Origin of the sequence: Marinicella marina (assembly GCF_030065545.1) — a bacterium.
Taxonomy (GTDB): domain Bacteria; phylum Pseudomonadota; class Gammaproteobacteria; order Xanthomonadales; family Marinicellaceae; genus Marinicella; species Marinicella marina.
Genome location: NZ_JASJNC010000008.1, coordinates 115,343 through 173,013 on the forward strand (window position 1 = coordinate 115,343; position 57,671 = coordinate 173,013).

The following is a 57,671-nucleotide window of genomic DNA, read 5'->3' on the forward strand; positions in this document are numbered from 1 at the left end:
CAGGGGTCGATGCTTTAATTTGTTTGGCTAGCACGGTTGTTTTTATGCCATCGACTTTTTGTTGGTATTGTTTCAGTAAATTATGATGTTGTTGACTTTTTATCCATTGATCCAGCAGTTCCGCTTCTGCTTTAATGATGCGTTTGGCTTCACTGATGGTGTTCTCGCGACGTTGCATGTTTTCAGTTATGACCTTTTGTAAATCATCAACGGCGTATAAAAAGACATCATCCATCAGCTTTATTTGTTCATCAATGTCACGCGGCACAGACAAATCAATCATAACCATTGGCTTGTACTTTCTGAGTTTGATGGCTTCTTCAGTGGCTTTTCGAGTGATGAGTTGTTGTGGGCTGGCGGTGGCTGTAAATACCAAATCAAATTCAGATAAGTGCGACTCTATCTCTGCCAATTCAATGACTTCTGCCTGAAAAATATTGGCCATTTTCTTGGCGTTTTTGGTGGTTCTGTTAGCAATCGTAATGTTTTTGGCATTGTGATTGATTAAGTAACGAATCAACAGTTCGGCCGTTTCTCCAGCACCCACTATCAGTACATTTTGTTGTTGTAGGGAACCAAATATTTGTCGGCCTAACTGCACCGCACAGTGCGCTACAGAAACAGGGTTACGACCTATTTCAGTGTCAGAACGTACCAATTTAGCGGTTTTAAATGCCATTTGAAATAACTTATTAATTTCGCCATTGAGGCCCAGTTGGGATGCCTCATCGAAAGCCCTTTTGACTTGCCCTTGTATTTGTGTTTCACCCACAACCAAAGAATCGACACCAGCAGTAACGGCGAACAGGTGAGCAGCACAATCATGGCCTGTTTTGGTGTAAACTGAATCAATATCAGTGGCAAAACCAAGGACGTTTTCGGCTTCTTTTTTTAAACAATCAAGCGTTGAAGTTGAGAGGTAGAATTCAGTGCGATTACAGGTGCTAATGACCACAGCAGAATCTATCAACTCACTGCTGATAAGCTTCTCTAAGTGTGATTTATAGTTTGACTCAGGAATGGAAAAGCGCTCTCTGATTTTGAGTTCGGCTGTTTTGTGGTTTATTCCTAGTACGCAAATGGCCATGTGATTATTATAACAATAAGCTGTGGGAAACAGTTGTTATATTAGGTGGTACAGCTAAAGCTGAACGCCCAGTTTTTTAACCAGACCAACTATCTTATCGTGCAATTCCTGAGGGGTTGCTGCCAATAGCGTAGAATGCCCAATTTTTCTTCCTGGCCGGGGCTCTTTTCCATAAACGTGCCAATAAAGCTTTTCTTCATTGATACTGAGGATATTATCGGGAAAAGCACCAATCCAATTTAACATGGCCGCCATGCCTTGCATTTTTGTAGAGCCCAAAGGCAGGTTCAGTCCGGCCCTGAGGTGATTTTCAAATTGTGAGGTGTCCGCACCTTCAATGCTCCAATGACCTGAATTATGTACTCTTGGAGCCATTTCATTGACAAAAACAGCTTCATCAGTCTGAAAAAATTCAATCACCAAAACCCCAACGTAATTCAGAGCAATGGCCAGTTGTTTGGCATAATCTGTGGTAACCTCATCTAATTCACTGGCTTTAGCCGGTACGATGGTGGTAGTTAAGATACCTTCCTTGTGTTTATTTTCGCACAGTGGCCAAGTTTTCATCTCACCAAGCCCATTTCTGGCAACAATCACTGAAACTTCTCTTTTGAACTTAATCCTTTTTTCTAGGATCAGGTCTTGTTCAAATAAGTTATCAGGAATTTGATTGATGTCAGCTGCTTGGGTAATTCGATATTGCCCTTTGCCATCATAGCCTAACCGTCTGGTTTTTAAAATCGCATCATAGTCGAACTTTTTAGCCGCAAATTTCAGTTCAGAAAGGCTGTTAATCGTTTCAAAATCTGTTGTGGGTATACCGTATTGGTGACAAAACTGTTTTTCTAACAATCGGTCTTGTGCAATTTCCAATACTTCTGGAGTGGGGAAAACTGGTTTTTTCTTTTGTACAAACTTCAATGTTTCAACCGGCACATTTTCAAAGTCCAAAGTAACAATGTCTACTTTTTTACAGAACTCTTCCAAAGCCACTTCATTGTGGTATTCAGCGGTCATCATTTCGCCAACCTGGCCTGCACAGGCATCAGCAGTTGGGTCATAAAACACAAACTCAAAACCCAATGGATATCCAGACAGTGCCAACATCCTGGCTAATTGCCCAGCGCCTAATATGCCAATTCTTGGGTTCATGTCTTTATTGTGGCTTGGGGTTATTGATAACGTCGGAAGTTTGTTTGTTTCGAAATGCCATTAGATTTTCCGCTATCTCAGTATTTTGGATGGATAAAATGGATGCTGCAGAGAGTGCTGCATTTTTAGCTCCCGCCAAACCAATGCTCATGGTTAACACAGGTATACCTGCGGGCATCTGAGCTATCGATAACAAAGAGTCAATGCCGTTAAGCACTTTCGATTGAATTGGCACACCAATAACAGGCAAGTGCGTTTTAGCAGCAACCATACCTGGTAAATGCGCCGCACCACCAGCAGCAGCAATAATCACTTTGATGCCACGTTGTGCCGCAGATTCAGCATAGGAAAACATTTTATCTGGTGTGCGGTGGGCTGAAACCACTTCTGCTTCAAATGGAATGGCCAATTGCTTCAACAAATCGGCACAAGCTTCCATGGTGGCCCAATCTGATTGTGACCCCATGATTAATCCAACTTGTGCTTGATTACTTGACATCATTTATAAGGATCCGGTGACCCTGATACAGTATTGAAATAACACCGGCAGCAAGACCAACAAACCCAGTTGAGCCAAAGCATTGATGCTCAGCACTGTTTTCACATCAAAACTGGCGTCAATGGCTTGATCAGTTTCGGATTCTTCAAAATACATGACTTTGATGATTTTTAAGTAATAGAAAGCACCAATCACAGCAAAAATAACAGCAACTGCGGCCAAAATAATATGCCCTTGATCAATCACGGCTTTAAGCACATAAAGCTTGGAGAAGAAACCAATCAGTGGTGGAAAACCTGCCATGGAGGCCACCAAAAGCAACATCAAAAAGGCATACCAACCACTGCGTTGATTAAGGCCTTTGAAATCAGCAATTTGATCAGCTTCCATGCCTTTGTTTGAAAGCAATACTATCATTCCAAAACCACCCACAGCCATGATGGTATATACAATGATATAGAACATTGACGCTGCAATGCCCTCAGCACCGCCAACCAATCCCAACAACATAAATCCTATGTGAGAAATGGTCGAATAAGCAAACAGGCGTTTTAAATTGGTTTGTTGTAAGGCAAACAAATTACCCACAATAATAGAAACTATTGCCAATGTAGCCAGCATGGATTGCCAATGAATCATCAGTACATCCAATGACTGTCCAAGGATGCGAACAGCCAAAGCGAATGCTGCTATTTTTGGTGCCGATGCAATGAACAATGTGGTGGCTGTAGGTGCACCCTCATAAACATCAGGAACCCACATATGAAATGGAGCAGCACCCAGTTTGAAGCCTATACCAACAATGACAAAAATCAAACCCAAAACCAAGAACATGTCATTATTCTGACCGGCAATGGCTTGTGAAATTTCGTTGATTTGTAAGGTGCCAACAGCACCGTAAATCAATGACATACCATAAAGCAACATACCCGATGCCAAAGCACCCAGAATAAAGTATTTCATAGCCGCTTCATTGCCATTAAGGTCATTGCGGTTATAAGCCACCAAAGCATAAGAACTCAGTGCCAACAACTCAAGGCCTAAATACAAGGCGATGAAGTTGTGACCACTGATCATCACCATGATGCCCAAAGTAGCAAATAACAACAACGCAAAATACTCACCCTGCAAATTATCATGTTGTCGCAGGTATTGTTTGGCATAAAAGAATACCGATATCATCAACAAATACACCACCACTTTCAACATGTCACCAAATTCATCACGAATAAAAGTGCCATTGAAAATCACGGTTTTGGTGAACTCGACACCTGCCACATGATCTTTCAATGTTAATATTGCTGCAAACATCATGGTAATTACCGACAAAAAGACAATGAAACCGCCTTTTTTCTTATCGGTAAATAGACCCACGAGTAAAACGACACACGCCATACTCAGGACTAAGATTTCCGGGAACGCCGGGACTAATTCTGACCAACCAAACATTTATATCACCTTACTGACAGATACGTATTCAATGACTTGTCGTACTGAGGCACTCATTACCTCAATCAACGGCTCAGGCCAAACGCCCACTAACAACACCATAATGGCTAACACCGCCAATATGAAAAACTCTCTAACGGTCACATCTTTCAATGAAGCCACAGCATCATTGGTGATGCCACCAAAAACCACCCTTTTAACCATCCACAGCGAATAAGCTGCACCAACAATCAAAGTGATGGCAGCTAAGAATGCAATCCAGAAATTGGCCTGAAAACTTGCCAAGATAACCATGAATTCACCGACGAAACCAGAAGTACCCGGTAAACCCGAATTAGCCATGGCGAAAAACACAAAAAATGCCCCAAACCAAGGCATGGTGTTGACCACCCCGCCGTAATCTTTAATCATTCTTGAGTGCAGACGATCGTATAAAACGCCAACACAAAGGAACATAGCAGCAGAGATAAAACCATGAGAAATCATTTGTACCATGGCACCCTCTATCGCCATCTGACTGTTGCCACCGTTTTTAATCAGCATAAACACCAGGAATAAACCCAGAGTGACAAAACCCATGTGAGAAATTGATGAGTATGCAATCAGTTTCTTCATGTCTTTTTGTACCATGGCCACCAAGCCGATGTATACCACAGCAATCAAAGACAAGGTGATCAACAACCAAGTAAATTCAGAACTGGCATCTGGCGTGATTGGCAAAGAAAACCTTAAGAAACCATAACCACCAATCTTCAACATGATGGCGGCCAGTACCACTGATCCACCAGTGGGTGCCTCTACGTGCGCATCTGGCAACCAGGTGTGAACGGGGAACATGGGTATTTTTACCGCAAATGCTGCCAAGAAAGCAAAAAACAACCAGCTTTGTTCCTGCAAAGTCAGCGGCTGGATGGCTAAATCTGTGAGGTTCCAACTACCGGCTTTCATGTATAGATAAATTAAACCTATCAACATGAACACCGAACCTAAGAAGGTGTATAGAAAGAACTTTATTGTTGCATAGACACGATTAGGGCCACCCCAAATACCAATGATCACAAACATAGGTATTAACATGGCTTCAAAGAATATGTAAAACAACAACGCATCTTGCGCAGTGAAAACACCAATCATCATGCCTTCGAGTATCAAGAATGCAGCCATGTATTGATGGATATTGACTTTAATTACTTGCCATGCTGATAACACAATCAAAACAGTAATGAATGTGGTCAGTACCACCAACGGCAGCGCTATGCCATCAATACCCAGGTGGTAATAGATGTTAAAAGCATCCACCCACAGCTTTTTCTCAACAAATTGCAACTGTGCCGTGCTGACATCAAAATTTGTCCACAATGGAATACTGATTATGAAAGTCAGCACCGTGATGATCAATGCAACCACTTTCACCAAACCAGCACGCCCATGACCTAAAGGTAACAAGGCCAGACCGCCCAGTATAGGCAGCCAAATAAGTACACTTAAAATTGAACCTTCAAATAACATATTTTCTGCCTATTTAAAAACGTAAATACCGATGAAAACAATAACGCTCACAACCATAACCAAAGCATAGTGGAACACATAACCTGACTGAATCGACCTGATACCAACTGATACCTTATTGATCAGTTTTGCACTGCCATTAACAATCCAACCATCGATCAATTTAGAGTCAGACCACTTCCACAAGGCTTCGCCTAATTTAACGCTACCACCTGCAATGAATTTCTGATTAAAAGCATCAAAACCATATTTGTTTTCAAGTACCCTGTGAATCGGAGCCAGTTGTTTTTTGATGGTACTTGCCAGCGCCCTGTTCTTCATGTAGATGTATGTAGCCACTGCAAATCCAGCCAACATGAGGTAGAACGGCAAGGTAACAAACCCGTGTAGGGCAAATCCTGCTGTGGTGTCAAAATGATACAAGCCAATTTCTTTGACCACATCATTGGTAGGGTTAACAACTATGGCATCATTCATAAAACCGCCAAACAACAATGGTTCTATGGTCATCCAACCAATAAAGATCGACGGAATAGCCAATAACACCAAGGGTAATGTGACCACCCATGGTGATTCATGTAAATGTTCTTTGGTGTGGTGGTCCATGCGTTCTTTGCCATGGAAAGTTAAATACAACAACCTGAAACTGTATAAAGACGTAACAAAAACGCCCAACAAAACTGCAATGTAAGCCACATCAGAACCCCAACGATCAGACAAGCCAGTTGCCACAATGATCGCATCTTTTGAGAAATAGCCTGACAAACCTGGGAATCCAACCAATGCCAAAGTACCTACCCATGCGGTTATGAAAGTAATCGGCATGTATTTTTTCAGTCCGCCCATTTCTTGCATGTCTTGTTTGTGATGCATAGCGATAATGACCGAACCAGCACCCAAGAACAACAGCGCTTTGAAAAATGCGTGGGTCATTAGATGGAATATGGCGGCTGAGTATGCTGACACACCCAATGCCACAGTCATGTAACCGAGTTGAGAAAGGGTTGAATATGCAATCACTCGCTTGATGTCATTTTGCACGATACCAATCAGTCCCATGAAGAAGGCAGTGAATGCACCAATCAACATAACAAAACTCAGAGCCGTGTCAGACATCTCAAACAAGGGAGACATTCTAGATACCATGAAAATACCCGCCGTTACCATGGTAGCAGCGTGAATCAAAGCCGATATAGGCGTTGGACCTTCCATCGAATCTGGTAACCAAACATGTAAGGGCGCTTGCGCCGATTTGCCCATGGCACCAATGAACAAACAAATACATATAACAGTCATCATGGACCATTGATTATCACCGATGATGGTGATGGTTTTATCAGCCATTTGTGGCGCTTGGTTGAAAACTTCAACGTAATCAAGGGTTCCAAAAGTCATCAAGACCGCACCGATACCGAGCAAAAATCCAAAATCACCGACACGGTTAACAAGGAATGCTTTCATGTTGGCAAAGATGGCGGTTTCTTTTTTGTACCAAAATCCAATCAACAAGTAAGACACCAAGCCCACCGCTTCCCAACCAAAAAACAGTTGCATGAAATTGTTGGCCATGACCAACATCAACATGGCGAAAGTAAATAATGAAATGTAACTGAAAAAGCGCTGATAACCTGGATCCTCACTCATGTAACCGATGGTATAGATGTGTACCATGAGCGACACGAAGGTGACCACAGTCATCATGATGGCAGTCAATGAATCGACCATAAAGCCCACATGCATGGATAAATCACCAGTAACCATCCAAGTATAGAGGTTCTCATTGAAAGGTGTGGCTTCTCCATTGATGAATTGCAACAAAACACGCACCGAAAGTACACACGATAAACCCACCGCACCAATGGTGATGGTATGTGCGCCAATGCGACCTACTTGACGACCAAAAAGGCCGGCAATTGCAGCAGCAACTAATGGAGCAAATGCGATGATCATTAAGGTTGTTTTCATGTCCATGATTACCCTTCCAACTCGTTAATTTCTTTGGTTTCAAGGGTTTTCTTATTCCTGAACAGAACCACCAGTATGGCCAGTCCAATGGCGGCTTCAGCAGCTGCCACAGTGAGAATAAAAAACACAAATACTTGGCCTTGAACATCATCTAAATATTTTGAAAAGGCAATCAAGTTGGTATTAACGGCCAGTAACATCAATTCAATTGACATCAACACCACCAATACATTTCTGCGGTTAACGAATATGCCAGCCATACTAATGACAAATAAAATGGCTGAAACAATCAAATAATGCTGTAATGTCATGATTCTTCCTCTTTACTTTGAGCTTGTGTGGTGGCCTTTTCAGCCTTCATTGAAACCACTCTTAAGCGCTCTGCGGGATTGATATTGATTTGTTTTGAGGCATCCATCTGTTTGTTGCCTTCCCGCTTACGCATGGTCAGCATGATGGCCGCAACAATGGCAACCAATAAGATCACTGCCGCTATTTCAAACGGGTAAACATACTGAGTAAATAAAGTCATACCGACTTCGGCTACGTTGCTGTAACCTTGTTCTTGTCTGACCAATTCATTACTAGGGATTTCGCCACTCAGCTTGTAAGCAAACAATATCAACAGTTGCACCAACATGGCTGCTGCAATCAGCAAGGCAGCTTTGGTGTAGGATTGTTTAAGCTGAGATGCCTTGGCTTGTTTGACATCAAGCATCATGACCACAAACAAGAACAGAACCATCACCGCACCGACATAAACCAGTACCAAGGTGATGGCTAAAAACTCTGCTTCTATCAAAAGCCATAAAACAGCTGTATTAAAAAAGCATAACACCAAAAATAAAGCCGAATAAATGGTGTTTTTAACCGTTACCACAGCCATGGCAGAACCAATAGTGAATGTGGCAAACACATAAAATATGATTTGTTGGAATAATTCAGGACTAATAATCATTATCTGTACTTCGCATCCTTTGTTCTGGCATTGGCAATTTGTTCTTCATACATATCTCCAATGGCTAATAACTGTTCTTTGGTCATGACGTTTTTGCCTTTAGACTCAAAGTGATATTCGTGAATGTCTGTTTCGACAATGGAGTCTACTGGACATGATTCTTCACAGAAACCACAGTATATGCACTTGAATAAATCAATTTCATATTTGGTGGTTCTTCTTGACCCATCCTCGCGCACATCAGAATCAATGGTGATGGCTGCAGCCGGACACACTGCTTCGCATAATTTACATGCGATACAACGCTCTTCCCCATTGGGATACCTTCTGAGCGCATGTAAGCCCCTGAATCGTGGTGATTTTGGGGTTTTTTCTTCGGGATACCTGACGGTAAACTTTCTCTTGAAGAAATACTTTTGAGTCAGTAATAAGCCTTTTCTGATTTCATTCAGAGTTAAACTTTTTAAATATTTAAATACTTTAGTCATTTGAATTCTCTAAATAATCAATTCCACCATGGGCCTATGTGATAGACCTTCATGACAGCAACCACCATAATCCATACAATGGTTATGGGAATAAAAACCTTCCAGCCTAAGCGCATGATTTGATCATAGCGGTAGCGTGGTAAGGAGGCTCTGAACCAGAAATAAGCGTACAAGAATATGGAAGTTTTGGCCAAGAACCAGAATATGCTTGGTTGTGCAATCCAACTGTCACCAGTGAAAGGTGAATACCAACCGCCCAAAAACATCAACGCAGTCAGTGCAGAAATAATGATCATGTTGGCGTATTCACCCAAAAAGAACAAGGCAAATGCCGCGCCTGAGTATTCAACGTGGAAACCAGCAACAATTTCAGATTCACCCTCGGCCACATCGAAAGGTGCACGGTTGGTTTCCGCCACACCAGAGATGTAATAAATCACAAACAAAGGCAACAACGGCAACCAAAACCAATTCAAAAACCCACCTTCTTGAGCCCGAACAATATCAGACAAATTCAAGGTGCCCGCAGCAACCAAAACACCGACCAAGGCGAAGCCCATGGCGATTTCATAAGACACAATCTGAGCTGCTGAACGCAACGCACCTAATAACGCATATTTTGAGTTTGAGGCCCAGCCAGCAATGATGACACCATAGACACCTAAAGATGTCATGGCCAAAACATAAACCAATCCGGCATTGATGTCAGCCAAAACCCAGCCATCATCGAATGGCACCACTGCCCAAGCAGCAAAAGCTGTCGCCAATGTAATGATGGGTGCAATTAGAAATAAAAACTTATTGGCGTTTTTTGGAAAAATGATTTCTTTGGTCAACAGTTTGAGAACATCAGCAAATGGCTGTAATAATCCCCTTGGACCAACTCGGTTAGGCCCCATTCTGGCGTGCATGAAAGCGATGACTTTGCGTTCAAAATAAGTCAAATAGGCAACCGTTAAAACCACACCCAGCACAATGGCAAGGATGTAAATCAGATTATCAAATATCAAAAATTCCAAAGTTTCAATCATGATTGTGCTCCAATGATGCTGACATTCAAGTTTGAACTGTCAAGATTGAGCACAGATTGACGACCCAGGTTAACCATTGCTGAACCTTCAGGAACTTCATCTGACACCACCAAAGTGACCTCTGCATAGCGACCATCTTGTTCGACTGAAACTAAGTCACCAGCATTGAAACCAATAGAAGGCAAGTCCTGTTGGTTGACATAAACTGAATCAGAACTGGCCAAAGGGCTGTTTTGTAGCGGGGCTGAACGTCGTGTCAAACAGTCTGTATCATAAATACTGCGATGTGGATAAAGTACCAAACCTTTCACTTCGATTTCAACGGGTTCAACATCCTGATGGATAACAGCATCATGCCATGCCAGTTTTTCAGTAACAGCAATCACATCATTGATGTCATCATATTCAAAATCACCATAACCCATTAGATTACCCAAAACGCGTAATACACGCCAACCTGGCTTGGTACTGCCCGGTGCTTTTTGTGCAACGGTAGTGATTTGATGGTCACCGTAGTTGTTAATTAGTGTCCCTGTTAATTCAGGAATCAAAGCAATGGGTAAAATCAAATCAACCCTGGATTTCAAATCTTCATCACAAAACGCATTAAAAACAACAGAGAAGTCACTGTTTGTTAAAGAGTTTTTAATTGATGCTTGGTCTGCAAAGTCCTGCAGCTCAGCTTGATATACCACATTCATGCGGTGTTCGTTTTGTTTGATGTCCTGATCGCAGTGTAACCCTGATAAGTAAGCACCGGCGTAGTTAGCACCAGCAAGTACTTCGTTGACTTGTCCAGTGGTCACCTGTGCCAACCAAGCCGTGATGGCTTTGATGGTATTGGCTTGTGGGTGAGATTGACTGACCTGTCCTAAAACGAACAAAGCTTTAGTCTCAGGTTTCAATAGCTGTTTGGCCAAATGATTGATGTCTTCATCGGTTTTTTGTGCCTTGACCCATTCACCCAAAGCACCGGCTGGAAATTCTTTGGTGATTTCTGCCACGCTTTTGGCCAATGAAGCCAGCTGATTGACCCAGTTGACTTGATGGCCAACAAAATCATGCAGTAAATCAAATGTTTGTTCAAAGGCCACAGGACCAAACGATGACACCTCAGCTCCGGCCAACCAGGCCTGTCTGATTTTGTGGTTTAAAATGGGTTGTTCATGCCTGATGTGTCCACCCACTATAATGACTTTTTGTTGTTTGCTGACATCAGCGAGCTTCACATCCACACGAGGCAAACGGTCAGCGACTGAAAAGTCTGTGACATCTATGCGGTGCTCATGTTGGTTGCTGCCTAAATGCGAAAACAATTGTTTTAACAGGTGGTATTCTTCAGTACTGGCGTGATTCGATGCATACAATGCAATGTCATTACCATCGTACTTTTTGAATTGATCGACCAGAGTGGCCAAAGCATCTTCCCATGATATGTTACGCCATTGACCATTTTCCTTGATCATTGGCTCCGTCACTCGGTCAGCAGCCTTCAGTCCATGAACGCCGTAACGATCACGGTCAGCCAACCATGCCTCGTTGATGGTATCATTGTCTTGTGGCACTGTTCTGAGAATGTCACCGTTGCGGGTGTGATAGAACAAATTAGAACCAATACCATCATGCATGGAAATGGCTGAAGTGGCCATCAATTCCCATGCCCTGGCTTTGTACCTGAAAGGTTTATTGGTTAAAGCACCCACAGGGCACAAATCAATGACGTTACCAGACATTTCAGATTTTACAGAATTGCCAACAGCCGTGCTGATGTTGGTGCGATCACCGCGACCAATACCACCCAATTCGTCGGTACCGGCTATTTCATTCAAAAACCTGACACAACGTGTACACAAAATACAACGGGTCATGTCGGTGGCAATCAAAGAACCAAGATCTTCGTCTTTAACCACGCGCTTAGAATCTACATATCTAGACACATCACGGCCGTAACCCATTGAAACATCTTGTAATTCACATTCGCCACCTTGGTCACAAATAGGACAGTCCAAGGGGTGATTGATGAGTAAAAACTCCATTACATTGCGTTGTGCATCGGTGGCGCGTTTAGATTTGGTATAAACTTTCATGCCATCCATCACTGGGGTGGCACAAGCTGGCAGTGGTTTGGGCGCTTTTTCAACATCAACCATACACATGCGACAGTTGGCTGCAATAGATAACTTTTTGTGGTAACAAAACCTGGGTATTTTAATACCTTGTTTGTCAGCCGCTTCAATGATCATGCTGCCCTTTTCTACTTGGACGGCTTGACCATCTATTTCTATGGTGATGGTATTGTCGGCCACTTGATTGGTGGTTTCGCTCATGACGTTAACCTCTCATTCATCGATTTTTTGTGTTCCACAAAATATTCAAACTCATCCCAGTAGTACTTCAATATGCCTTGAACTGGCCAAGCAGCAGCCTCACCAAAGGCACAAATGGTATGTCCTTCAATTTGTCCGGCCGCTTGTTTCAACATATCAATGTCCTTAGGTTCACCTTTGCCCTCAAGAATTCGGGTCAAAACACGGTACATCCAACCGGTCCCCTCGCGACAAGGCGTACACTGGCCACATGATTCCATGTAATAAAAGCGTGATAAACGATGACATACCTCAACCATACAAGTGTCTTCAGCCATCACGATAACCGCTCCAGAACCCAAGCCTGAACCCGCTTGGCTGATGGCATCAAAGTCCATGGTAATACCCATCATGACCTCAGCCGGCAACACCTTCATCGAGGAACCGCCAGGAATAACTGCTTTTAATTTCTTACCATCCAGCACACCACCAGCCATTTCCAATAAATCACTGAATGGAGTACCTAAGGGTACTTCATAATTACCAGGCTTATTGACGTGGCCTGAAACTGAAAAGATTTTCACACCACCATTGTTAGGTTTGCCTAACTCCAAAAACCATTCGCTGCCGTTACGCATGATGGCTGGAACCGAAGCAAATGACTCGGTGTTGTTAATGGTTGTAGGCTTACCGTAGATACCAAAGTTGGCTGGAAATGGCGGTTTAAAACGTGGCTGACCTTTCTTGCCCTCTAAGGACTCCATCAAAGCCGTTTCTTCACCACAGATATAAGCACCTGCTCCATGTACACCATACAAGTCAAAATCCACGCCTGAATCACTGATGTTACGGCCCAGTAAACCAGCAGCATATGCTTCTTTCAGTGCGGCTTCAAAATTCTCAAATGGCTCATGGTGAAATTCACCTCGTAAATAATTGTAACCCACAGTTGCGCCCATGGCATAACCACCTATTGCCATGCCTTCAATCACAGCATGCGGGTTATAACGCAAAATATCACGGTCATGACAAGTGCCCGGCTCAGATTCATCAGAATTACACAGTACGTATTTTTGCCCTGGCGCATCTTTGGGCATGAAACTCCATTTTAATCCGGTGGGGAAACCTGCACCACCGCGGCCACGCAATGCCGATGCTTTGACGGTTTCAATAATTTCATTTTTATCGGTTTTTTCAGCCAAGATTTTTTTCCAAGCCTGATAACCACCTTTTTCCAGGTAGTTAGCCAACGAGTGGTCTTTGTCGGGGTTAAGACAGACGTTATGAACAGCCATTATGACAACCCTCCCAACAATTCATCGATTTTTTGTTCGGTCAGGTTTTCATGATAATGCCCGTTGATGATCATCATCGGTGCGCCAATACAAGCAGCCACACATTCTTCTTCCTTGACCAGAGTAATTTGACCGTCTGCCGTGGTTTCACCTAGCTTGATGCCAAGTTTTGCCTCAGCGTACTTAACCACTTTATCAGCACCGCGAAGCATACAAGAAATATTGGTACAAATAGCCACTTTATTCTTGCCTACAGGTTGGGTAAAGAACATTGAATAAAAACTCGCAGCTTCATACACCCAAACTGGTGGGATTTCTAAATATTCAGCAACCGCCTTCATAATTTCTTCACTCAACCAACCTTGGTTCTGGTCTTGAGCAGCATGCAAAGCACCAATCACTGCAGAACGGCGTTGGTCGTACGGGTATTTTGCTAACCACGTATCAATGGTTGCACGGGTCTTATCATCCAGCAGGCTCATCGCCAAGCTTTTATCAGTGTTTTGTGGATTGACTTGGTACATTATCTATCTATCTCCCCAAATACGATATCCATGGTGCCAATGACTGCCACCACATCAGCCAACATGTGGCCTTTAACCATGTCATTCATGGCTGAGAGGTGAGCAAATCCTGGCGCCCTTAGTTTCAATCTAAATGGTTTATTAGAATCATCAGAAATCATGTATACACCGAACTCGCCTTTGGGTGCTTCAACAGCTGTGTAAACTTCTCCAGCTGGAACGGTATAACCTTCTGTGAATAATTTAAAGTGATGAATCATGGATTCCATGTCTTCTTTCATCATTTCTCTATCAGGTGGTGCGACTTTGTATTCGTCAACCATCACTGGGCCAGGGTTGTTCCTTAACCATTCCACACATTGTTTGATGATGCGAGTTGATTGCACCATCTCTTCCATGCGAACCAAATAACGATCATAACAATCGCCATTGACACCGACAGGGACATCAAAGTCCACTTTGTCGTAGGCTGCATAGGTTTGTTTTTTGCGCAAGTCCCAAGCCACTCCACTGCCGCGGAGCATAGGCCCTGTAAAGCCCCAGGCTTTGGCTTGTTCCGGTGAAACCACACCAATACCAACTGTGCGTTGTTTCCAAATTCGATTGTCTTGTAACAACGTGCGGTATTCAGCTATTTTACTCGGAAAATCGTCAGCAAAAGCATCGATGAAATCCAGTAGCGAGCCTTCACGCCATTCATTGGCATACGCCAAGTTTTTACCTTTGGTCCATTTACTTTCTTGGTATTGCGGCATGTGATCAGGTAAATCACGGTACACCCCACCAGGTCGATAATAAGTGGCATGCATTCTGGCACCAGAAACTGCCTCATACATGTCCATACATTGTTCACGTTCTCTGAAAGCATACAAGAACAAAGCCATGGCACCTAAATCCAAACCATGGGTACCAATCCACATCAGGTGATTCCTGACTCGGGTTATTTCATCGAACATGGTTCGGATGTATTGCGCCCTGATGGGTGCTTCAATACCTAACAATTGCTCAATCGCTCGCACGTAAGCATGCTCGTTGCACATCATTGACACATAATCTAAGCGATCCATATAACCAATGGATTGGTTAAAAGGTTTAGACTCGGCCAGTTTTTCGGTGCCACGATGCAACAATCCCACATGAGGATCAGCGTGTTCAACCACTTCACCATCAAGCTCTAAAATCAATCGCAAAACACCATGCGCTGCAGGGTGTTGTGGACCAAAGTTCATGGTGTAATTTTTAATTTCAGGCATTATGAAGCCTCCTGATCATTCATGTTTTCAACGTATCTTGAATCGCGCCTGATGGTTTTAGGCACCAACACCCGCGGTTCAATAGACACCGGCTGGTAGACCACTCGCTGTTGTTCTTCATCATAAATCACCTCAACGTTACCAATTAATGGAAAGTCCTTTCTAAACGGGTGACCAATAAAACCATAATCAGTCAAGATACGACGCAAATCAGGGTGTCCTTTGAATATGATGCCAAACAAATCAAAAGCTTCTCGTTCGAACCAGTTAACTCCTGGCCAAACGTCTATCAGAGATGGCACCATCAACATGCCTTCATCAGGTGCAAAACATTTAATGGTCAAGCGGTGATTCAAGGCAACCGACAACAGTTGGGCGACCACAGCAAAACGATTTGGCATCGATTCTTCACGGCGCTCATGCCATGAAAACCTGCCCGGACCTTTGGCTTTGATCCCTCGACTGAAACCAGTTGAAGAAACACCATCAGTTTGCCATTCGGCTTCGCCAAATGTTAAGTAATCTACCCCACAGACATCAACACACTGTTCAAACTGGAATGCCTTGTCGTCCCGCAGCAACCTGGCCGTTTCAACCCATGCTTCTAATGGCACAGTACATGTCACACCGTTGGTTGTTTCGACGATTTCAACATCTGGCAGCTTGGCTGCAAGGTCTTTACTGATTTGGTATTTGAAATTACTCATGATGTTCTAGAAATTGTGTTGGTGCGTTTGATTTTTTTCTGCAACTGCAAAATACCATAAATCAAAGCTTCAGCTGTTGGTGGGCATCCTGGGACATAAACATCCACGGGAACGACCCTGTCACAACCCCTAACAACTGCATAAGAATAATGATAATAACCACCGCCGTTGGCACATGAACCCATTGAAATCACGTATTTTGGCTCAGGCATTTGATCATATACCTTGCGCAAAGCTGGGGCCATTTTGTTGACCAGCGTACCGGCCACAATCATCACATCTGATTGTCTGGGAGATGGTCTGAAAATCACCCCAAAACGATCTAAATCGTAACGAGATGCGCCTGCTTGCATCATTTCAACTGCACAACAAGCCAAACCGAACGTCATGGGCCATAAAGAACCCGTTCTGGCGCCGTTTAACAAGGCATCAACTGTGGTTGTCACAAATCCTTTGTTTTCAAAGCCTTGATCCTCAACCGGCTGAATGATGTTATCAACTACTCCCATTCTAACGCTCCTTTTTTCCACTCATAGATAAAACCTATGACCAGCAAAAATAAAAATATAAACATCGACACCAAGCCAAAACCACCTAATTCTTCCAGCACCACCGACCAAGGAAATAAAAATGCAATTTCCAGATCAAAAATGATAAACAAGATAGCAACCAAATAAAATCTGACATCAAACTTCATGTGGGCATCATCAAAAGCTTCGAAACCACATTCGTATGCGGAGATTTTTTCGTCGTTGGTTTTGCGGGTACCGAACAGTAAACCCAGAGACATCAAAGCAATACCTAAACCAGTAGCCACTGCTAAGAACAATAAAATTGGAAAGTAAGAAGCTATCATATAGCCAAACCCCTGTTTGCTCTAAAAATTCTATTTAATATTGGTGCCGAAGGCCGGACTTGAACCGGCACGACCGAAGGTCACTACCCCCTCAAGATAGCGTGTCTACCAATTCCACCACTTCGGCACATAAACTTGATTGAAACACCTTGTGTGATTCAAACATTTAACTCAGTAATTTTAATTATTGTTGCCATCTGAATCTTCTGAATCAGTGGCTTTTTCTGTTTCTTCTACAGCTTGTTCTACTTGTTGTTCGACTGCATCAACAGCCTCACCAGCTGCACTTTCAACTGCATTGGCTGCATCTGCTGCTTGCTCTTGCGTGTCTTCAATGATATCACCCAACGCATCGCCGGTATTGATTTCCGCATCATCCACTGGCGTCACCGTTGGCTCAACATCCTCAAGCGCACCAAAAACACCCAGATCTTGCTCACCAGATGAATCAATCGATGAAAATGTCTCACTCGCATCAATCGCAATCAACATGGTGATAATGAAAAACAAGGTGGCTAAAATGGCGGTACTTTTGGTCAAAAATGAGCCTGAGCCCTTGGCGCCAAAAACAGTACCAGAGGCACCGCCTCCAAAAGCAGAACCAGCCGTTGCACCAGGTCCACGTTGTATCAGAATAAAACCAATCAATGCAATGGCAACCAACACTTGAATGATGTTTAAAAAATTTATTTCAGTCATTTAATTATACTCCTTGTGACAATATGTCAGCTTGTTGACAAATTGCCATAAAATCTTGGGCAGTCAATGCAGCACCTCCAATCAGGCCTCCATCAACATCAGGCATCGAAAAAAGCTCATGTGCATTAGAGCCTTTACAACTTCCTCCGTAGAGGATGCGGATGCGGCGCGCTATTGTATCATCATTTAAGGCCAATTGAGAACGGATAAATTGATGAACTTCCTGGGCTTGTTCTGCGGTTGCAGTCTCACCCGTGCCAATAGCCCAAACCGGCTCATAAGCAATCACACCTTGGCCTAATTTTTCGACTCCAACTTCATCAATAACCGCCTTTATTTGCGCCCAAACCACATCGAATGTTTGGTTACTTTGTCGCTCAACAGATGACTCACCAACACACAAAATTGGCTGAATGCCATACTTCAGTGCTTGTGCAAACTTTTTCGCCACTTCAGCATTGCTTTCATTGTTCATTACGCGACGCTCAGAATGACCGACTAAAACCATGTCACAACCCAAATCTGACAACATCGCTGCACTGACCTCGCCGGTCACTGCCCCGTCATCATGCTCACTCAAGTTTTGAGCACCACAAAGCACTTGAGCAGGTTTATTGTTTATTACTTGATGCAGGTGAATATAGACTGGAAATACCGCCACATCATAATTTCTTTGTGCCGGCAACATGTCATTCAATTCCTGCATCATGCCATCAACAAACTTCAACGACCCATGCATCTTCCAATTACCAGCTACCAGTAGCTTGCGCTTCATCACGATGCATCACCATCTTCGGGTGTTGTATTAAGGCCATCTGTCTCTGCATCAATTGCCTCATCATCACCATCTAAATTCACTACTTTAGCGATGCCAACCAAGCTTTCCTTTTCTGACAACCTGATTAATGTCACACCTTGGGTATTTCGTCCCACGACAGAGATACCCTCTACTGCGGTCCGCACCAAAGTACCGCCATCACTGATTAACATGATTTGGTCATCCGGCAACACCTGACATGCGCCAACCACAGCACCATTGCGATCACTGGTCTGTATGGCGATGACACCTTGGCCGGATCGCCTGATCTTAGAGAACTCCTCTAATTTGGTTTGTTTACCAAAACCGTTTTCAGTACAAACCAGCACATTACCTTCATCGGCAACGAACATCGATACCACCTCATGATCATCCTTGAGATTGATGCCACGAACACCACGGGCTGTCCGGCCCATTGAACGCACGTCATTCTCATCAAATCTAATGCATTTGCCTGAACTTGAGAATAAGAACACATCTTGAGAACCATTGGTCAATTCAACATTCACCAAATGATCACCGTCGAGCAAGCCTAATCCAATGATGCCATTGGCTCGAGGTCTTGAGAAATTAGACAAAGGTGTTTTCTTCACCACACCTTTGGCCGTAGCAAAGAACACGAATTTATCTTCATCGTAATCTCGGACCGGCAATATAGCGGTGATTTTTTCATCTTTATCTAACGGCAATAAGTTGACCAACGGCTTTCCTCTGGCCGTGCGTGAAGCCATCGGCAATTCGTACACTTTGAGCCAATAAACTTGACCTTGGTTACTGAAACACAACAGGGTATCGTGGGTGTTGGCAACCCAGAGCTGCTCGATAAAATCTTCGTTTTTCATTGCAGTAGCTGATTTGCCTTTGCCACCACGGGTTTGCGCGCGGTAGACATCAACCTGCTGCATTTTGGCATAACCTTCATGCGACAGTGTAACCACCACGTCTTCTTCGATGATTAAATCTTCCATGGTTAAGTGGCGCTGACGGTTCATGATGACCGTGCGGCGCTCATCGCCAAAGTTTTCCCTGATTTCTTCCAATTCTTCAGTCACCACCGCAATCAATCGATCCGGGTTAGTAAGAATCTCCAAGTACTCTTTGATGTGCCCAATGATTTCTTTGAACTCATCGGTGATTTTATCTTGTTCCAGCCCAGTTAAACGATGTAACTGCAAATCCAGTATGGCTTTGGCCTGTACAGGTGAAAGTTGATAACCATCTGCAAAAAAACCGTATTGATCATCTAAACCTTCAGGCCGGCATAGATGTGCATCATCATCCAACAGTGCCTTGATCAAAGAAGAATTCCACTTTTTAGCCAGCAATTTTTCTTTGGCTTCCGCTGGGTTTTTAGATTTCTTAATCAGTTCAATGACTTCTTCAATATTAGCCAAAGCGACTGCAAGTCCCTCTAAAACGTGCGCCCTGTCACGCGCTTTGCGTAACTCAAAGATGGTTCTTCGCACCACCACTTCACGGCGATGCTTAATGAATTCAGTGAGGATTTCAATCAATCCCAAGGTTCTCGGCTGGCCATTAATGAGCGCGACCATGTTGATACCAAAAACAGTTTGCAGCTGAGTGAGCTTGAACAGCTGATTCAACAAAACTTCTGCTACTTCACCTCGACGCAGCTCAAACACCATGCGCATGCCGTCTTTATCAGATTCGTCCCTGATGGCGGTCATGCCTTCAATTTTTTTCAACTTGACCAGCTCGGCCACTTTTTCAATCAGGCGAGCCTTGTTAACTTGATAAGGCAATTCGGTGACAACGATGGTCTGCTTACCTGAAGCTTCATCGGTTTCGATCTCAGTTCTGGCGCGCATGTAAACTTTACCGCGCCCCGTTTCATAAGCTTCTTTGATACCTTCAGCACCATTGATGAAGGCCGCAGTCGGGAAGTCTGGACCTGGCAGGTGCTCCATCAACTCATCTAAGTCAGCTTGTGGGTTCTTAATCAGAGCTATGGTCGCATTGATGACTTCAGTCAAATTATGTGGCGGTATGTTGGTGGCCATACCAACCGCAATACCAGAGGATCCATTGACCAATAACGCAGGCACTCGAGTAGGCAATACCTCTGGTTCAGTATCTGTTTCATCGTAGTTGGGTACAAAATCGACTGTATCCTTATCGATGTCAGCCATCATCTCATGCGAGATTTTTGCCATTCGGACTTCGGTGTATCGCATCGCAGCTGGAGAATCACCGTCAACAGAACCAAAGTTACCTTGACCATCAACCAACATATAGCGCATGGAGAAAGGCTGAGCCATCCTCACGATGGTGTCATAAACAGCGGTGTCACCATGGGGGTGGTATTTACCAATCACATCACCGACCACACGCGCCGATTTTTTATGGGCTTTGTTCCAACTGACGCCCAATACATTCATGGCGTACAGCACCCGGCGGTGTACCGGTTTTAGACCATCCCTTACGTCTGGCAGTGCCCTGCCAACAATCACACTCATCGAATAATCGAGGTATGATTTTTGCATCTCATCTTCAATATTTATCTTAATGATATCGCTTGAATTTTCAGCCATAAATCAACTTTCTGTGCCTGATTAAATAAGCACGGGATTATAGCACAAAACCATTGCCTAATTTGCAAGTAAATCACTTAAATGCGATTTTAAAGCCCCACATAAGGAAAACTATTAAAAGCCATGTATTTATAGCCTGAAATAACAAAAATTGCTTAAAAGCCTTTAAATTAAGCCGTTCATGCTTTGTTCAATGAATCATTCAACAACGAACGTTCTGTTTTATGCTTTGGCAGCCTCAATTCTGGCGTAGTATTCTTTGGCAAAAACATCCAAACTGTCCTGCTCAATGGCCGTGCGAATACGCTGCATGAATTCTTGATAGAAATACAAGTTATGGATGGTGTTGAGTCGAGAGCCCAGCATTTCTCCACACTTATCAAGGTGGCGCAAGTAGGACCTAGAATAATTTTGACAGGTATAGCAGCCACAGTCTTGATCTAATGGTGATGTATCATGCTCGTGTTTGGCGTTGCGAATTTTCACCACACCATCCCAGGTAAAAAGATAGCCATTGCGGGCATTTCTGGTAGGCATCACACAATCAAACATGTCAATGCCCAATAATACCGCCTCCAGTATATCCTCGGGCTTGCCGACACCCATTAAATAACGAGGTTTATCAGCTGGCAACAAGGGTGTGGTGGTTTTTAATACCTGTTCACGCAAATCTTTAGGCTCACCAACTGACAGACCACCTATGGCATAACCATGAAAATCTAATTCACTCAAACCTTTGGCCGAAATTTGTCTTAAATCATCATACATGCCGCCTTGCACAATCCCAAACAAGGCATTAGGGTTTCCTTCGAAAGCTGTTTTCGAACGCTTGGCCCAACGCAAAGATAATTCCATCGAGACCTTGGCCTCTTCATGGGTGGCAGGAAACGGCGTACACTCATCAAAAATCATCACAATATCAGAACCCAGCTTGCGCTGCACTTCCATAGATTCTTCAGGCCCCATGAACACTTTTGAACCATCAACCGGTGAAGCAAAAGTCACCCCCTCCTCGGTTATTTTGCGGCGCTTGGCCAATGAGAACACTTGAAAGCCACCTGAGTCTGTCAATATCGGCTTATCCCAAGCCATGAAGTCATGTAAATCACCATGTGCTGATATCACTTCAGTACCGGGTCTCAACATCAAGTGGAAGGTGTTGCCTAAAATGATTTCTGCGCCAATGCCTTTGACTTCCTCAGGTGACATGGCTTTTACCGTGCCATAGGTACCAACGGGCATGAATGCCGGCGTTTGTACCGTGCCTCGATCAAAACTTAATTCACCTCTTCTGGCCACACCGTCGGTTTTTTTCAATTCAAACTTCACAACTTAACTCATGTTTTCAATCAAGCGCGACATTATACTCACTCAACCTCAGACTGTCTCAAGAAATTCAAAAGCCCTTTGCTGGCATCTTGTAACAAATCCAAAACCAGCTCAAAACCGTCGCCTGACCCATAATAAGGATCAGGCACTTCATCAAGGTCATTTCTTTCGCTGAAACTCAACATGGCATAAACCTTTTCTTGGCTGTGTTGTGGAAACATAGAGGCTAAGTTTGATCGATTGGCATCATCCATGGTTATCAGGAAGTCAAATCGCTGATAATCCTCACTTTGCACCTGCCTGGCTCGCAGATGCTGCATTTGAATGCCGCGTTTTTTGGCCGCTTGCATTGACCTTGGGTCGGGTTTGGCGCCGACATGGTATGAATGAGTCCCTGCTGAATCAATCACAAAATCAGCAGCAAGCCCTTGTTCATTGACCAGTTGCTGAAACACAGCTTCTGCCGATGGCGAGCGGCAAATATTGCCCATGCATATAAAAAGAATTTTTTTCATGTTTTACCCTTAAACATTTTTGAGTAAGATGATAACACCTTAATAGATATAACATCATGCCAAAAGTAAAAGCATTTAAATTCCAAAACAACCTACCCAGGCCAAGCCAATCACAACTCAATGAATTCATCGTCAACAACAGCATGTCCTTGAAAAAAAGCAGTAAACAACTGGCCAAACTGCATGCTGCACTCAATGCAGAAGGCAAACAAGCTGTTTTGGTTATTTTTCAAGCACTGGATGCAGCCGGCAAAGACAGCACCATTCGCAATGTGTTCAAGTACTGTGACCCAGCTGCTCTTGATGTGGCCTCTTTCAAAGCCCCCAGCAAATTGGAAGCTGCTCATGATTTTATGTGGCGCTGTTATGATAAATTTCCGGCCAAAGGCCAACTGACGGTATTTAACCGCAGTTATTATGAGGAAACATTGGTGGTTAAAGTACACCCAGAGTTCCTCAAAGGCCAAGGCATTGACAAAAAACCCAACAAAGCCTTTTGGCAACAAAGGTATGATTTTATCAATCAAGTAGAGGCTCATTTAGTCGCTTCTGGTACCCAAGTCATTAAATTCTTTTTAGATGTCAGCCAAGAAGTCCAACACAATCGGTTCATTCGTCGTTACAGCACCCCAGATAAACAATGGAAGTTCAATACAGGCGATCTCAAAGAGAGCTTGTTGTGGGACCAATACCAAAAAGCTTTTGATACATTATTAAAAAAAACCTCAACCAAACATGCCCCTTGGTATGTTATCCCAGCCAATGATAAACCCAATATGCGCACCATCGTCGCTGAAACCATCAAACAACATTTAAAACTGATGAACTGCCAATACCCAGCGATGGCTGAATTTTCAGAAGACGAACTTGAACTGATTGATGATTTAGTTAGTAAAAATAATTGACTTCAATAACTTAGCTGTATTTCTTCAACAAATAAAGCAGTTTAATACTCTGCACCAAAACAAACACAATTACTAAAGACAGATAAACAGATCTATGACGAAAACCATGGAAATAAAACACAAATAAAGCGACAGTCAATAACAAAATAGGCAGCACCAAATTTAAAAACAAGCTGAAAAACACGTTAATGTCTAACTCGTAAATTTGCTGATTTTTACATCGACCACACCTGATTTGTAAAAACACAAAAACAAAAGGCAGCAAGGTCGATAACACCAACCATTTCTTAGCAATGGTTGGTTCACGACATTGGGTGCATTGTATGTTAATGTTCAGACCCCGTAATTTATCACGCCCACACTGGTTTGTGGTGGCATCTGCAAATGGTAACCTTGCTCTTTGAGGTTGTTTTTGACTGTGGTGATTTTTTCGCTGGCCAATTGCTTTCTTTGGGCCAAATCCAATTCCATGACTTTGATACAAGCACCTACCATAACTGCAAGTTCTGATGGTATTTCTGAAAAATCAAAACCCTCGGCCAAATACAAATAGGCACCATTTTTCTTCTCAGAGCGGTAAATATGAGCAATCATCTGATTTTCTACAAAATAACAAAACTCAATTATAAAGCAATGCCCTAATCTCTTCATTCATTTTCAGTACCATGGATACAGCATGAGGTACCAAAAACAATTGGCAAGTCTCATCTCCTCTACCGCGGGGTCATTTATGAATCGGCCACCAAACCTGAAATCCGACATGATTGTAGTTCTGGATGGGTATCTAAAATGGTGAATTGCCCGTCACCCATATCAGCTTTGAGTTGACGCACACCACTGCTGAGGAAATAAGTCACTTCAATATCACCTTCAGTCTTTAAATATGAATCCCACCGCTGAGTGGGCTGCTGACACACCACTTCACAGCCATTTTTAGGATGACATGACAACAATTCTTTAAAAACCATTGGATGCGACCCGTTATCGTGAGCGGAGACTAAACCTGAAGAAACCAGCAAAACTGTTATAGCAATTAATTTCATGTGACACCTTTCATATTGAATATGATTCAATTATAGATGGCTGCCATGAACCTGCGATTAATTGTCTGCGCAACAAATATGTGATGTATTTAACACTTTATCATGCTTTCTTAAGCACTTTTTCTGCCATGGTTTTCATGATTGCAAAACTTTCATCAACATGGATTAATTCAGTTTGCCAGTTACAGACACTGATACGCATTGCCAAACGATTCTTCCAGCTGGTTTGTCCAACCCAACAACTGCCCTCTTTTTGCACGGCATCAATAACAGCCAAATTAAGCGCTTCAGAGCCGAAACAAACCACCACTTGATTCAGCACCACATCATTCATCACTTCATAACCCGCTTGGGTAAATAAATCAGCAAAACGACTGGCACAGGCACAACATCGTTCAATCAATTCCGCCACACCCTCTTTACCTAAATAGCGCAACACGGCATAAACATCAAAACCACGCGCTCGGCGTGATAATTCAGGAGTGTAATCAGACGGATTTCTGGTCGCATTCTCGCTGGGTAGATATGATGCAGTGATGGCCATGGCAGCTTTCAATGCGTGTTCATTTTTAACAAATGCCAAGCCCGAGTCATAAGGCACATTCAACCATTTATGTGCATCTGTGGCCCAAGAATCCGCTTGATCCATCCCAGCTGCCAAATGTTTGTACTTGTTTGAAGCCAATGCCCATAAACCAAAGGCGCCATCGACATGAATCCAGGCGTTTTTACCAGCAGCCAAACGACTAATTTCTGCCACTGGATCAAACGCCCCAGAGTTGATGTTACCGGCCTGGGTGATGATGATGGCATTTTCATTGATCTCTGGAAACCGCGACATATCGATGCACCCCTGTGCATCAACGGCTGCTTTTGTCACCCTGTTTCTACCAAAACCAAGCATCGCTAAGGATTTATACACCGTTGGGTGAGAATCAGCACTGATGATGATTTGCACCTCAGGTGCTCCAATCAAACCATCAGCTTCAACGTCCCAACCCGCTTGGTTCATGACTTGGTTGCGGGCTGCGGCCAAGGCCGTAAAGTTAGCCACCGTTGCACCAGTAACAAAAGCACAGGCAGATTCGCGTGGTAACCCCAAAAGTTCAAGCATCCAGTTGGCTGAAATTTTCTCAACCACCGCTGCTGCTGGTGTTGTTTTCTCCAAACCGGTGTTTTGATCCCATGCCGTACTCATCCAATTGGATGCCACACTCACCGGATAGGCGCCACCAATGACAAAACCAAAAAATCTTGGCGAACCCATTTTCATGGTCGCCGGACTGACCCATTGATTCAATTCAGTGATGACCGCCTCGGCGGCCATTCCATGTTGTGGCATTGGCACATCTAGGTGGTTGATATTTTTACGGGCCTCATCACCCACTTGAATCGGTGAATCATTGGCTTTTTTCAGAAAAGCAGTGGCAAAATCGTAGGCCAAATCATACAGCTCAGTCATAATAATGATGTAGGAAAAGCCTACAGTCTATCAAAGCAGCACCCACTGACAAACAAAATTAATCGAACTTCACAAATTATTTAAGTAATGACCGTATAATTTATTTATGGATACCAGTGAAACTATCGACAATAAAGCAGAGCAAATTGATGTGGCTCTTTTCCCAATTCCCAATATGGTCAGCTTCCCAGGCATCTCAATGCCTTTGCATGTGTTTGAACCACGCTACCGAGCAATGATTAAACACAGTCAAGACAATGAGGTAATGATTGCTGTGACGCACACCAAAAAAATGGTTTCTAAAACAAAAAAGAAACGCATCTCAAGCGATAGCCTCAACCAAAATCAATCTACCTATGAACCACACAAAGTGTTCAGTGCAGGATATTGTGAAACCATCAAGACCACAGCTGATGGTCGCATTCATGTGCTGATCAAGCCTGAAATCAGGCTGAAATTGAAGGCCATCACGCAGCAAGTGCCTTTTATGATTGCAACTTGTGAGCAACTGCCTGACCAAATCATCAATGACACCCAACTTTGCACAGATCGAATGGGTGAAATTAACCAGTTACTGCAAGCCTTGTGTAAACAGCAAAACCCAGAATTGTACGAAATTATTACGGCACCAGAGTGGTTGAATCAGACGCCCAAGGATTTCAGCTTCCAATTATTCAAATACTTTCGCTTTGAAGCAGACTTCATGCAACATGTGCTGGAACAAACCACGGTTATAGAACGATTGGACTTGATCTGGCATGGATTGCGACAAAGCCTAGAGATATAGCATGCCCCTGCGGTTAAACCGAATCAAGTTGGGTAAACTCTCAAGCGTAATCTCTACCCGCAATTGAATTGATGGTTTTAATTTTCAGGTATATACCTTCAGATTTTGATGGCGGCGCAAATCCTCGAATAACTTAAGCTCCCAGGGACGCATGCCGATTAACAAAGTGGTGCCGTGCCTTTCACCCATGGGTAAGTGGCGGTCTTGTTCTGATAGTAGGGTGAATTGTTGCTTCAGCCGATTGATCTGTTTCTGCATGTTTTCATTGGCAGTTTTGCTGAGCATGCCATTGACCAACAGCCTCACCTCTCCTGGTCCATTGAACTGGCTTTGCCAAAAATCTTGTTGGATGTGCTGTTCAAAAAATTGCTGGATTGGGCCGTTTTTAATCCAATGAAAATGTGGCGATATTTTGAGTTTGATTTTGTTCTCAGGTAATAACGATAACAAATCATTGCGCTCCAATCGCAACAGCATTTGCACCAACTCAGCCTCTTCAATGTTATAGGTTTCAATGATTTCAGAGAATGACCAGTGATTACAAGCACAGACAGTAACCAATAAGAACTTAATATCTGAGACTATGATTTGTTCCTGTTCATGGGTTAATTGTACGATATCATCGTTTTGGCTTTGCATCACTTGTAACAGGTCGACTAAATCCAAATCCATCAATTCACAGACTTTAATCAACCGCTTTAAGCTGATTTGGCCCTGTGAAAAAGACCGCTTGACACTGGATTCAGAGAGCGATAAATGAGCCGCCACCTGGGCGTAATTGATTTTGTGTTGTTTCAGTAAGCCTTTGACAGTTTGTAGTACATTTTTAGCTTGATTCATAGAAAGTTTCGTATTGTGCTACCAAAGCAGTCATTATAGCGCCAAATTTATCTGTCATCGTAATCAACTTTAATCCAGTTGAATAACCACCCGCTTTATTCAATCAATGAAGCAACTGATGCAGCGAATCCTTTTCCATATATGCTTTTTTTCTCTCAGTGGCTGTGGCTTATTTGGCCAGCACCAATCAAGACACCACAAAACAACCAGTTTGGTTAACTTCCTTGACCCCGATGGTGTGGTTCCACAGGATGTTTTGCTTATTGGGTTATCTGTTATGGCAAAGCTGAGAAATAAACATGGAGTCATGGCATGTTGACGGTATCATAAGGCTGCCATTCGTTACCGCCCATATAATGGGCTTTGTAGCTGGCATAATCAATGGCTGCTACACAGCATTAAAATTCAGCTCAAACCCTCGTAATTCAAATCAGCCAGTGCCTGATAAAGAATGATGGCTGCCGTATTAGACAAATTCAAGCTCCGACTGCCTGGTTTCATTGGAATGCGGATGTTTTGAATACTTGGCATATTCAATACATCATCTGGCAGCCCACGGGTTTCTGGTCCAAACAACAAACAATCACCATCAGAGAAACTCACTTCATGGGTGTACTTTTTGGCTTTGGTGGTCAAGGCAAAAATACGTGAAAATTCAGTTTCGGCGATAAATGCAGCAAAATCAGTATATTGTTTGACCTCAGCCCACTCATGATAATCCAATCCCGCACGACGCAATGCCTTGACCTCCATATCAAAGCCCAAAGGGTGAATCAGATGTAATTGACTGCCAGTATTAGCGCACAAGCGGATGATGTTACCGGTATTCGGAGGTATTTCGGGTTGATAGAGTGCGATGTGTAACATGTTCAGAAAGCCGCTGATAAGGGAGCTTGTATTTTAGCTGATAAATCAAGCAAAACAGAACCACTGAAGCTGATAAAAAAATGGTTTTCAACTGTTTCATATTGGCCTCATTTGATAGAATTAAAACCCAGATGGAGGAACCAATGATAAAAACCAACTTATTCAAATTTTTGTTCACAATATTTATGTTGTCATTGTCGGCCACTGCCTCAGCTGCCATCGCTCGAGAATGGAATGAACTGTTACTGGAAGCCATACGTTCTGATGAAGCCCGACCCACCGTACACGCGAGAAACCTATACCACAGTTCTGCTGCCATGTACGATGCCTGGTGCGCCTATGAACCTGTCTGTGACGGCGTATTTTACCAACGCAAACACACCGCGGATGACAAAAACGCTGCACAAATTGAGGCCATCAGCTATGCTGCCTATCGCTTATTAACTTGGCGTTTCACCCCATCAGTCGGCGCTGATGTTACTTTGCCCACATTGGATGCTGAAATGCAAATGCTGGGATTCGACATCAATAACACCACAACCTCTGGCAACTCAGCGGCTGCCGTTGGCAACCGCATCGCACAAAGCATCATTCAATATGGCCTGAGTGATGGTGCCAACGAACTCAATAATTACATCAACCAATTCTATCAACCGATTAACGAAGCACTGTTACCAGACTTACCAGGCAACCCTAACATCACTGACCCCAATCGCTGGCAGCCGTTGGCTTTGGAATTTTTTGAAGGCCAATCAGGCGTAGTGGTTGAGGAGTACCCCGAGTTTCTGAGCCCTGAATGGGGCTATGTCAGACCCTTTTCCATGACCGCTGCTGACATCAACACTTACCAACGTGATGGCCACACTTTTCATGTATATAAAGACCCTGGTCCACCTCCGTATATTGGTGGAGAAGGCGATGCAGATTACAAAGCTGGATTTGTACAAGTGGTGGAATTCAGCAGTTATCTGGATCCATCTGATGGTGTCATGATTGATATCAGCCCAGCATCCAGGGGTAACAATGACTTGGGCACCAACAATGGTTCAGGCCGAGACATCAACCCCGTAACAAACCAACCTTACGCACCTCAAATAGTACCCGCAGGCGACTACTACCGGGTGTTGGCAGAATTTTGGGCAGATGGACCTGATTCCGAGACACCGCCAGGACACTGGTTCACTATATTAAACACCGTCAGCGACCATCCTTTGCTAGAAAAACGCTTACAAGGTGAAGGTGAAATATTGGATGACCTGGAATGGGAAGTCAAATCTTACCTGGCTTTGGGCGGCACCATGCATGATGCAGCCATCAGTGCGTGGAGCGTTAAAGGATATTATGATTACCTCAGACCTGTATCAGCCATTCGTTACATGTGCGATCAGGGTCAAAGTTCTGACCCCAGTGCAGCCAGTTACAACGAGGATGGCATCACGCTGTTACCAGGCATCATTCAATTGATCACCCCTGAAACCATTCAACCCGGCGGCATACATCAGTTTCTAGCAGGCTTAGGCAACAGCAACTTGGGTAAAATTGCCATCAATGCATGGCAAGGACCTGATTACATCATCGACCCTGAAACCACTGTTGCTGGTGTCGGCTGGATCCTCTGCGAAAATTGGTGGCCTTATCAACGCCCCTCTTTTGTCTCACCACCTTTTGCTGGTTATGTTTCAGGCCACAGTGTTTACTCAAGAGCAGCTGCTGAGGTTTTGACAGCATTGACAGGTACAGCCTTTTTCCCTGGTGGTATGAGTGGGTTTTTAGCACCTCAAAACGAATTTCTGGTGTTCGAAGATGGTCCCAGTGTAGACATCACCTTGCAGTGGGCGACTTATCAAGATGCTGCTGATGAAACCAGTTTATCTCGCATTTACGGCGGTATACACCCCACGGCAGACGACATACCAGGCCGATTCATGGGCTACGAAATTGGGCAACAAGCCTTTAACAGGGCTTTGAGTTACTTCCAAGGCACTGGTTTTGTGCAGCCCGTTTCAGTTAATAGTAAATGGTTGTTGTTGCTGATGTTGGTCATGCTACTCATGGTGGCACATCGCCAATTCAATCAATGACCACAATATCTATAGGTCAACGCATCAAACCCTATTTATTATTGATGCGAATGGATCGACCGATAGGTACCTTGTTATTGATGTGGCCAACTTGGTGGGCTTTGTGGGTGGCCAGTGGTGGCCACCCTGAATTAAGACATTGGGCCATTTTCACTGCCGGTGTGTTTCTCATGCGTGCAGCTGGCTGTGTTATCAATGACATTGCAGATCGCAAGATTGATGGCCATGTTAATCGCACGAAAAATCGCCCACTGGCCACCGGTTCAGTCAGCTTAGAAAATGCCTGGCGTTTGTTCATTGCATTACTTTTTGCTGCGGCATTGTTGTTATTAGTGCTGCAAACTTTGACCATTTATTTGGCTTTGGCAGCTGCTTTTTTTGCTGTGACTTACCCGTTCATGAAGCGTCACACCTATTTGCCCCAAGTTTACTTAGGCATCGCCTTTTCTTTTTCTATTCCCATGGCCTATGCAGAAATTACCGGCACGGTGCCCAAAGAAGCTTGGTTGTTGTTTGTTGCGAATATACTTTGGACCACTGCTTATGACACCATCTACGCCATGGTAGATCGCAAAGACGATTTGAACATTGGAGTTAAATCAACCGCCATATTATTCGGAGACTTAGATCGTGTCATGATTGGTATCCTACAGTTGCTAATGATTTTTGCTTTGTATTTGTTTGGTCAACAAGCTGAATTAACGGCGCCCTATTACATCGCTTTGGTCATCACCATCTGGTTGTTTGTTTACCAACAGTTGAAGATCATGATGCGTGAAGAAAGCAGGTGCTTCGCCGCTTTTTTACATAATAACTGGGTGGGAATGGTCATTTTTTTGGGAATATTCGCTCACACACTCTTGAAAAACTAAAAAATCATAATATATATATTTTGAACTCAATCGCCGCATAAGGGATTGAGTCATTTGATACGATTCGGCCTGGTGTTCAGGCGAATCACTACAAACTTATATTGCTTAATTAGGAGAATATATTATGAATTTCGATTTAACACCTTTATTCCGTACTTCAATTGGATTTGATCGCATGGCTCAACTTTTAGATCAAGCCAACCGCATTGATCAAACACCAAGCTACCCACCATATAACATTGAAAGTATTGATGAAAATAACTACCGCATCACTTTGGCTCTGGCTGGTTTTGGTGATAATGATTTAGAAATCACCTCTGAACAAAACACCTTAACGGTCAAAGGCAAGAAAGAAAACGATGTGGAAGGTAAGTACATCCACCGTGGCATTGCCAACCGTTCTTTCGAACGCCGTTTTCAACTGGCAGATCATGTTAAAGTAAAGGCTGCCAATATGAACAATGGCTTACTGCATATCGAACTGGAACGTGAAATTCCTGAAGCGATGAAGCCAAGAACCATTGCCATTGGCACCGATGAAAAAACCATCAACCAGGGACCTAAAGCCGTCGAAAATAAACAAGATGTTGCTTGAGAATTAACTTTGGTTCAGTAACTAAAAAGGCCTGCATTTGCAGGCCTTTTTATTTTGAGAATAAAATCATCAAAGCAAACATCACCAGTTAACCGCATCCCTATGTACCGGCATGGTCATACAACGACAACCACCGCCGCCTCGGGATAGCTCAGAACCATCCATAGCCACTGCTGCTTTGCCTTCCGGCATGGTCACACGTCCAGCAATCAAATCATCGGCATCAATGACTTCGAAACCAGCCAAATCCAGCGCATCCATGGTGGCTTTGTTGTGCTTATAACCTATGATGTGACCTGGCGCGAAGGTGAAAAAGTTAGCCCCACTGGTCCATTGTTCACGTTCTTGTGCAAACGGATTGTCGCCACCACAATTAACAAAATCAAGCTCCAAACCGAATAAGCGCAAAGCTTTGGGTAAGCCTGAATATTCATTGATGTAGTTGATCTTGCCGTTAGTACAACTTAAATGAAAAGCCTTACACTTACCTGCCCCAGTGATTAATGGAGCAAAATTCATCACAGTATCAACATCCAACATGGTAAATATCATGTCCAAGTGAATGGTTGCTCTGATTTTTGGTAACTCAACAACAACGATGTCGAGGTTTTCTTTCCCCGCTGAGAGTTTTTCAGCCATGCGGTCAATGGCACGGGCAGATGTCCTTTCAGAATAACCAATAACCAATAAATCATCTTTAATCACCAATAAATCACCACCTTCAATGGTCAGTGCTTCGGTTTTTCTTTTGGTGCCATCAAAATGAAAACCCTGACCTTTCAGCATGGGATGGTTATTAAAAATAGATTTCAATAACAAAGCTTCGGTCAATCGCACTCGATGTGCCATAGAGCCAATAATGGTTTTGTCATATACACACATGACGGCATCGCGGGTAAAAAACGCATTGGGTAATGGCGGTATGGCATGCCTGGAAGGACTGATGTACCGTTCTAGGGTGTTCTTCTTCAGTAAAGTGCCTTGGAACAGCTGTTCAGCCAGGTCTTTGGCATCAAAAGCCATCAAGTCATCGACCAACTCGTTGTGTCCATGCAATGCACAAACATCTTGGAGCAAATCAAGTTTTACTTTAGAGTCCACAAGAACATCAGCAAGTAATACCTTGAATTCTAAAACATTGTCAGACACTACATTCAGCACGCCGGCCAATTGAGCATGTTCTTTTAAGGCCAAGTCAAGACTCAATATGTCATCGTATAAGACCTCATGCGCTGTCTCTGGCGTCATGTTTTCCATCTCTGAACCCGGTTCATGGATGATGACTGTGTTGAGCTTTCCTATTTCAGAAAAGTTGGAAATTTTTGCACTGCTCATAAAAGCCTACTCGTCAAAAGAGATGTGGATTTTACTTGAGCGGGCCACAGCTTGGCAACTCAATATGTACCCTGCTTTGGTCTCCCATTCTTCCAATGAGTAATTATTAATCATTTCAACATCGCCAACCAACAACTTACAACGACAAGTGGCGCATACACCCGCTTTACAAGAATAAGGCAAGTCGACACCTGCAGATTCAGCTGATTCTAGAATGGTGGCTTGCGTTCCTGCCACTAAATTGAACTCATGGTTGGCACCGTCGATGGTGACAGTGACACCAGCATCCTCTTTGATGGTTTTCTCAGCCAATGATATTTCTTGGCCATCGCTGAGGAAGCGTTCATTGTGTACTTTTGCTGGGTCTATTCCCAAATCAATCAATGTTTCACATACCTGGTCTATCATTGCACCTGGTCCACAAACAAAATAGCCATCTGCGCCAATGTGTTGTAGCAAATATTTATTGATGGTTTTGACTTTGTCAGCATCGAAACGACCTTGATACAAAGGCACATCCACTTGTTGGCGCGTTAAAAAGAAATGTAAACTCAGGCGACTACCAAATTGGTCTTTAAGCGCCGCAATTTCATCATGCAACAACACATCAGAAGTTTTACTGTTGCCGTAAAATAAAATAAATTCAGCTGTTTCGGTGTTTTCCATCACGGCATATATCATGCCCATGACAGGGGTGATTCCTGAACCTGCAGCAAATGCCACATAGGTTTCATGCTCCTGGGGACTGAGGGTAAAATGACCGCTGGGTGGCATCACGTCAATCAAACTGCCAGCCCGATAATCAGACTGGGCGGCTTGGGAAAATCGCCCATCATCTACCGCCTTGATCAACACATCAATTTCACCTGAGCGACTCGGTGCTGAGCAAATCGAGTAACTGCGGCGCAGCTCCTCACCATTGATGACAGCTTTAAAAGTTAAATGTTGACCCGCCTGGTAGGCAAACTCGGTTGCTAGATTATGCGGAATTGAGAGGGTCCAAATGATGCCGTTGGGCTGTTCTCTGGTCGATTTTATGGTTAGTTGATGGAATTTATGCATGGCATTTAAAATAATCAAAGGGCTCGAGGCAATCCTCACAGCGGTACAAAGCTTTACAAGCCGTAGATCCAAATTCACTGATACACTGGGTATTTTCAGATTGGCATTGGGGGCACTTGATGGTTTTTTGACCGACATCTAAAGGTGGCGCAATGCCATAAGCCTGCATTGCTGCTCGGCCTTTTTTGCTGATCATATCGGTGGTCCAGATTGGGTCATCGACCAGCATCACTTTAACCGCTGTGATGTGGTGTGCGGCCAAGGCGTTTTTTATGTCTGATTGGATGGCATACATTGCCGGACAGCCGGAATAAGTAGGAATGATTTTAACCACCACAGCATCACCAGTTATTTCAACACCTTGTAAAATACCTAAATCTCTGATGCTGATAACTGGTATTTCAGGGTCTTTGACTGCAGCTAATATCTTCTCAATGGTGGCCAGGTTCAGTTGCTTGTCACTGGCGGTCATTACCATTCACAACCAGGGTAAGCCCGCGGCAGAAACTGCATTTCAGCCAATAAGTAGCCCAAATGTTCTGAATGTTCACCTGCCAGGCCGCCAGTTGCTACCCAACCACTCTCTGGCAGTTTCAATTCACATGCGTTCAGGTGTTTTTCAACCAATTGGCGCCAGTTTTGTTTTATTTCATCATAATCTGGAATAACAGCTGCATTAATCAAACCCTGCATGTCCTCATCAACCTCAAACAATTCAGGAGTATAAAACCACAAATCGTCCAAAGCCTTTTGGATTTTTAATTGAGCCGTTTCAGTACTTAATGCCAAACGCTCCACCCAAGCCTCACTGCGCTTAAGGTGGTATTTGACTTCCATCAATGCTTTTCTAGCTGACAGTGCCAAAGTTTCGTTGTTGGAGTTTTGTAAGCCTGTAAAAAGATATAAATTGAATGCATCAATGAAATACTGTTTCAAAGTGGTATAAGCAAAATCACCCCGAGGCAACTCAGTGATGATGGGATTGCGGTATTCATGCGCATCACGTAAAAAAGCCAAATCATCAGCGGACTTCTCATTACTTGTCAATGCCGCAGCCTGTTGATAAAACATTTGAGCATGGCCAATGGCATCCAAAGAAACATTGGTCAACGCCACATCTTCTTCTAGATAAGGCCCATGACCACACCACTCGGCAAGACGTTGGCCCATGGTTAATGAGGAGTCGGCCAGTCGCAGCAAATACTGGTATAAAGCTTGTTCACTCACTGTAACTGTCTGATTCATTACATGTTCTCCACTTCTTTATCCAATGGGTAAAAAGTCGGATGTCGATATACTTTGTCTTCTGCTGGGTCAAACCATTCATGTTCTTGTTTGGGATTGGAGGCAGTGATTTTATCGGCCTCAACTACCCAAATACTGACGCCTTCTTTGCGTCTGGTATATACATCACGGGCATTGAGCAATGCCATTTCAGCATCACTGGCATGTAATGAACCCACGTGGCGGTGGTTCAAACCTGATTTGGCCCTGATAAAGACTTCATACAACTTTAATTCAGACATCAAGCTGCCTCGCTTTCATTGTTGTCTTTTTGACGCTGATGATAGACCTCAGCAGCTTCTCTGACCCAAGCACCTTGCTTGTGGGCATCAATTCTGGCTTGCAAACGTTCTTTGTTACACGGCCCATTGCCCTTAATGACTTCAAACAATTCGTTGAAATCGATTTCACTGTGATCGTAATGACCAGTTGCTTCGTTCCATTTCAGTTTTGGATCGGGAATGGTCAAACCCAAGTGTTCCGCTTGTGGCACGGTGGCATCGATGAATTTCTGGCGTAAGTCGTCGTTAGAAAATCGTTTGATTTTCCATTTCATTGACTGTTCAGAATGTTTTGAATCTTTATCACTGGGACCAAACATCATCAATGCCGGCCACCAAGTTCTGTTCAAGGCCCGCTGAGCCATGTCTTTTTGTGCCGCCGTTCCTCGCGCCAAAACAGTCATGATTTCATAACCTTGCCGCTGATGAAAACTCTCTTCTTTGCAGATACGCACCATTGAACGTGCGTAGGGACCATATGAAGCGCGACACAGCGGAACCTGGTTCATGATGGCAGCACCATCAACCAGCCAACCAATGGCTCCCATATCAGCCCATGAGGGTGTTGGATAGTTAAAGATTGAAGAGTATTTTGCTTTTCCTGTGAGCAGTTCTTCGGTCAACTGATCTCTTGAGACACCCAATGTCTCAGTGGCTGAGTAAATGTACAAGCCATGACCAGCTTCATCTTGAACCTTAGCCAATAAAATCATCTTGCGCTTCAACGAAGGGGCGCGAGTGATCCAGTTGCCCTCTGGCAGCTGACCCACGATTTCAGAGTGGGCATGTTGGGACATTTGACGGATCAGCGTTTTACGATAAGCCGCTGGCATCCAGTCTCTGGGTTCGATTTTTTCTTCTCTGTCAATTTTAGCTTGAAACTCAGCCAATAAATCAGCTGGTTCTTGTTGCCCTTTGGCGTCAGTTAAACCTTGTGAATACATAAATTTCTCTTTCTAAGTCGCTTTATATTTTAACGTTTTCATCGTCAATTTGATGTTAATTATAATGCTTAATCTGGTCGAGTCATACACGTTTCAACAGCAGTGCCATACCCTGGCCCACACCGATACACATGGTGCACAATGCGTATTCACCCTTGATTCTGTGTAACTGGCGAATGGCACTCAGTGCCAATCTGGCTCCACTCATACCCAGTGGATGACCCAATGCAATAGCGCCACCATTGGGATTAACCCGAGGATCATCATCGTCAACACCCAACATTCGCAAGACCGCCAATCCTTGTGAGGCAAATGCCTCATTCAATTCAATCACAGCCAAATCATCGGTGGTAAGGCCATATCGTTTTAAAAGTTGTTTTGTGGCAGGCACAGGACCAATACCCATCACCTCAGGATCAACACCGGCGACATTGGCACCTACAAATTCTGCCAGCGGCTGCAAAGCATATTTTTTAACCGCTTCTTCTGATGCCACCAACAAGGCACAAGCTCCGTCATTGACCCCAGAGGCATTGCCTGCTGTGACCGTGCCATTTTGTCGGAATGGCGTTTTTAATTGGGCTAATTTTTCCAATGTGGTACTGGCCCTGGGATGTTCGTCAGTTGATACTGTGATGTCATCCCCTTTGCGTTGAGGAATTGTAACCGGCGCGATTTCCTCAGCAAATACGCCTTGTTTTTGTGCCACTGCTGATTTTTGTTGGCTGCGGTAAGCAAAGAAGTCCTGATCTTCACGACTGACTTTGAATTTCAGCGCCACGTTCTCACCGGTCTCAGGCATAGAATCTGTGCCATACTGCTGATGTAATTTAGGGTTGATAAAACGCCAACCTAATGTGGTGTCAAAAATTTCTGCTTTTCTGGAATAAGCGTGGGTTGCTTTGGGCATCACAAAAGGCGCTCGAGACATGGACTCAACGCCACCAGCAATCATCACTTCAGCATCACCAAATGCGATGGTTCTGGCTGCAGTGGCAATGGCATCTAAACCAGAGGCACACAATCTATTGACAGTCATGCCTGCCACACTGGATGGCAAACCAGCCAATAATGCCGACATTTTTGCCACGTTGCGGTTGTCTTCGCCGGCTTGATTGGCGCAGCCAGCAATCACATCATCCACATCATCACCAGTTAACTGAGTATTGCGCTGCATCAGTGCATCAATGACATGTGCCAGCAAGTCATCGGGCCTGACACTGGCCAAAGCACCGCCAAAGCGCCCTATGGGTGTTCTGATGCCATCACAAATGTATACTTTTCTCATAATTGGTTCCTGATGTAAGGTGATAAGCGGTAACGATCATCACCGAACCAACCAAACAGGCGCTGTAAAGTTTGAGCCACCAGCGACCACCCCAGTTCTTCACCGAAAGCCAACAAGCCTTTCGGGTAATTCACACCATAACGCATCGATAAATCGACATCCTTGGCAGAACAAACACCATTGAATACAGCATCCGCCGCTTCATTGATGAGCATCACCACTGTTCTCAGCGCAATCAAAGCTGGTTGGTCAGGGGTTTCAATCACATTTTTACCCATGTGGTTGAAACAAGCCACGATACGATTTTTCATGAATTGATTAACCCCAGGACTGAAACACAAGTTAACCGCTTGCGATTTTTTATAATCAAAAGACACATCAACCAAACACACAGCTTGGTTGGTTTCTTTTTCTATCTCTCTGGCCAAACGGCCATCTGACAGCCGCAACTCACAACCACTGACAATCACTTGGTCACCGTGCCATTTGCGTTGGTCGTATTCAAAGTCACAAAACATTTTACTGAAAAATGTTTCCTCCTCTGGCACCACCAGTGAATCGAATGTTGCATCACTATAAAGGTATTCAGGTTTGGGATTGGCTGCTCCAGGTCTATGGTTATAAAACCCTTGCTGGGTTTTTTTACCCAGTTGATTGGCGTTGACCATCTCGCCTTGAATCAGTGAAGGCCTGAATCTGGGATCGTTGAACATCGCCTCATAAACCGTTTGACTGACCGCATAATTGATATCGATACCAATTAAGTCCATCAAAGCAAAAGGCCCCATTCTGAAACCGGCTGCCGTCATAACCGCATCGATTTGATGGAATTCAGACAGTCCTTCTTGTAACATTTTCAGCGGTTCACCATAGTAAGAACGGGCCACTCTGTTGACAATAAAGCCAGGAGTTGATTGGGCCATAACCGCTACTTTCTGCCATGACTTACATATTGCCTTGGCTTGTTTAAGATATGCTGAATTGGTCTGTTTACCGCTGATGATTTCAACCAGTTTCATTACTGGCGCTGGGTTAAAGAAATGCATCCCAAAAAGTCGCGATGGATCTTTCATCGCAGCAGCAATCGCCGTGATCGATATGGAAGAAGTGTTGGTGGCTAATAATGCTTCACTGGAAGTGATGATTTCTAAGGTCTTAAACAGTTCTTGCTTTATTTTTAAATCTTCAATAACAGCCTCTACCACCAAGTCACAACCACTGAAATGGGCCAAATCATCAACAACTTCTATGCGACTGGCGATTTCAGATGCTTGCTGTTGAGTGATTTTGCCTTTGATGACCCTTTTTTTAAGTCGGGCCTGCATACTCGTCAGAGCTGTCTTGGCTTGCTCATTATTGACATCAAATAATACCACTTTTTGACCATGAGCTGCAGCCACTTCACAAATGCCTATACCCATGGTTCCGGCACCAACCACGCCTACACTATTCAGTTCTTTGTTGTTTGTTTTTTCATTCATCAGTGACCTTTAAAAACAGGTTTTCTTTTTTCGTTAAATGCGGCAACACCCTCAGCAAAATCATCACTGAGACCACACACTCGTTGAACATCACGCTCCCGATCTAAGTGCTCGCCAAAGCGGTTGCTGTAAGATTCATCAAATATATTCTTAATGAAGGATAAAGCACGGGTGGGCCTGTTGGCCAGTGTTTCTATTAAATTACCGACTTCTTGTGTAAAAGTTTCATCATCTATGGCGCGGTAAATCATACCCCAACTGACTGCTTCTTCAGCCATCACTGGGGTGCCTAACATGGCAATGGCTTTGGCCTTCGCCAAACCAATCAATTTAGGTAAAACCCAGGTCCCATTACAATCAGGAATCAAACCAATATTTGAAAATGATTGAATGAATTTTGCTGATTTTTTAGCCACAACAATGTCACAATTTAATGCAATATTGGCACCGGCTCCTGCTGCCACTCCGTTGACCGCACAAACCACAGGGGCTTGAATTGATTTCAATAAGCGTAGGTTTTTGTTGTAACCATTTTCAAGTTTGTCACCTAAATCCATTTTTTCACCGCTTTTTCTCTCGCCTAAATCCTGTCCAGCGCAAAACCCTCGGCCTGCTCCAGTTAAAAGCACACACCTGATGTCGCTGTCGTTGACCAAATCAGTAAGCACAGCAAAAAACTCATCATGCATGGTGGCTGAAAAAGCATTGAGCTTGTCAGGGCGATTAAGCGTCACCGTAGCAATGTGATTTGACTTATCGTATTGGATGGTCTTCAGGTCGTTAAATTTGTCAGGCATTTGATTCATAAGAGGTATTTATAAGAGCACAATATTATACTGCAATAATGTGGTTGCTGTTTTTATTGATTCACCAATATTTTAAACTTTCAATGGCAACAACCATATCGACATAATACCAAAAAAAAACGAGCCATTAGGCCCGTTTTCAAATGTTTAATGAGGTGGTTATTTACCCCAGAAGGCCATCCAAGTAGCCCATTTGCCAGGCCACAGCTACGGCACCTCCTAACACCAATACTGTCACCAACCATTTGACACCACCACTGCTTTTTTCTACCACTGCGGGAGTTTCTTTGCGAGGCGCCTGTTTACTTTTGCTGGCGCTGCTTTGTTGTTCTAGTGCAGGATCAGTCATACCAGGGGTTTGAATCAAAAATCGAATGTTATCGATGCGCAATTCATCGCCCACTTTCAATTCGGCTTTATCGATTTTATCTCCATTGACATAAGTGCCATTAGAAGACCCCAGATCAGTGGCCACGAGACCATCTGCCTCGGCATCAATCTGTACATGTTTTCTTGAAATACCGTCGGCGTTGACACAGATATGACATTCAGAGTGACGACCCATAATGGTGGTCCCTCGCAACGGATAAGTTTTTCCAAAATATGCCCCGGACACACCACGTAATACGAACTTCGGTAAAGCCATTCGAACTCGTGTACGGTTGTCATCTTCCTCTTCTTCTGTTTCCTCTGAAGATGCTAATTTCATGTGAACTTGCGCCGCAATTATTAAGTCCCCTTCACGCAATTCTTTTGATTTGGTTACCAGTTTACCATTGACCGAAGTGAGCCTTGCTTCACTATCAATTGTTAACACGCATTCGCCATCTGTCAAAGTCAAGGTGGCGTGAATTGCCCCCAAACCTTTGTCTTGAATACTGACATCATTGTTTTCTGCACTACCAATGGTATAACTACCCTCAGTTAGCTCGATGTCTTTATGATCCCCTTGTGGAAAATGTAATTTCATAAGTGTGTCCTTTAAGCTTATTTCGCTGATTATGTTTTTTAATTATAGCAAACAATAGTTACAACTCAAACAAGCAATTTATTTGGCTTTATTGACCTTGCTTTTGTTATTCATATATGGCTTCAGAACTGCTGGTACAGTGATGCTACCATCGTCATTTTGATAGTTTTCCATCACAGCTATCAAAGTTCTGCCAACAGCCAAACCAGACCCATTTAAGGTATGCACCAATTGTGGTTTTTTAACATCGGCATTGCGAAATCTGGCTTGCATGCGACGGGCTTGAAAATCTGTACAGTTAGAACATGAAGAAATCTCTCTGTAAGTGTGTTGAGCCGGCACCCAAACCTCTAAATCGTAAGTTTTAGTGGCCGAAAAACCCATGTCTCCGGTACACAAAACCAATTTACGGTATGGTAATTCGAGGTCTTGTAAAATAGCCTCAGCATGCCCAGTCATCTCTTCCAATGCTGCAAATGAATGCTCAGGATGGACTATTTGAACCATTTCTACCTTATCAAACTGATGCTGTCTGATCATGCCTTTGGTGTCTTTACCATAACTGCCAGCTTCACGCCTGAAACAAGGGGTGTGCGCGGTCATCTTGATGGGCAGTTCAGCCTCGTCAAGGATGGTATCTGCCACCAAGTTGGTCAATGGAACTTCTGCTGTTGGAATCAAATAACGTTCATCTTCAGTGATAAAAGCATCGTCCGCAAATTTCGGTAACTGTCCGCTGCCTTGCATGGTTTCGGCATTAACCATATAAGGCACATAATATTCTTTGTAACCATGCTGTTGCGTGTGTTTGTCTAACATGAATTGTGACAAAGCGCGGTGCATTTGTGCCATTTCACCAGTCAATAAAGTAAAACGAGAACCTGACAAACCAGCTGCTGACTCAGCATCTAAGCCTTGATTATTTTGGCCCAATTGCACATGGTCTTTGACTTCAAAATCAAATGTTTTTGGTGTGCCCCAGGTGCTTACTTCAACATTGTCATTCTCATCATCGCCCAAGGGCACTGAATCATCAGCCAAATTAGGCGTGTATAAGGTGACCGCTTCCATCTCAGTAAGGATGGTCTTTAATTGGTTTTTTGACTGTTCCAACTTGTCTCCAATACTGGCCACTTGACTCAACAAAGGCTGAATGTCCTCTCCTTTGGCTTTGGCTTGACCGATTGATTTGGAAATGGTGGTTCTTTGATTCTGTAACTGCTCAGTTTCAACCTGAATGGCTTTTCTTGAGGCCTCAAGTTGTTGCCAATTTTGCACATCTAATTGATAACCCCGCTGGGCCAATTTTTCAGCGGTCTGTGTTAATTCGTTGCGTAATAACTGAGGATCTAACATGATCTACCTGTCCTGATTGAAATTAAGGCTGGCATTTTAGCTCAGTTCAAAGGCTTTGAGAAGCCGGTGCTGAACTATCTTAATTAACCCTGATATGAAACCTCAGTCAATTCAGCTGTTTCGCACCTGAGGTGCTTTGATATATGAACTGATTGTCATCACTGCTGTGTTTTTCTAGCCACTGTTCATGACTTTGCATTTCTTCCTCACTAGGTTTAACCACCTTCAGTGCAGGCAAATCTGACAAATCAAAATTGAAACTGGCGTGATTACTGTTTTGACTGGTATCTAGGTTTAATTTGGTTTGGCCACCAGTCATGGCCAAATAAACTTGGGCCAGGATTTCCGAGTCAAGTAATGCACCATGCAATGTTCGGTGATCGTTACCAATACCATACCTTTTACACAAAGCATCCAGGTTATTTTTGGCACCCGGGTGTTTCTTTTTCGCATAATCCAGGCTGTCAGTGATGGTACAGATGTCTTCAATGCGTATCTGCTTCCCACACAGGCTTAATTCATGGTTGATGAACCCCACATCAAATGGCGCATTGTGAATCACCAGTTCAGCACCTGTCACAAAAGCCAGAAACTCATCAACGATGGTTTCAAACAATGGTTTATCTGCCAGAAATTCGTTACTCAAACCGTGAACTGCCAATGCTTCTTCATCCACCGCGTACATTGGATTGATGTATTGGTGGTAATGCAATTCGGTTACTTCGCGGTTGATCACTGCCAAAGCACCAATTTCGATGATTCTGTGACCATCTTGGGGTTTTAATCCAGTGGTCTCTGTATCTAACATAATGAGTTTATTGTTACTCATGTTCTCAATAGCTCCGCTTGTTCTCTGGCAGCTGTATCAACCGCTTCGTTTTCTGGGTGGCCAGAATGGCCTTTTACCCAATGCCATTTGACTTGATGTTGTTGCAGTCTCTTATCTAAAGCTTGCCATAAGTCGACATTTTTGACCGGCTCTTTTTTGTTGCGCATCCAGTTTTTTTTCTTCCAATTAATCATCCAAACCTTAGCACCGTCCATGACATATTTAGAATCTGTATACAATTCAATGTCACAAGGCTCTTTCAATGCTTTCAACGCTTCAATCACAGCCGTCAGTTCCATTCTGTTGTTGGTTGTTTCAGCGGTATTTCCTTTAATCATTTTGCGTTTTCCCTGAAAACTCAGCAAGGCCGCCCAACCCCCTGGCCCTGGATTACCCAGGCATGAGCCATCGGTAAATATTTCTATTTTTTTTGTCATTGTAATTGGCATCAACGGCAACCTTTAGCCGCCTTCAGTATTTAAAAAATGATTGGTGCATGATAAATGATTATGGCATCATTGAGCCACTGCTGATTTAAAAAAACATCACATTTATATGTCAATCCAAATCAATCCGATTCCAATTTTCAACGACAACTATGTTTGGGTCATAGATAACGGCACTCATGCGGTGATTGTTGATCCAGGCAAAGCCGAACCAGTCAATGATTACCTTCAACAACATCAGCTTAAGTTATCTGCCATTCTGATTACCCACCACCATTGGGATCACATCAATGGTTTGGAAACATTAATAGCACAACATCAATGTAGCTCTTTTGGACCAGTCGAAGACCGCATAGAACACATAAGCAATCGAGTTAAGGAAGGTGATGTGGTTAATTTACCAGAGCTGGATTTATCATTCAGGGTAATCGAGACACCTGGGCACACAACCAGCCACATTTGTTTTTTTGGTAATGATTTATTATTCTGTGGTGACACATTATTTTCAATGGGCTGTGGCAAGATGTTTGAAGGCACCCCAGAACAATATATTCACTCACTTAATAAACTTAAAGAGCTGTCACCTGAAACCATGGTTTATTGCACCCATGAATACACCTTGAGCAACATTGCATTTGCGCAGCGCATAGACCCTGATAATGAGGCCATTGCCAAGAAAAAGTCCAAGTCTGAACAATTAAGAAGCCATGATTTGCCGACATTACCATTTAAACTATCCGATGAAATCAAACTCAATCCGTTTTTAAGAACTGATGACCAAGCATTTCGAGACGCCCTGTCCACCAAGAAAAATGTGAAGCTTGATGATGAAGCATCATTTTTTGCTTTTCTGAGAACAGCCAAAGACAATTTTTAGTGGTTTTGCCATTTTTATTACAATTATTGAAATTATTTACTTGGTTGACTAAGGCATAAGTTGTATCATAAATTGATGGAAAATCACAAAATATGAAACTATTGATATACATATCTGTTTCATTGGCTGTTTTACTGCAGTCAAATTTTGTTTCTGCTCAAGACAATCAGTCTGAACGCCAAACATATAAAATTGGCTATTTTGATTCAGCCCCCCTTTCCTTTCGCAACAATGATTTACAACAAGCCGATGGTTTTGCCATTGAGTTAATGAATCAAATTGCTGATTTGAATGACTTCAGTATTGAATGGTATTACGATGAGTTTCCCAACTTACTTAATTTAATTAAATCCAAACGCATTGATGGTATTGTCAGTGTTGGATACTCATCTGAAAGGGCTCAGTTTATGAGTTATTCATCAAACAGCTTTGCCAATGTTTGGGGGCAAGTATTTTTGCCTGCCAATTCCAGCATAGAGAATTTGTTTGATTTAGATGGTAAAACCATTGCTTTGATGGCCACCGGTGTGAATGGCATTAATTTCATCAACCAATGTGAGATTTTTGAAGTCAACTGTAATTATGTCTATGAAAACAGTTACCCAGAAGTGTTTAAAAAACTGAACCAAGGGCTTGTCGACGCTGCTGTTTCTAACAATATGGTCGGGCTGAGTTTCCAGGACCAGTTCAGCATTTTTCCAAGCAGTATCGTTTTTGACCCTTTTAAAGTGTTTATTGCTGTACCCAAAAACACCAACAAACAGCTGTTATCTAGTTACAACCAGACCATGGCTGATTGGAAAAAAAATCCAGACTCATTCTATTACCAAACCAGGTACAAATGGACCACCAACATCAAAGAGGACATCATTCCAAACTGGATTTGGTATTGGATTTTCGGTTTGGTGACCTTTGGTTTAATGACCGGATTGGCGGCATTTTTATTTAAACGACAAGTCAACAGCCGGGTCAAAGAATTATCTGACAGAGAACATCAGTTGGATCAAATCATCAACATCGTGCCACATATGATATTTGCCAACAGTGAAGATGGCCGCCTGATCCTGGCCAATGACACTGCACGTGATTTATTCGGCATCAAGCAAAATAGCGATGAGCACCTAAACGTTTTTGATACCCTTAAAGCGCATGAAGGCTTCCAAGACTTGGTTACCTATACCCAATTAACTAATCCATTTGATACCGAAATAGAAATCAAAGACCATGCCGGTCATGAAAAAACATTGATGATGACAAAAGTGCCCTATTCTGCCAGCAACAAAACTAAGGCGGCTGTGGTAACGGTGGGTGTCGATATTTCTCAGTTGAAGGCTTACGAAAATGAAATCATGTACTTGGCCAAGTACGATGCCTTAACGGGTCTACCAAATCGTGACTTGTTGAAAGATCGACTGAAATCATCCTTGACCCGGGCCATTCAATACAATCATGTTGGCGGCATTCTTCATATTGATTTAGATAACTTTAAAAACATCAATGACTCCAAGGGGCATAAAGTTGGAGATATATTAATCAAAAAAGTGGCTTTGCGCATCAAGTCTTGTGCCAACCCCGGCGATACCATCGCCAGGCTCGGTGGTGACGAATTCATCATTGAACTTCCAGAGTTAAAAAATGATGCCAAAATAGCAGAAACGCAAGCCATTGAAATGGCCCAAAGCATTTTAGAAAAAATCAAACAACCCATTGAAATCAATAACCAACATTACCACATCACCGCCAGCATGGGATTGGTTATATATCCCAGAGACGGAGAATCTCACGCCACATTACTGCAACGAGCTGACACTGCCATGTTTGAGGCCAAATTCAAAGGCAGAAACAGAATCCAAGTATTTAATAAAGACATAGAAACCAAAGTGATGAAAAATCACTTGTTAGAAAATGACCTCAGACTGGCTTTGCAAAACAAAGAAATCAACATCGTTTATCAACCCATAGTGAATGCCAGCAACGGACAAATGGCTGGTTCAGAAATACTACTGCGCTGGTTACACCACAGTGAGGGCGAGATCATGCCTGGTGATTTCATTCCCATAGCCGAACGGGCTCAACTGATTCTGGAAATTGGTTATTGGACCATTGAAGAGGCATGTAAACAAATAGTTAGTTGGCGTAATTTAACCAAAAACCCGTTCTTTTTAGCAGTCAATTTATCGGTGATACAAATCAGGGACAAGACCTTTTTACAACGTGTGACCGACTTAATTGAAACCTATCAAATTCCTCATAATCATTTGGAATTTGAAATGACAGAAAGCATTTTGTTGACTGAGAGTAAACGATCACTTGAAATGATCAAACAACTTAAACTGTTGGGCATCAAATTATCAATTGATGATTTTGGTACTGGTTATTCCTCATTTGACTACATCAGAAAATTACCTCTGGATAAAATCAAAATCGATAAATCATTCATCAAAGACATACCCGACGATAACAGCAGTACCACCATCGTAAAAACCATTTTAGCCATGGCTGAAGAGATGCAACTGGAAGTGGTTGCTGAAGGCGTTGAAACCGCTGAACAGGTGGAGTTCTTGAAAAAACATCACTGTCAATACTTTCAGGGCTACTATTTCTCAAGGCCCAAACCCATCAAACAGCTGAACCAAACGGTTAATTTTTAATTGTTTTATTTTTTTGGCGCTGGCTGCGGGCGCTCATACACCCACTTCAACTCACTGGATAAATCTTCTCGATAACGGTAACCATCGAAGCTCAAGTCTTTTATGTCCGCCATCTTTTCAATACCATTTTTTATGATGGCCTTGGCCATCATGCCCCTGGCTTTCTTGGCATAAAAAGAAATGATGCGAGTTTTGCCATTTTTGCTGTCTTTAAAATCAATGTTGAGTACTGGTGCCTTGAGCTTTTTGGCTTTGACTGCCTTGAAATATTCATTGGATGCCAGATTCACCACATAATCATCTTCAGACAGTTCGTTGTTGATTAAAACAGTCAAATCATCTCCCCAAAACTGATACAAGTTTTCACCCTTGGGATTATTCAACTTGGTCTTCATTTCTAAGCGGTATGGCATGATTAAATCAAGTGGCCTCAAATAACCATACAATCCAGATAATATGCGCAAGTGTTGTTGTGCGTATTGCCATTGATCCGCATTGAACTCAGAGGCTTCCAAACCAGAATATACGTCACCCTTAAAGGCCAGAGCCGCCTGTTTGGCCACACCTAATTTAAATGGTGTCTTGAAAGACTGAAACCGTTCATAATTGAGTTCAGCGATGTTCTCACTGACCGACATCAATTCGGCAATCTTGTTCGGCTTGTATTTTTTGAGCTGTTTGGCAAGGACTTCGCTTTCATCCAGCAATACTGGCTGGGTGTATTCTTGAAGTGGGTGTTGGTCAAAATCTTGGCCCTTTGAAGGCGACAATAAAATCAGCATGGTAATCGTTTAATTATTTTGGTCAATGTCTTGGTTATATGGGTTAATTCGGATGGTTCAATGATAAATGGCGGCATTATGTAGATCATATTCATAAATGGTCTGACCCAAACCCCTTCCGCGGCGGTTTGCGATTGAAATGCCTGCCAATCACAATTATTATCTGAAAAAAGTTCAACTACGGCGATCGCACCCAATACCCTGACATCTTTCACATGTGGCAAACCAATCAATTCACCCAGTTCCGATGTCATTTGTTTAGCCATGGATTCGATTCGTGCCTGCCAGTTTGATTCAAGCAATAAATTAATGCTGGCCAAAGCTACTGCACAAGCAAGAGGATTGGCCATGAAGGTCGGACCATGCATGAAATTAGTTGATATGCCTTTCGCCACTTTTTGGTTGCACAAAACGGCAGATAAAGTCATGTAGCCACCGGTCAATGCCTTCCCTAAACAAAGAATGTCTGGAACAACTGCTGCATGTTCATAAGCAAACAATTTACCGGTTCTGCCAAAACCTGTTGCTATCTCATCGAATATTAATAACACATCGTATTGATCACACAGGTGTCTGACTTCTTTCAGATACTCGGGCGAATAAAAATTCATGCCGCCAGCACCTTGAACAATTGGCTCAAATATCACCGCAATGGTTTTATCATGGTGTTGTTTCAGCACACACTTAAATTCGTCCAAGCATTGATCCTGCCATGCATCGTTGAAACCACATTGGGGTGAGTCAATAAAGATATGTTTGTTCAACAGTTTATTGAATTTATGGTGCATGCCTGTCACAGGATCGCAGACTGACATCGCACCAAAGGTGTCACCATGATAGCCCTTGGCGAAGGTAATGAATTGTTTTTTTTCTGTCTCACCTTGTTCAAAACAATATTGAGCTGCCATTTTCATAGCCACCTCAACAGCCACCGAACCAGAATCAGCAAAAAACACCGCATCTAAAGATTCATCGGTTATCTCCAGCAGTTTCTTTCCCAGTTCGATGGCAGGGCGATGAGTTAAACCGCCGAACATGACGTGAGACATTTTACCTAACTGTTCAGTCACAGCTTGGTTAAGGACTGGGTGGTTGTAACCATGAATACAACACCACCAAGATGACATGGCATCAATCACTCGGGTGCCATCCTGTAAATACAGATAAACCCCTTCAGCACGATCAACTGCTTGTACTGGAGTTGGTTGGTTCAAATTAGTATACGGGTGCCAGAGGTGTTTTTGATCAAATTCGACGTCCATATCAATCAATCACGTGTCGAATCAGTTCATTATCAAATCCTCTGCGGTATAAAAATGCCTGACGCTTGGCTTTCTCTTTGTAATCATGCCAAGGCTCGCCACGGTATTTTTTTTCATATACCTGCTCAACCAAAAGATAGAAGTCCAGTTCGACAGTTTGTAATGCCGTTTCAATTTTTTCAGAACTGACGCCCTTCATGGCCAACTCCCTGTTGATCCTTGATGGGCCATAACCTCGGTTTGAACGAGCCCGCCAATATGACTCAGCAAACCTCAGGTCAGAAACCAGGTTGTCCTCCAGCAAGTCAATCATCAAAGCATCAACCACACGTTCATCATGTTTTTTGTTGATTAGTTTGTCTTTGAGCTCTTGGCATGAATGCTCACGCATTGCAAGACTGCCCAAAGCTGAGGCACGGGCTCGTGCCTCAGGCGTATACTTTTTTTCAGCAGCCATTAACCCTCGAACGGATCAACTTCAGCAGCTTCTTGACTTTCAACCACATCCTCAGGCTTGGGTAATAAAATATCACGTATTTTTTGTTCAAGCTCAGCGGCATCTTCAGGGTTTTCTTTGAAATAGGTTTTGGCGTTTTCTTTACCTTGACCTATGCGGGTTTCGCCATAACTGTACCAAGCACCCGCTTTGGACACCAAGTTGTGTGCCACGCCTAAATCTATCAACTCGCCCAATAAGGAAATGCCTTTACCATAGAGAATTTCAAATTGAACCTGCTTAAATGGCGGTGCCATCTTATTTTTAACGACTTTAACGCGGGTGTCATTGCCGATGATTTCATCGCCTTTCTTAATGGCACCGATGCGACGAATATCCAAACGCACAGAAGCATAGAATTTCAAAGCATTGCCACCCGTGGTGGTCTCCGGGCTACCAAACATCACTCCAATTTTCATGCGTATTTGGTTAATAAAAATAACCATACAGTTGGTGCGTTTGATGTTTCCAGTTAACTTTCTTAAAGCTTGTGACATCAAGCGGGCCTGTAACCCCATGTGCGAATCACCCATGTCACCTTCAATTTCAGCTTTGGGTGTCAACGCTGCAACTGAATCCACCACAATCAAATCAACTGCATTTGAACGAACCAACATGTCACAAATTTCCAAAGCTTCCTCACCTGTATCAGGTTGTGACACCAATAAATCATCAATATTAACCCCAACTTTTGCTGCATAAGACGGGTCCAAGGCATGCTCAGCATCTATGAATGCAGCAGTACCACCTTTCTTTTGACACTCAGCCACTGCATGTAATGTCAAAGTGGTTTTACCACTTGACTCAGGCCCATAAATTTCTACCACACGTCCACGTGGTAATCCACCTATTCCCAATGCCACATCCAAGCCCAGAGAGCCAGTTGAGTACACGTCAGTGGTTAATGCTTGGTTATCGCCCATGCGCATCACCGAACCTTTACCGAATTGTTTGTCTATTTGGCCTAAGGCTGCTGCCAAGGCTTTTTTCTTGTTGTCGTCCACTTTGTTTTGCTCCACAAGTTGTAAGTTACTTTTAGTCATTTATATCACCTATTATCGCATGTTCTTGAGACCGAAAAAATCAGTAATTTCTGAGACAACCATCAACTTTTTCGTACTTATTGAGTATTATCAATGGCTTATTCTCATAACTTGAGAATGAATATTTTTAATATTTATTTTTTCATTTCTGAATGACTGCATCAGCATTAAAATGCAGCAGCCTGCCACCTATCACCCAACATATTTTTACCCTTTCAAAGGCATCGATTTTGATATTCTTAAATTCCGAACATGCTCATCTATTTTTTGTGATATCAATCCCCTCTCATTCGGTTTTATAATATGTATTCAATAACAACAAAGCAGAGAGGAATCATTATGATTATCAAGCACAAGTCCAAATGGTTGATCACAGCCATGCTATTTACGGGATTCAGTTCAGCCCCCCAAGCCAACACCGCAGCCAAAAGCAATCAATTTTGGTGGCCGGAACAATTGAATTTACAGCCACTCAGACAACATGCTGTTGAGTCCACACCTTATGGTGTTGATTTTGATTACGCAGCCGCCTTCGCAACACTGGACTTAGACGAAGTCAAACAAGACATCACTGATGTTTTGACTGAATCACAAGATTGGTGGCCAGCTGATTATGGCAATTACGGTCCATTTTTTATTCGCATGGCTTGGCACAGTGCAGGTACTTATCGCACCTTAGATGGGCGCGGCGGTGCTGGTGGTGGACAACAACGTTTTGAACCACTGAACAGCTGGCCAGACAATGCCAACTTGGACAAGGCCAGACGTTTGTTGTGGCCAGTTAAACAGAAGTACGGTAAGAACCTGTCATGGGCAGACTTAATGATATTAACAGGTAATGTGGCCATGGAATCAATGGGCTTTAAAACCCTTGGTTTTGCCGGTGGTCGAGCAGATGACTGGGAAGCTGATTTGGTCTATTGGGGACCTGAAACTGAATTTTTGGCAGATGAACGCTATGAGGGCGAGAGAAAACTCAAAAAACCTTTGGCGGCGGTTCAAATGGGTTTGATTTATGTCAACCCTGAAGGGCCTAATGCCAACCACGACCCGGTGGCCGCAGCTCATGACATCAGAGAAACTTTTGGCAGAATGGCCATGAATGACGAGGAAGTGGTGGCACTTATTGCTGGTGGTCACACTTTTGGCAAAGCCCACGGTGCAGTGAAACCTAGTGACTGTATCGGTCGAGAACCTGCTGCAGCTGAGCTTGAGGAACAAGGATTCGGTTGGACCAGCAAATGCGGTAAAGGCCATTCAGAGGATACCATCACCAGTGGTCTGGAAGGCGCATGGACATCAAGCCCTGCACAGTGGACTCATCAGTACTTAACCAATTTATTCGGTTTCACTTGGGTACAAACCAAGAGTCCTGCCGGCGCCACTCAGTGGATTCCGGATGACCCAGCAGCTGGTAATTTGGTACCTGATGCTCACTTACCAGACAAACGCCATGCGCCAATCATGTTCACCACTGATTTGTCGCTGAAAAAAGACCCTGCTTATCGAGCCATTGCGGAACGCTTTTTGAAAAACCCTCAAGAATTTGAACAGGCTTTTGCACAAGCCTGGTTTAAGTTGACGCACAGAGACATGGGCCCCAAAGCCAGGTATGTTGGCAAAAACGTTCCTGAGCAGACTTTCATGTGGCAAGATCCAGTGCCAAAGGCTGATTATGAAACCATCAATGACCGTGATATCAAAAAGCTCAAGCAACAAATCATGGATAGTGGTTTATCACAAACAGCGTTAATCAAAACAGCTTGGGCGGCAGCAGCTTCATACCGTGTCACTGATATGCGCGGGGGTGTTAATGGTGCCAGGATTCAATTAGAACCACAAAAAAGCTGGGCCGTTAATGACCCGGCAGATTTGGCTGAGAGTTTAAAAGCTTTGAGGATGATCAAAGCAGACTTTAATGAGAAAAAATCCAAAAGAAAGGTTTCATTGGCTGATTTAATCGTATTAGGTGGTGCTGTGGGTATAGAGCAAGCAGCGAAGAAAGCTGGTATTGATACAGTTGTACCATTCGTTCCTGGTCGTACCGACGCAACACAAGAGCAGACCGATGTGGATTCATTTGAAAACTTACGTCCCACGGCAGATGCATTCCGGAATTACTACGAGGCGGACAACTACCATTCGCCAACAGAATTAATGGTCGACAAAGCCAATTTGCTGGACTTAACGGTACCAGAGATGACTGTTTTGGTTGGTGGAATGAGGGCGCTTGATGCCAATGCGGGTAACAGCAAACATGGTGTTTTGACCAACACGCCTGGTACTTTGAATAATGCAGTATTTGTTAATCTGTTAGACATGCAAACCAAATGGAGTAAATCCGCTGACCAAGCCGGCATTTATGAAGGTCGAGACAGAACCAGCAATGAATTAAAATGGACGGCTACTCCAGTAGATTTAATCTTTGGTTCACACACTGAACTCAGAGCCATTGCTGAAGTTTACGCTGCCAATGACGGCAATGAAATGTTTGTCAATGACTTTGTTAATGCTTGGATTAAAGTGATGCAAGCCGATCGATTCGACATCAAGTAATAATTTTTTAAGGTATTTAAAAGCCAGTCATCAACTTCCGCTTAAAGAAGTTCGTTGACTGGCTTTTTTTATGCCATTAACAAACAGTTAATATTCAATTTTATTCACGCCTAAACTGACTTTTGAGTTGCGCAATGGTGGCGCTATTTTGTTAAACTAGCGGATTTGTTGGCCACTTTAACCGCATGAAAGACATTTCAAAACATACCCCCATGATGCAACAGTTTTTGAAGATAAAAGCTGATTATCAAGAGATGTTGTTGTTCTATCGCATGGGTGATTTTTATGAGTTATTTTTTGATGATGCCATCAAGGCCGCCAAGCTACTTGACATCACCCTAACCCATCGTGGAAAAACCGGTGATAACCCCATTCCCATGTGTGGCGTGCCTTACCATGCTGTTGATAATTACCTGGCCAAATTGGTCAAAAAAGGTTTATCTGTTGCCATCTGTGAACAAACCGGAGATCCTGCAACCAGTAAAGGACCAGTTAAGCGTGAAGTACAAAAAATTATCACGCCAGGTACAGTAACTGAAGAAGCATTGATGGACGCCAACCGTGAAAATCTGTTATTGGCTATTCATCAAAATTCGCGAGGTTATGGCTTGGCTTATCTGGATTTGTCTAACGGCGCTTTTAAAGTCCAACAAATGGACAGCTTCAACACACTAGAAGCCCAACTCACCCGCTTATCGCCCAGCGAAGTTCTGCTCTGTGAAAACAGTGCTTTGGCAGAAAAACTGAAACACTTGAATTGTATCAACAGACCAGAATGGGATTTTGATCAAGAGTCAGCTGTACACACCATTACCAGACTGTACCAATTGAATGACTTGGGAGGATTTGGCATCAATGAATCCGATATATTTATTGCAGCAGCTGGTGCCCTATTACAATATGTTCAGCACACTCAAAAAACCGAGTTAAAACACCTTCAAGCCATACAAATTGAGCTGCTTGATGCCTACCTACATATCGATGCACAATCACGCAAAAACTTAGAGATTGATCACCACCCAGATGGTAAGGATGAACTCACATTGTGCGGCTTCATTGATCAATGCGCTACCGCTATGGGCTCACGAAAAATCAGGCGTTGGGTTAAACAACCTTTGCGAGATCGCAGCGTTTTAAATCAACGACTGGCAACCATTCAAGCTTTGATTGAAAGTGCCCAAGTTGATGCCTTACAAAGCCAATTAAAAGGCATTGCTGACATTGAAAGGATTGTCACTCGCATCAGCTTATTAACAGCCAGACCCAGAGATTTGGTGGCACTGCGAGAATCATTGACTGTGGTTGCTGAATTGAAAGAATCAGTAGACTCAATCAACGGTTCTAGTCTGAACTCCATCAAACAAGCATTAAACCCGCACACTGAAATTGCTGAGTTATTGACAACCGCTGTGAAAGAAAACCCACCTGTGGTGATTCGCGATGGTGGTGTCATCGCTGACGGTTATGATCAACATCTAGATGAATTACGCAACATCAGCAATGATGCTGGTCAGTACATGCTGGATTTTGAAACTGAACAACAAGAAATATCGGGAATCAGTGGCCTTAAAGTTGGTTATAACCGCGTTCATGGTTATTTTATAGAAGTATCTAAACTGCATGCGGATAAAGTACCTGAGCATTATATCCGCCGCCAAACCCTCAAAGCGGTGGAGCGATACACCACACCAGAATTAAAACAGTTTGAACAAAAAGTTTTGTCCAGCAAGGAAAAATCACTGGCACATGAAAAAGAGCTGTATATCCAGCTATTGAGTTCTTTCGTTGACCAAATAAGTTCGCTGCAACTACTTGCAGACACCGTCAGTGAACTGGATGCTTTGTGCAACTTGGCTGAAAGGGCTGTTACCAATCAGTTTTGTAAGCCTGTACTGTCTCAAGAATTAAATATCGAAATCAGACAAGGCAGGCACCCTGTGGTTGAAACCATACAAGACACGCCATTTGAACCCAATGATTTGGTGCTCAATGACCACGATAAAATGTTAATCATTACTGGACCAAACATGGGTGGTAAATCAACCTATATGCGCCAATCTGCGATCATAGTTTTGATGGCTGCCATCGGTAGTTATGTTCCAGCTCAATCTGCTGTTATTGGTGATATAGATCGTATTTTTACCCGCATCGGCGCTGGTGATGATTTGACCAGAGGGCGTTCAACCTTTATGGTTGAGATGTCTGAGACAGCCACCATCTTGCACAATGCAACTAAAAATTCATTGGTCTTAATGGATGAAATTGGGCGAGGTACCAGTACTTTTGATGGCCTCTCTTTGGCCCATGCTTGTGCTGTTCATTTAGCCAATACCAATCAGTCTTTTTGTTTATTTGCCACCCACTATTTTGAAATTACCGAATTAGAGCAGCAAATCCCAAGCATCAAAAATGTTCACCTCAATGCGGTTGAACACCAAGATCGCATTGTATTTTTGCACAGTGTAAAAGCCGGCGCTGCCAGTAAAAGCTATGGCCTACAAGTGGCTGCATTGGCCGGCCTACCAAGTGCCACACTTAAAAATGCGAAAACTTACTTGAACCAACTCGAAAATCAAGAAAATACCCATCAACCCGTCCAATTCTCACTGTTTCAAGAAGAATTAAACCAAGATTCTAAAGTTGAGAAAAAATTGAAGGGCATAGATCCGGATGAATTAACTGCCAAACAAGCATTAGATTTGATTTATCAACTGTACCAACTGGTGAAATAAAAAAAGCCCAATAAGGGCTTTTTTTTATTCGTTCTTCTGTATTCTAAAGATCAAATTCTATCCTGTAAATACGTGTGATGTTGTCACTGATTCCGTATGAACTGGGCGGGTCAAACAACCAGTCATTAACAGATTGCACCGCATTTTTACCAAAAATTCTGCCCTTACGTGAGTATTTAACCGGTGATGCGGAAACCACTTCACCAGCAGGATTGATGGTGATTTCAACATCCACCCAACCTTCTAGATTCTGAATCGCGGCTCGAGGCGGATAAACCACTGCCTTTCTATCAACAATCTTCCACTCATAGTTTGTGCCGTTTTCTTCATCAACAGCTTCTTCAGCAGTTTCAATAACTGCAGCGTCTGCAGCGGTGGTAGTCGTTGTATTATCAGATTCAGCCTCATTAATTGATGACACGGCTTCAGACTCAACCGGCTCAGCAGAAACAGGCTCTACCACCTCATTTGTGGCCTCCGCAACAACCTCATTGCCACTTTCCTCGTCAGCGTTAACAGATAAAACCGCGGCTTCATCTGTTGATAAGTTTAACTCATCTTCTTCTGCCAAGTTGGTTTCAACAACAGGCTCTTCTGTCTCAAGAACCAGGTTTGAATCTTCTTCAGCTGGCGCTTCACCTGGCAGCTCCTCAATAACCACTGCTTCAGTTTCAACCGGTTCATCCTCTACAGCTTCATTGACAACAGATTCAACTGCTATTGGTTCGGGTTCGGGTTCGGGTTCGG

54 protein-coding genes and 1 tRNA gene (2 of these 55 running past the window's edge) are annotated in these 57,671 nt (G+C 43.3%); 9 read left to right on the plus strand and 46 right to left on the minus strand.

What is annotated here, in order from left to right:
- The 23 genes from hemA to QNI24_RS13185 form a co-directional block, all read right to left on the minus strand.
- Positions 1–1,087: the 5' portion of a glutamyl-tRNA reductase gene (hemA, locus tag QNI24_RS13075; RefSeq protein ID WP_267176601.1), read on the minus strand. It extends 161 nt beyond the left edge of the window; the window shows 1,087 of its 1,248 coding nt (coding positions 1–1,087); it begins with the start codon at positions 1,085–1,087; the stop codon falls past the left edge of the window.
- A gap of 54 nt (positions 1,088–1,141) precedes the next feature.
- Positions 1,142–2,239 carry a 5-(carboxyamino)imidazole ribonucleotide synthase gene (locus QNI24_RS13080; RefSeq protein ID WP_267176600.1) on the minus strand — a complete coding sequence of 366 codons (1,098 nt, stop codon included), beginning with the start codon at positions 2,237–2,239 and terminating at the stop codon, positions 1,142–1,144.
- A gap of 4 nt (positions 2,240–2,243) precedes the next feature.
- Positions 2,244–2,738, minus strand: coding sequence for a 5-(carboxyamino)imidazole ribonucleotide mutase (gene purE, locus QNI24_RS13085; protein WP_283708741.1), 495 nt, complete (start codon positions 2,736–2,738; stop codon positions 2,244–2,246).
- 3 nt (positions 2,739–2,741) lie between these two features.
- Complete coding sequence (gene nuoN, locus QNI24_RS13090; RefSeq protein ID WP_267176598.1) at positions 2,742–4,187, minus strand: NADH-quinone oxidoreductase subunit NuoN; 1,446 nt, start codon at positions 4,185–4,187, stop codon at positions 2,742–2,744.
- Positions 4,188–5,696: an NADH-quinone oxidoreductase subunit M gene (locus QNI24_RS13095; RefSeq protein ID WP_267176597.1), complete on the minus strand. Its 1,509-nt coding sequence runs from the start codon at positions 5,694–5,696 to the stop codon at positions 4,188–4,190. It lies immediately after the preceding gene.
- 9 nt (positions 5,697–5,705) lie between these two features.
- Entirely contained in the window at positions 5,706–7,667 is a 1,962-nt protein-coding gene (nuoL, locus tag QNI24_RS13100; protein ID WP_458368003.1) for an NADH-quinone oxidoreductase subunit L, read from the minus strand.
- A 2-nt stretch (positions 7,668–7,669) separates the two neighbouring features.
- A complete protein-coding gene (gene nuoK / locus QNI24_RS13105; protein ID WP_458368004.1) occupies positions 7,670–7,975 on the minus strand; it encodes an NADH-quinone oxidoreductase subunit NuoK in 306 nt (101 codons plus the stop codon).
- The gene (locus QNI24_RS13110) at positions 7,969–8,619 is read right to left on the minus strand and encodes an NADH-quinone oxidoreductase subunit J (RefSeq protein ID WP_267176594.1); all 651 of its coding nucleotides are present in this window, start codon (positions 8,617–8,619) and stop codon (positions 7,969–7,971) included. The genes nuoK and QNI24_RS13110 overlap by 7 nt, the downstream gene beginning before the upstream one ends.
- The gene (gene nuoI / locus QNI24_RS13115) at positions 8,619–9,107 is read right to left on the minus strand and encodes an NADH-quinone oxidoreductase subunit NuoI (protein ID WP_267176593.1); all 489 of its coding nucleotides are present in this window, start codon (positions 9,105–9,107) and stop codon (positions 8,619–8,621) included. Before nuoI ends, QNI24_RS13110 begins: the two co-directional genes overlap by 1 nt.
- A gap of 17 nt (positions 9,108–9,124) precedes the next feature.
- Positions 9,125–10,138 (minus strand): NADH-quinone oxidoreductase subunit NuoH, encoded by a 1,014-nt coding sequence (gene nuoH, locus QNI24_RS13120; protein WP_267176592.1) that lies wholly within the window; start codon positions 10,136–10,138, stop codon positions 9,125–9,127.
- Positions 10,135–12,465, minus strand: coding sequence for an NADH-quinone oxidoreductase subunit NuoG (gene nuoG / locus QNI24_RS13125; RefSeq protein WP_267176591.1), 2,331 nt, complete (start codon positions 12,463–12,465; stop codon positions 10,135–10,137). The genes nuoH and nuoG overlap by 4 nt, the downstream gene beginning before the upstream one ends.
- Positions 12,462–13,739, minus strand: a complete 1,278-nt coding sequence (gene nuoF / locus QNI24_RS13130; protein ID WP_267176590.1) for an NADH-quinone oxidoreductase subunit NuoF — start codon at positions 13,737–13,739, stop codon at positions 12,462–12,464. Before nuoF ends, nuoG begins: the two co-directional genes overlap by 4 nt.
- Positions 13,739–14,263, minus strand: coding sequence for an NADH-quinone oxidoreductase subunit NuoE (nuoE, locus tag QNI24_RS13135; RefSeq protein WP_267176589.1), 525 nt, complete (start codon positions 14,261–14,263; stop codon positions 13,739–13,741). Before nuoE ends, nuoF begins: the two co-directional genes overlap by 1 nt.
- The gene (locus tag QNI24_RS13140; RefSeq protein ID WP_267176588.1) at positions 14,263–15,516 is read right to left on the minus strand and encodes an NADH-quinone oxidoreductase subunit D; all 1,254 of its coding nucleotides are present in this window, start codon (positions 15,514–15,516) and stop codon (positions 14,263–14,265) included. Before QNI24_RS13140 ends, nuoE begins: the two co-directional genes overlap by 1 nt.
- Complete coding sequence (locus QNI24_RS13145) at positions 15,516–16,223, minus strand: NADH-quinone oxidoreductase subunit C (protein WP_267176587.1); 708 nt, start codon at positions 16,221–16,223, stop codon at positions 15,516–15,518. The genes QNI24_RS13140 and QNI24_RS13145 overlap by 1 nt, the downstream gene beginning before the upstream one ends.
- Entirely contained in the window at positions 16,220–16,732 is a 513-nt protein-coding gene (locus QNI24_RS13150) for a NuoB/complex I 20 kDa subunit family protein (protein ID WP_267176586.1), read from the minus strand. The genes QNI24_RS13145 and QNI24_RS13150 overlap by 4 nt, the downstream gene beginning before the upstream one ends.
- Entirely contained in the window at positions 16,723–17,079 is a 357-nt protein-coding gene (locus QNI24_RS13155; RefSeq protein ID WP_267176585.1) for an NADH-quinone oxidoreductase subunit A, read from the minus strand. Before QNI24_RS13155 ends, QNI24_RS13150 begins: the two co-directional genes overlap by 10 nt.
- A 41-nt stretch (positions 17,080–17,120) precedes the next feature.
- Positions 17,121–17,206 (minus strand) — tRNA-Leu (locus QNI24_RS13160).
- 53 nt (positions 17,207–17,259) lie between these two features.
- A complete protein-coding gene (gene secG, locus QNI24_RS13165) occupies positions 17,260–17,778 on the minus strand; it encodes a preprotein translocase subunit SecG (protein WP_267176584.1) in 519 nt (172 codons plus the stop codon).
- 4 nt (positions 17,779–17,782) lie between these two features.
- The gene (gene tpiA, locus QNI24_RS13170) at positions 17,783–18,553 is read right to left on the minus strand and encodes a triose-phosphate isomerase (RefSeq protein WP_267176583.1); all 771 of its coding nucleotides are present in this window, start codon (positions 18,551–18,553) and stop codon (positions 17,783–17,785) included.
- Positions 18,553–21,147 carry a DNA gyrase subunit A gene (gene gyrA, locus QNI24_RS13175; protein WP_267176582.1) on the minus strand — a complete coding sequence of 865 codons (2,595 nt, stop codon included), beginning with the start codon at positions 21,145–21,147 and terminating at the stop codon, positions 18,553–18,555. The genes tpiA and gyrA overlap by 1 nt, the downstream gene beginning before the upstream one ends.
- Before the next feature lie 222 nt (positions 21,148–21,369).
- Positions 21,370–22,476: a tRNA guanosine(34) transglycosylase Tgt gene (tgt, locus tag QNI24_RS13180; protein ID WP_267176581.1), complete on the minus strand. Its 1,107-nt coding sequence runs from the start codon at positions 22,474–22,476 to the stop codon at positions 21,370–21,372.
- A gap of 38 nt (positions 22,477–22,514) precedes the next feature.
- Positions 22,515–22,991 carry a low molecular weight protein-tyrosine-phosphatase gene (locus QNI24_RS13185; protein ID WP_267176580.1) on the minus strand — a complete coding sequence of 159 codons (477 nt, stop codon included), beginning with the start codon at positions 22,989–22,991 and terminating at the stop codon, positions 22,515–22,517.
- A 56-nt stretch (positions 22,992–23,047) separates the two neighbouring features.
- On the opposite strand from QNI24_RS13185, the gene QNI24_RS13190 reads away from it, so the two are divergent.
- Positions 23,048–23,896, plus strand: a complete 849-nt coding sequence (locus tag QNI24_RS13190; RefSeq protein WP_267176579.1) for a PPK2 family polyphosphate kinase — start codon at positions 23,048–23,050, stop codon at positions 23,894–23,896.
- A gap of 333 nt (positions 23,897–24,229) precedes the next feature.
- Here the strand turns inward: QNI24_RS13190 and QNI24_RS13195 are convergent, their stop codons facing one another.
- The 3 genes from QNI24_RS13195 to QNI24_RS13205 form a co-directional block, all read right to left on the minus strand.
- Positions 24,230–24,490: a YcgL domain-containing protein gene (locus QNI24_RS13195; RefSeq protein WP_267176578.1), complete on the minus strand. Its 261-nt coding sequence runs from the start codon at positions 24,488–24,490 to the stop codon at positions 24,230–24,232.
- A gap of 134 nt (positions 24,491–24,624) precedes the next feature.
- A complete protein-coding gene (locus QNI24_RS13200; RefSeq protein WP_283708740.1) occupies positions 24,625–24,864 on the minus strand; it encodes a hypothetical protein in 240 nt (79 codons plus the stop codon).
- Positions 24,865–25,039: 175 nt separating this feature from the next.
- Positions 25,040–26,401 (minus strand): pyridoxal phosphate-dependent decarboxylase family protein, encoded by a 1,362-nt coding sequence (locus QNI24_RS13205; RefSeq protein WP_267176576.1) that lies wholly within the window; start codon positions 26,399–26,401, stop codon positions 25,040–25,042.
- Between the two features lie 106 nt (positions 26,402–26,507).
- Here QNI24_RS13205 and QNI24_RS13210 point away from each other — a divergent pair, with 106 nt between their 5' ends.
- On the plus strand, positions 26,508–27,188 hold the full coding sequence (locus QNI24_RS13210; RefSeq protein ID WP_267176575.1) for an LON peptidase substrate-binding domain-containing protein: 681 nt from the start codon (positions 26,508–26,510) through the stop codon (positions 27,186–27,188).
- A gap of 84 nt (positions 27,189–27,272) precedes the next feature.
- On the opposite strand, the gene QNI24_RS13215 is transcribed toward QNI24_RS13210, so the two are convergent.
- Both QNI24_RS13215 and QNI24_RS13220 read right to left on the minus strand, forming a co-directional pair.
- Complete coding sequence (locus QNI24_RS13215) at positions 27,273–28,028, minus strand: helix-turn-helix domain-containing protein (RefSeq protein ID WP_267176574.1); 756 nt, start codon at positions 28,026–28,028, stop codon at positions 27,273–27,275.
- A 405-nt stretch (positions 28,029–28,433) separates the two neighbouring features.
- Positions 28,434–28,895, minus strand: a complete 462-nt coding sequence (locus tag QNI24_RS13220) for a tRNA (cytidine(34)-2'-O)-methyltransferase (protein WP_267176573.1) — start codon at positions 28,893–28,895, stop codon at positions 28,434–28,436.
- Positions 28,896–29,038: 143 nt separating this feature from the next.
- Here QNI24_RS13220 and QNI24_RS13225 point away from each other — a divergent pair, with 143 nt between their 5' ends.
- The 3 genes from QNI24_RS13225 to QNI24_RS13235 all read left to right on the plus strand — a co-directional run bounded on the left by QNI24_RS13225 (position 29,039) and on the right by QNI24_RS13235 (position 32,443).
- A complete protein-coding gene (locus QNI24_RS13225; protein WP_267176572.1) occupies positions 29,039–30,976 on the plus strand; it encodes a vanadium-dependent haloperoxidase in 1,938 nt (645 codons plus the stop codon).
- The gene (gene ubiA / locus QNI24_RS13230) at positions 30,973–31,848 is read left to right on the plus strand and encodes a 4-hydroxybenzoate octaprenyltransferase (RefSeq protein ID WP_267176571.1); all 876 of its coding nucleotides are present in this window, start codon (positions 30,973–30,975) and stop codon (positions 31,846–31,848) included. Before QNI24_RS13225 ends, ubiA begins: the two co-directional genes overlap by 4 nt.
- 124 nt (positions 31,849–31,972) lie before the next feature.
- On the plus strand, positions 31,973–32,443 hold the full coding sequence (locus QNI24_RS13235) for an Hsp20 family protein (protein WP_347177854.1): 471 nt from the start codon (positions 31,973–31,975) through the stop codon (positions 32,441–32,443).
- 81 nt (positions 32,444–32,524) lie between these two features.
- Here the strand turns inward: QNI24_RS13235 and QNI24_RS13240 are convergent, their stop codons facing one another.
- The 13 genes from QNI24_RS13240 to rnhA form a co-directional block, all read right to left on the minus strand.
- Positions 32,525–33,778, minus strand: a complete 1,254-nt coding sequence (locus QNI24_RS13240; RefSeq protein ID WP_267176570.1) for an arginine deiminase — start codon at positions 33,776–33,778, stop codon at positions 32,525–32,527.
- Between the two features lie 6 nt (positions 33,779–33,784).
- Positions 33,785–34,840, minus strand: coding sequence for a 2Fe-2S iron-sulfur cluster-binding protein (locus tag QNI24_RS13245; protein WP_267176569.1), 1,056 nt, complete (start codon positions 34,838–34,840; stop codon positions 33,785–33,787).
- Positions 34,833–35,312 carry a 1,2-phenylacetyl-CoA epoxidase subunit PaaD gene (gene paaD, locus QNI24_RS13250; protein ID WP_267176568.1) on the minus strand — a complete coding sequence of 160 codons (480 nt, stop codon included), beginning with the start codon at positions 35,310–35,312 and terminating at the stop codon, positions 34,833–34,835. Before paaD ends, QNI24_RS13245 begins: the two co-directional genes overlap by 8 nt.
- Positions 35,312–36,085, minus strand: coding sequence for a 1,2-phenylacetyl-CoA epoxidase subunit PaaC (gene paaC / locus QNI24_RS13255; protein ID WP_267176567.1), 774 nt, complete (start codon positions 36,083–36,085; stop codon positions 35,312–35,314). The genes paaD and paaC overlap by 1 nt, the downstream gene beginning before the upstream one ends.
- Positions 36,085–36,366 carry a 1,2-phenylacetyl-CoA epoxidase subunit PaaB gene (gene paaB, locus QNI24_RS13260; RefSeq protein WP_267176566.1) on the minus strand — a complete coding sequence of 94 codons (282 nt, stop codon included), beginning with the start codon at positions 36,364–36,366 and terminating at the stop codon, positions 36,085–36,087. Before paaB ends, paaC begins: the two co-directional genes overlap by 1 nt.
- Positions 36,366–37,349, minus strand: coding sequence for a 1,2-phenylacetyl-CoA epoxidase subunit PaaA (gene paaA, locus QNI24_RS13265; RefSeq protein WP_267176565.1), 984 nt, complete (start codon positions 37,347–37,349; stop codon positions 36,366–36,368). The genes paaB and paaA overlap by 1 nt, the downstream gene beginning before the upstream one ends.
- An 82-nt stretch (positions 37,350–37,431) precedes the next feature.
- Positions 37,432–38,637 carry a 3-oxoadipyl-CoA thiolase gene (gene pcaF / locus QNI24_RS13270; protein WP_267176564.1) on the minus strand — a complete coding sequence of 402 codons (1,206 nt, stop codon included), beginning with the start codon at positions 38,635–38,637 and terminating at the stop codon, positions 37,432–37,434.
- Complete coding sequence (locus tag QNI24_RS13275; protein ID WP_267176563.1) at positions 38,634–40,118, minus strand: 3-hydroxyacyl-CoA dehydrogenase; 1,485 nt, start codon at positions 40,116–40,118, stop codon at positions 38,634–38,636. The genes pcaF and QNI24_RS13275 overlap by 4 nt, the downstream gene beginning before the upstream one ends.
- A complete protein-coding gene (locus tag QNI24_RS13280; protein WP_267176562.1) occupies positions 40,118–40,915 on the minus strand; it encodes an enoyl-CoA hydratase-related protein in 798 nt (265 codons plus the stop codon). The genes QNI24_RS13275 and QNI24_RS13280 overlap by 1 nt, the downstream gene beginning before the upstream one ends.
- Positions 40,916–41,087: 172 nt before the next feature.
- The gene (locus QNI24_RS13285; RefSeq protein ID WP_267176561.1) at positions 41,088–41,894 is read right to left on the minus strand and encodes an FHA domain-containing protein; all 807 of its coding nucleotides are present in this window, start codon (positions 41,892–41,894) and stop codon (positions 41,088–41,090) included.
- 78 nt (positions 41,895–41,972) lie between these two features.
- Positions 41,973–43,250 carry a serine--tRNA ligase gene (gene serS / locus QNI24_RS13290; RefSeq protein ID WP_267176560.1) on the minus strand — a complete coding sequence of 426 codons (1,278 nt, stop codon included), beginning with the start codon at positions 43,248–43,250 and terminating at the stop codon, positions 41,973–41,975.
- Positions 43,251–43,356: 106 nt separating this feature from the next.
- Positions 43,357–44,079: a DNA polymerase III subunit epsilon gene (gene dnaQ, locus QNI24_RS13295; RefSeq protein ID WP_267176559.1), complete on the minus strand. Its 723-nt coding sequence runs from the start codon at positions 44,077–44,079 to the stop codon at positions 43,357–43,359.
- Positions 44,076–44,516: a ribonuclease HI gene (gene rnhA, locus QNI24_RS13300; RefSeq protein WP_267176558.1), complete on the minus strand. Its 441-nt coding sequence runs from the start codon at positions 44,514–44,516 to the stop codon at positions 44,076–44,078. The genes dnaQ and rnhA overlap by 4 nt, the downstream gene beginning before the upstream one ends.
- A gap of 118 nt (positions 44,517–44,634) precedes the next feature.
- On the opposite strand from rnhA, the gene gloB reads away from it, so the two are divergent.
- Positions 44,635–45,402, plus strand: a complete 768-nt coding sequence (gene gloB, locus QNI24_RS13305; RefSeq protein WP_267176557.1) for a hydroxyacylglutathione hydrolase — start codon at positions 44,635–44,637, stop codon at positions 45,400–45,402.
- A gap of 92 nt (positions 45,403–45,494) precedes the next feature.
- The gene (locus tag QNI24_RS13310) at positions 45,495–48,053 is read left to right on the plus strand and encodes an EAL domain-containing protein (protein WP_267176556.1); all 2,559 of its coding nucleotides are present in this window, start codon (positions 45,495–45,497) and stop codon (positions 48,051–48,053) included.
- Positions 48,054–48,058: 5 nt separating this feature from the next.
- On the opposite strand, the gene yaaA is transcribed toward QNI24_RS13310, so the two are convergent.
- The 4 genes from yaaA to recA are packed head-to-tail and all read right to left on the minus strand — an operon-like array spanning position 48,059 to position 51,597.
- On the minus strand, positions 48,059–48,835 hold the full coding sequence (yaaA, locus tag QNI24_RS13315; protein WP_267176555.1) for a peroxide stress protein YaaA: 777 nt from the start codon (positions 48,833–48,835) through the stop codon (positions 48,059–48,061).
- On the minus strand, positions 48,829–50,097 hold the full coding sequence (bioA, locus tag QNI24_RS13320) for an adenosylmethionine--8-amino-7-oxononanoate transaminase (protein ID WP_267176554.1): 1,269 nt from the start codon (positions 50,095–50,097) through the stop codon (positions 48,829–48,831). Before bioA ends, yaaA begins: the two co-directional genes overlap by 7 nt.
- 1 nt (position 50,098) lies before the next feature.
- Positions 50,099–50,554 carry a regulatory protein RecX gene (locus tag QNI24_RS13325; protein ID WP_267176553.1) on the minus strand — a complete coding sequence of 152 codons (456 nt, stop codon included), beginning with the start codon at positions 50,552–50,554 and terminating at the stop codon, positions 50,099–50,101.
- Positions 50,554–51,597, minus strand: coding sequence for a recombinase RecA (recA, locus tag QNI24_RS13330; RefSeq protein ID WP_323373322.1), 1,044 nt, complete (start codon positions 51,595–51,597; stop codon positions 50,554–50,556). The genes QNI24_RS13325 and recA overlap by 1 nt, the downstream gene beginning before the upstream one ends.
- A gap of 417 nt (positions 51,598–52,014) precedes the next feature.
- Between recA and katG the strand changes: the two genes are divergently transcribed.
- A complete protein-coding gene (gene katG, locus QNI24_RS13335) occupies positions 52,015–54,192 on the plus strand; it encodes a catalase/peroxidase HPI (RefSeq protein ID WP_267176687.1) in 2,178 nt (725 codons plus the stop codon).
- 185 nt (positions 54,193–54,377) lie between these two features.
- Positions 54,378–56,924, plus strand: coding sequence for a DNA mismatch repair protein MutS (gene mutS / locus QNI24_RS13340; protein WP_267176551.1), 2,547 nt, complete (start codon positions 54,378–54,380; stop codon positions 56,922–56,924).
- Between the two features lie 43 nt (positions 56,925–56,967).
- On the opposite strand, the gene QNI24_RS13345 is transcribed toward mutS, so the two are convergent.
- A protein-coding gene (locus tag QNI24_RS13345; protein ID WP_267176550.1) for a TonB family protein crosses the window boundary here: on the minus strand, positions 56,968–57,671 show its 3' portion. It continues 331 nt past the right edge of the window; only the last 704 of its 1,035 coding nucleotides appear in the window; its start codon lies beyond the right edge, outside the window; it ends in the stop codon at positions 56,968–56,970.

What these genes read in the sequence shown, in the direction of transcription:
- QNI24_RS13325 (WP_267176553.1), bottom strand. Translation starts at nt 50,554, where the DNA reads ATGGCTGCTGAAAAAAAGTATACGCCTGAGGCACGAGCCCGTGCCTCA.
- rnhA (WP_267176558.1), bottom strand. Translation starts at nt 44,516, where the DNA reads ATGACAAAAAAAATAGAAATATTTACCGATGGCTCATGCCTGGGTAAT.
- QNI24_RS13220 (WP_267176573.1), bottom strand. Translation starts at nt 28,895, where the DNA reads ATGTTACACATCGCACTCTATCAACCCGAAATACCTCCGAATACCGGT.
- dnaQ (WP_267176559.1), bottom strand. Translation starts at nt 44,079, where the DNA reads ATGAGTAACAATAAACTCATTATGTTAGATACAGAGACCACTGGATTA.
- secG (WP_267176584.1), bottom strand. Translation starts at nt 17,778, where the DNA reads ATGACTGAAATAAATTTTTTAAACATCATTCAAGTGTTGGTTGCCATT.
- QNI24_RS13280 (WP_267176562.1), bottom strand. Translation starts at nt 40,915, where the DNA reads ATGCCTGACAAATTTAACGACCTGAAGACCATCCAATACGATAAGTCA.
- paaA (WP_267176565.1), bottom strand. Translation starts at nt 37,349, where the DNA reads ATGTATTCACAAGGTTTAACTGACGCCAAAGGGCAACAAGAACCAGCT.
- QNI24_RS13150 (WP_267176586.1), bottom strand. Translation starts at nt 16,732, where the DNA reads ATGGGAGTAGTTGATAACATCATTCAGCCGGTTGAGGATCAAGGCTTT.
- QNI24_RS13185 (WP_267176580.1), bottom strand. Translation starts at nt 22,991, where the DNA reads ATGAAAAAAATTCTTTTTATATGCATGGGCAATATTTGCCGCTCGCCA.
- QNI24_RS13215 (WP_267176574.1), bottom strand. Translation starts at nt 28,028, where the DNA reads ATGAATCAAGCTAAAAATGTACTACAAACTGTCAAAGGCTTACTGAAA.
- QNI24_RS13110 (WP_267176594.1), bottom strand. Translation starts at nt 8,619, where the DNA reads ATGATTATTAGTCCTGAATTATTCCAACAAATCATATTTTATGTGTTT.
- nuoN (WP_267176598.1), bottom strand. Translation starts at nt 4,187, where the DNA reads ATGTTTGGTTGGTCAGAATTAGTCCCGGCGTTCCCGGAAATCTTAGTC.
- QNI24_RS13210 (WP_267176575.1), top strand. Translation starts at nt 26,508, where the DNA reads ATGGATACCAGTGAAACTATCGACAATAAAGCAGAGCAAATTGATGTG.
- QNI24_RS13080 (WP_267176600.1), bottom strand. Translation starts at nt 2,239, where the DNA reads ATGAACCCAAGAATTGGCATATTAGGCGCTGGGCAATTAGCCAGGATG.
- nuoF (WP_267176590.1), bottom strand. Translation starts at nt 13,739, where the DNA reads ATGGCTGTTCATAACGTCTGTCTTAACCCCGACAAAGACCACTCGTTG.
- purE (WP_283708741.1), bottom strand. Translation starts at nt 2,738, where the DNA reads ATGTCAAGTAATCAAGCACAAGTTGGATTAATCATGGGGTCACAATCA.
- pcaF (WP_267176564.1), bottom strand. Translation starts at nt 38,637, where the DNA reads ATGAGAAAAGTATACATTTGTGATGGCATCAGAACACCCATAGGGCGC.
- paaD (WP_267176568.1), bottom strand. Translation starts at nt 35,312, where the DNA reads ATGACCGCCAGTGACAAGCAACTGAACCTGGCCACCATTGAGAAGATA.
- bioA (WP_267176554.1), bottom strand. Translation starts at nt 50,097, where the DNA reads ATGGACGTCGAATTTGATCAAAAACACCTCTGGCACCCGTATACTAAT.
- mutS (WP_267176551.1), top strand. Translation starts at nt 54,378, where the DNA reads ATGAAAGACATTTCAAAACATACCCCCATGATGCAACAGTTTTTGAAG.
- QNI24_RS13140 (WP_267176588.1), bottom strand. Translation starts at nt 15,516, where the DNA reads ATGCCTGAAATTAAAAATTACACCATGAACTTTGGTCCACAACACCCT.
- QNI24_RS13225 (WP_267176572.1), top strand. Translation starts at nt 29,039, where the DNA reads ATGATAAAAACCAACTTATTCAAATTTTTGTTCACAATATTTATGTTG.
- QNI24_RS13235 (WP_347177854.1), top strand. Translation starts at nt 31,973, where the DNA reads ATGAATTTCGATTTAACACCTTTATTCCGTACTTCAATTGGATTTGAT.
- katG (WP_267176687.1), top strand. Translation starts at nt 52,015, where the DNA reads ATGCTATTTACGGGATTCAGTTCAGCCCCCCAAGCCAACACCGCAGCC.
- nuoH (WP_267176592.1), bottom strand. Translation starts at nt 10,138, where the DNA reads ATGATTGAAACTTTGGAATTTTTGATATTTGATAATCTGATTTACATC.
- nuoG (WP_267176591.1), bottom strand. Translation starts at nt 12,465, where the DNA reads ATGAGCGAAACCACCAATCAAGTGGCCGACAATACCATCACCATAGAA.
- nuoE (WP_267176589.1), bottom strand. Translation starts at nt 14,263, where the DNA reads ATGTACCAAGTCAATCCACAAAACACTGATAAAAGCTTGGCGATGAGC.
- QNI24_RS13275 (WP_267176563.1), bottom strand. Translation starts at nt 40,118, where the DNA reads ATGAATGAAAAAACAAACAACAAAGAACTGAATAGTGTAGGCGTGGTT.
- QNI24_RS13155 (WP_267176585.1), bottom strand. Translation starts at nt 17,079, where the DNA reads ATGATAGCTTCTTACTTTCCAATTTTATTGTTCTTAGCAGTGGCTACT.
- tpiA (WP_267176583.1), bottom strand. Translation starts at nt 18,553, where the DNA reads ATGAAGCGCAAGCTACTGGTAGCTGGTAATTGGAAGATGCATGGGTCG.
- gyrA (WP_267176582.1), bottom strand. Translation starts at nt 21,147, where the DNA reads ATGGCTGAAAATTCAAGCGATATCATTAAGATAAATATTGAAGATGAG.
- yaaA (WP_267176555.1), bottom strand. Translation starts at nt 48,835, where the DNA reads ATGCTGATTTTATTGTCGCCTTCAAAGGGCCAAGATTTTGACCAACAC.
- nuoL (WP_458368003.1), bottom strand. Translation starts at nt 7,667, where the DNA reads ATGGACATGAAAACAACCTTAATGATCATCGCATTTGCTCCATTAGTT.
- QNI24_RS13285 (WP_267176561.1), bottom strand. Translation starts at nt 41,894, where the DNA reads ATGAAATTACATTTTCCACAAGGGGATCATAAAGACATCGAGCTAACT.
- QNI24_RS13245 (WP_267176569.1), bottom strand. Translation starts at nt 34,840, where the DNA reads ATGCATAAATTCCATCAACTAACCATAAAATCGACCAGAGAACAGCCC.
- serS (WP_267176560.1), bottom strand. Translation starts at nt 43,250, where the DNA reads ATGTTAGATCCTCAGTTATTACGCAACGAATTAACACAGACCGCTGAA.
- QNI24_RS13190 (WP_267176579.1), top strand. Translation starts at nt 23,048, where the DNA reads ATGCCAAAAGTAAAAGCATTTAAATTCCAAAACAACCTACCCAGGCCA.
- gloB (WP_267176557.1), top strand. Translation starts at nt 44,635, where the DNA reads ATGTCAATCCAAATCAATCCGATTCCAATTTTCAACGACAACTATGTT.
- QNI24_RS13310 (WP_267176556.1), top strand. Translation starts at nt 45,495, where the DNA reads ATGAAACTATTGATATACATATCTGTTTCATTGGCTGTTTTACTGCAG.
- QNI24_RS13240 (WP_267176570.1), bottom strand. Translation starts at nt 33,778, where the DNA reads ATGAGCAGTGCAAAAATTTCCAACTTTTCTGAAATAGGAAAGCTCAAC.
- QNI24_RS13145 (WP_267176587.1), bottom strand. Translation starts at nt 16,223, where the DNA reads ATGAGTAATTTCAAATACCAAATCAGTAAAGACCTTGCAGCCAAGCTG.
- QNI24_RS13095 (WP_267176597.1), bottom strand. Translation starts at nt 5,696, where the DNA reads ATGTTATTTGAAGGTTCAATTTTAAGTGTACTTATTTGGCTGCCTATA.
- QNI24_RS13200 (WP_283708740.1), bottom strand. Translation starts at nt 24,864, where the DNA reads ATGGTTTTTAAAGAATTGTTGTCATGTCATCCTAAAAATGGCTGTGAA.
- paaC (WP_267176567.1), bottom strand. Translation starts at nt 36,085, where the DNA reads ATGAATCAGACAGTTACAGTGAGTGAACAAGCTTTATACCAGTATTTG.
- ubiA (WP_267176571.1), top strand. Translation starts at nt 30,973, where the DNA reads ATGACCACAATATCTATAGGTCAACGCATCAAACCCTATTTATTATTG.
- QNI24_RS13195 (WP_267176578.1), bottom strand. Translation starts at nt 24,490, where the DNA reads ATGATTGCTCATATTTACCGCTCTGAGAAGAAAAATGGTGCCTATTTG.
- nuoI (WP_267176593.1), bottom strand. Translation starts at nt 9,107, where the DNA reads ATGACTAAAGTATTTAAATATTTAAAAAGTTTAACTCTGAATGAAATC.
- paaB (WP_267176566.1), bottom strand. Translation starts at nt 36,366, where the DNA reads ATGTCTGAATTAAAGTTGTATGAAGTCTTTATCAGGGCCAAATCAGGT.
- QNI24_RS13205 (WP_267176576.1), bottom strand. Translation starts at nt 26,401, where the DNA reads ATGACTGAGCTGTATGATTTGGCCTACGATTTTGCCACTGCTTTTCTG.